The sequence below is a fragment of the Streptomyces sp. NPDC007983 genome (assembly GCF_042958345.1).
Classification (GTDB): domain Bacteria; phylum Actinomycetota; class Actinomycetes; order Streptomycetales; family Streptomycetaceae; genus Streptomyces.
This window is the reverse complement of sequence record NZ_JBIBJI010000006.1, coordinates 116,855-171,751: the sequence shown is the minus strand read 5'-3', so window position 1 is coordinate 171,751 and position 54,897 is coordinate 116,855. Positions and strand designations below refer to the sequence as shown.

Below are 54,897 nucleotides of genomic sequence, written 5' to 3'. Positions count from 1 at the left end.
GACCCCGTGACCCCGTGACTCCGTGAGGGAGGACAGGCCCGTGGACGAGTTCGACTACGTGGTGGTGGGCGGCGGTACGGCCGGGTCGGTCGTCGCGGCCCGGCTGAGCGAGGACCCGTCGGTGTCCGTGTGCCTCCTGGAGGCGGGCCCCTCCGACGTCGGCGACGACAGCATCCTGCGGCTGGACCGGTGGATGGCGCTGCTGGAGTCCGGCTACGACTGGGACTATCCCGTCGAGCCGCAGAAGAAGGGCAACAGCTTCCTGCGCCACGCCCGCGCCCGGGTGCTGGGCGGCTGCTCCTCCCACAACTCCTGCATCGCCTTCTGGGCCCCGGCCGAGGACCTGGACGAGTGGGCCGCGGGCGGCTGTACGGGGTGGAGCGCCGAGGAGACGTACCCGCTGTTCCGGCGGCTGGAGAACAACGACGCGCCCGGGGACCACCACGGCCGCGGCGGCCCGGTCACCCTGCGCACCGTGCCGCCCCACGACCCGTGCGGCCGGGCGCTGCTGGCGGCCTGCGAGGAGGCGGGCATCCCCCTCACCCCCTTCAACACCGGCCGGACGGTCGTACGCGGCGCCCACTGGTTCCAGATCAACGCGCGCGAGGACGGCACCCGCTGCTCCGCCTCCGTCGCCTACCTCCACCCGGTGATGTCCGGCCGCCCCAATCTGTCCGTACGCACCGGGCTGCAGGCCAAGCGGCTGCTGCTGGACGCGGACCGGCGCTGCATCGGCGTCGACTACCTCGCGCCCGACCTGATTCACACCCACACCGTGCACGCGCGGCGCGAGGTCGTCGTCTCCTGCGGCGCCATCGACACCCCGAAGCTGCTGATGCTGTCCGGTATCGGGCCCGCGGACCATCTGCGCGAGACGGGCGTGGAGGTGATCGTGGACTCCCCCGGTGTCGGCGAGAACCTTCAGGACCACCCCGAGGGCGTCATCATGTGGAACGCCGAACAGCCCATGGTCCGCGACTCCACCCAGTGGTGGGAGATCGGCATCTTCGCCGCCACCGAACCCGATCTCGACCGGCCCGACCTGATGTTCCACTACGGCTCGGTGCCGTTCGACATGAACACCTACCGCCACGGCTATCCGACGTCCGAGAACGCCTTCTGCCTCACGCCCAATGTCACCCGCGCCCGCTCCACCGGCACCGTACGGCTGCGCACCCGCGACTTCCGCGACAAGCCGAGGGTCGACCCCCGCTACTTCACCCACGACCACGACATCCGCGTGATGATCCACGGCCTCCGCCTGGCCCGCGACATCGTCGCCCGCCCCGCGCTGGCCCTGTGGGCGGGCGCCGAACTCGCCCCGGGCCCCGACACGGACACCGACGACGACCTGTTCGCGTACGTCCGCGACACCCACAACACCGTCTACCACCCGTCCTGCACGGTGAGAATGGGCGCCCCCGACGACCCGGCCGCCCCGCTCGACCCACAGCTCCGGGTCAAGGGCGTGACGGGCCTACGCGTCGCCGACGGCTCGGCGATGCCGCACCTGGTGGCCGTCAACCCGTGCATCACCACGATGATGATCGGCGAAAAGGCCGCCGACATGCTGAAACGCCGCCATCCCTGAGCCCACGCCGCAGGCGAACGCCACGACCCGGGCAGGGTGCGAGGGCGGGCGCCTCGGTCCATGGCGAGCGCTGCCGGGAACCCCGGAGCCGGGCCGGGCACGGCCGGGCGGCGGGAGCCCGAGGCCCGAGCCGAAGCCGGGGCCCGGCTGGGCCCCGAGCCGAGACCCAGACCGAGCCCGGGAACCCGGCTGGACCCGGAGCCGGGCCCCGGCTCCGGAACGGGGGGCCGGGGGCCTGCCCCCGGTTCCGGGAAGGGGCGGGGTGGGGGAACACACCCCCTACCGCCACTGCGTCGCCGCCCCGCCCGCCCTAGGCACCACCGCTTCGATCTTCTCCCGGATCTCCCGCATCACCGCCACGATCCGCTCCTCCCGGCCCTCCGTCAGCCGCGCCGTCGGCACCGAGCAGCTGATGGCGTCCACCGCGGGCGCGTCGTACCGCAGGGCGAAGCCGAAGCCCACGATGCCGGTGACACCCTCCTCGCGGTCCACCGCGTAGCCGCGTTCGCGGGTGCGGGCCAGGTCGGCGACCAGGGAGGCCCGGTCCCGGTGGGTACGGGGGGTCAGCGGCTCCAAGGGCCCTTCCGGCAGCGGGAGTCCGTCGTCGGGGCGCTCCGCGAGCAGCGCCTTGCCGAGGGCGCCGACGTACGCGGGGAGGCGGCGGCCCACCCGGCTGAAGGGCCGCAGGTATTCGTGCGACTCGCGGGTGGCGAGGTAGACGACATCGCCGTCGTCCAGCCGGGCGAAGTGGATGGTCTCGCCGAGCGCGTCGGACGCCTCGTCCAGGTAGGGCCGCGCGGCCCGCACCCGCGGGTCGCTGTCGAGGTAGCTGGTGCCCGTCAGCAGGGCCCGGATGCCGATGCCGTACAGCGAGCCGGTGACGTCGGTGCGCACCCACCCGCGGTCGATCAAGGTCTGCAGCAGCGCGTACATGCTGCTGCGCGGCACGTGCAGCTCCTCGGCCAGCTCCCGCAGCCGGGCGGGCTGGTCGCCGCGGGCCGCGAGCAGTTCGAGGAGCTGCACGGTGCGGCCCGCCGACTTCACTTCGCGTACGCCACCGGTTTCCGCCATGGGCCGCATCGTAATCCGGACCACGGCAGCGAAGTCCCACCTATTGACGCCCCCGCGTGCACATTCCTAATCTCTATCTTCATACGTAGACGTCATCTACATAGGGAGACGAGTGATGACGGCCCTCACGGCCGATGCGGCGACGACGGCGGCCCGGCTGCGCGACGGGATGGCGAGCGGCGTGCTCTCGTTCCCGCTGACCAGCTTCACCGACACCAAGGGGGGCCAGGGCGACGGCGCGACCGCGCTCGACCTGCCCGCGTTCCGCGACTACCTCGCGGCGCAGATCGAGACCGGCCCGGGCGCGATCTTCCCGGCGTGCGGTACGGGGGAGTTCTTCTCCCTGGACGAGGACGAGTACCGCGAGGTCATCACCGCGGCCGTCCGCGAGGCCGGCGGCCGGCTGCCGGTCGTGGCGGGGATCGGCTACGGCTGGGCGCAGGCGGCCCGGTTCGCCCGGATCGCGGAGGAGGCGGGCGCGGACGCCGCGCTCGTCCTGCCGCACTACCTGGTGAAGGGCCCGCAGTCGGGGCTGGTCGAGCAGATCCGGCAGATCGCCGCCCGCACCCGGCTCCCGCTGATCGCGTACCAGCGCGACCAGGTCGCCTTCACCATGGACAGTCTGCGCGAGCTGGTCCGGATCCCGGGCGTCATCGGACTCAAGGACGGGCACAGCGACCTGGACCGGCTGCAGCGCCTGAAGCTGGCCGCGCCGGACGACTTCCTGTTCTTCAACGGCGCCGCGACCGCCGAGGTCCAGGCCCGCCCGTACGCCAGCATCGGCATCACCGCGTACTCCTCGGCCGTGCACGCCTTCGCCCCCGAGATCGCGAACGCCTTCTTCACCGCCCAGCGCGACGGCGACGACGCTACGGTGGAGCGGCTGTTGCGTGACTTCTACGTACCCCTGGTCGAGCTGCGCGACCGCGTCCCCGGCTACGCCGTTTCGCTGGTCAAGGCCGCGGCGCGGCTGCGCGGGCGGCCGGTCGGCCCGGTGCGCGCACCGCTCACCGACCCCGGCCAGGACGATCTGGCCGACCTCGAAGCCCTTCTGACCACCGGACTCGACCTCGTGGGAGCCGCACGATGACGCAGACGTCGCAAGCGCAGGATCTGGCCATCGCCGAGGTGCGGCTGACGCCCATCCTCGTCGCCGACCCGCCGCTGCTGAACACCCAGGGCGTCCACCAGCCCTACACCCCCCGGCTGATCATCGAGGTGGTCACCGAGGGCGGGACGACCGGCATCGGCGAGACGTACGGCGACACCAAGTACCTCGACCTCGCCCGCCCGCTGGCCGAGAAGCTCCCCGGGCACAGCGTCACCGACCTGAACGGGCTCTTCACCCTGGCCAACGAGGTCGCGGTGGACTCCTCCCGGGTCGAGAACTCCGTCGACGTCGGTGGCTTGCGCGGCGTCCAGACGGCGGACAAGCTGCGGCTGTCGATCCTCTCCGGCTTCGAGGTGGCGTGCCTCGACGCCTGGGGCAAGGCGGCCGGGCTGCCGGTGCACGCGCTGCTGGGCGGCAAGGTCCGCGACCGCGTCGAGTACAGCGCGTACCTCTTCTACCGCTGGGCCGAGCACCCGGACGGCGTCGCCGCCGAGGCGGACGACTGGGAAGCGGCGGTCGATCCGGCCGGGGTCGTGGCGCAGGCCGAGCGCTTCGCCCGCGACTACGGCTTCACCTCCTTCAAGCTCAAGGGCGGCGTCTTCGAACCCGACCAGGAGATCGCCGCGATCCGCGCCCTGGCCGAGCGCTTCCCCGGTCAGCCGTTGCGCCTGGACCCGAACGGCGCCTGGTCCGTGCCCACGTCGCTGCACGTGGCGGAGGAGCTGCGGGACGTCCTGGAGTACCTGGAGGACCCGACCAGCGGTACGCCCGGGATGGCCGAGGTCGCCGAATCCGCCGGCGTCCCGCTGGCCACCAACATGTGCGTGACCACCTTCGGGGAGATCCGGGAGGCGTTCACCAAGGGCGCGGTGCAGGTCGTCCTCTCCGACCACCACTACTGGGGCGGGCTGCGCAACACCCGCGAGCTGGCCGCCATCTGCCGCACCTTCGGCGTCGGCCTGTCCATGCACTCCAACACCCACCTGGGCATCAGCCTGGCGGCCATGACGCATGTCGCGGCCACCGTGCCCAACCTGGACTACGCGTGCGACAGCCACTACCCGTGGCAGACCGAGGACGTGATCACCCAGCGCCTCACCTTCCGCGACGGCCGTCTCGACGTGTCCGACGCCCCCGGGCTCGGCGTCGACCTCGACCGTGACCGGCTCGCCGTACTGCACCAGCGCTGGCTGGACGACGACGGCACGATGCGGGACCGCGACGACGCCGCCGCGATGCGCGTCGCCGACCCGGAGTGGACGACCCCGGCCATTCCGCGCTGGTAGTCCGCCCGGCCGGACGTCAAGCCGTCAGCCCGGGCCGGGCCGCCGAGAGGGCGGTCCGGGCCGGGTTGTGCGCTTCACCTTGACGTTGAACCGATTCAACGCTTCCATCGTGACCGCACCCCGCGCCTGGGAGCGCTCCCAGGCGGCACCCCCCACGCCCGCCGCGAGAGGACCCCCTCCGATGCGAAGACTCTTAGCAGTTGTCATGACCGCGTCGCTACTCTTCCTGGGGCTGAGCCTGAGCGCCACCGCCGCCCACGCGGCCCGGGCCACCCCCGCGAAGGCCCTGGGGAACGGCTCGGTGACCGACCCGAACATCGTCTACACCGGCCGCTGGGACCTCGGCTCCGCCACCGCCGCCGTCCCCAACTGGACCGGCGGCTACCTCCAGACCGCGTTCACCGGGACCACGGTCAAGGTCAAGGCCCGGAACGCGGTGAACTTCTACGCCAGCGTCGACGGCGGCGCCGACGTCTTCTACGCGGGCGTCAAGGGCACCGTCGACCTCACCCCGAAGCCACTCCCCCAGGGCACCCACACCCTCCGCGTGTCCTACCGCTCCGGTGACACCGTCTTCCAGGGCCTGGTACTCGACGCGGGTGCGGGCACCACCACCCCGCGCGTGCCCGGCAAGCTCATCGAGTTCGTCGGCGACTCCATCACCGCCGGCGCCCTCACCGACCGGCTCGCGCTCGACTCGTACGGCTGGAAGACCGGCGAACAGCTCGGCATGCGCCACACCCAGATCGCCCGCGCGGGCTACTGCCTGGTCGCCAAGAGCGGCTGCGTGGGCCTGGCCGGCCAGTTCTTCAAGACGGCCTCCACCGGCGACCAGAACTGGGACTTCTCCCGCTACCAGGCGAACGCCGTCGTCATCAACCTCGGCACCAACGACATCGGGCACGGCGTCACCGGGCCCGAGTTCCAGTCGGCGTACACCACCCTCCTCCGCGACATCCGCGCGAAGTACCCGAACGCGGCCCTCTTCGCCGTCCAGACCCTCAAGAAGCGGTACCTGGCGGAGACCAAGGCGGCCGTGAGCGCGCGCAACGGCGCGGGGGACGCGAAGGTGACGTACGTGGACACCAGCGGCTGGCTCACCGACGGCACCGACTACGAGGACGGCAACGGCCACCCCAACGAGGCCGGCCACACCAAGTTCGCGAACCGCCTGGCCCCCGTCATCAGCGCCAAACTGGGCACGGCCGCCATGAAGTCCGCCGCCGCCCCGGGCCGGCCGGGCGACCCCAACATCAAGCTCAGCGGCCGCTGGGACACCACGACCTCCGCCACCGCCTACACCCCGTACTGGGCGGGCGCCTACTTCCGCACCGGCTTCACCGGCCGCACCGTCAAGCTCAATCAACGGGGCGCCATCGACCTGTGGGCCAGCATCGACGGCGGCCCCGCCACCTTCTACGACGAGGCCAAGGGCACGGTGAACCTCACCCCCACCCCGCTCGCCGCCGGAAACCACACCCTCCAGGTCAACTACCAAGTCATCGCGGGCAGTTACCACGGTGACGCGGTCTTCCAGGGCCTGACCCTCGACAGCGGCGCCACCACCTTCGCCCCGCCCGCCCCGAAGAAGCTGATCGAGTTCGTCGGCGACTCCATCACCGTCGGCACCACCACCTCCCAGAACGCCCGCACCGCCTACGGCTGGCTCATCGGCGAACGCCTCGGTGCCGACCACACCCAGATCGCCCAGGGCGGCGCCGCGCTCGTCGACACGGCGGACGACCGGATGAGCCTGGAGCAGCAGTTCACCAAGCTCAACCCCAACGCCGCCACGCCCGCCTGGGACTTCTCCCGCTACCAGGCCAACGCCGTCGTCATCAACCTCGGCACCAACGACGTGGGGCGCGGCGTGAGTTCGGCGCAGTTCCAGGCGTCGTACACCAGCCTCCTGCGCAAGGTCCGCACCGCCTACCCGGGCGCCTGGATCTTCGCCCTGCGCACCTTCAGCGGCCGCTTCGGCACCGAGACCAAGGCCGCCGTCACCGCCTTCGCCGACGCCAGGGCTTCGTACATCGACACCACCGGCTGGCTGGCCGCCGGAGACCTCTCCGACTCCGTCCACCCGAACGACCAGGGCCACCGCACCATCACCACCCGCCTGGCCCCTCTCATCTCCGCCAGGCTCGGCGGCTAGGGCGTGTTTCAGGTTCGGATTACTGTGCGCGATCAAGATGTGGGGCGAGGGGATCTTTTGGGACCTGCCGTTCGAGTACGGACCGTGGCAGACGGTGTATGGACTGTTCCGGAGACGGCAGCGTCGGGGCGTGTGGGCCGCCCGCTGCGGGTGCGAGGCGATAAGGCGTACGCTTCGCGCGCGAATCGCGCCTACCTGCGCAGACGTGGCATCAGGTGCACAATGCCTGAGCCGGCCGATCAGGTCCGCACCCGCAGGCGCCGCGGACGTGGCGGTGGCCGTCCGCCCTTCTTCGACCGCGAGGACTGCAAGGCCCGGCACGCGGTCGAATGCCGGATCAGCCGTCTCAAGCAACACCGGGCCGTGGCGCCCCGGTTTGACAAACTTGCGGTTCGGTTCGAGGCGACGGTTCAGGTGGCGGCGATTCATCAGTGGCTGTGAGCCCTCAGCCTGCCGTCGTGCGGAGGCCCCAGCAGGGGCGCATTTCCTGGCGCGGGGCGGTGTGTATGGGGTTGCACCTTCCGTAGCGGCATGTGGTCCGGTGGACTCACGTCCCGATCCCTTGAGGAAAGGTCCCTGCTCATGCATGCGTCTTTCATGCCACCCCGCCAGGTCAAGATCGGTGACGCGGCGGCCTTCGCCGGCAGCACGCCACGGGCGATTCGCCATTACCACGCGATCGGCCTGCTCCCCGAGCCTGAGCGGGGCGGCGATGACCGCCGCCGCTACGGATACGAGGACATGATCCGCCTACTGTGGATCCGCAAAATGGCCGACGCCGGGATCGCCCTGGACGACATCCGTGACGCCTTCACCACCGGCATGGCTTCCGCCGGTGCGGACAGCGAAGACGGTATCGCGGGCATCCTGGAGCGGTTGGAGGAAACCCTCGCCGAGCAGGAGGCGGAAGTGCGGCGGCAACGGACCGCCGTGCAGCGGATGCGCACCGAAGGCAGCCGGATGGGCCTGCTCTCCGACTTCGTCACCGAACGCCTCAAGAGCCTGCCCGAGGGCTCCCTGCGTCAGGCGGACTTGGACAGTCTGCTGGTCACTGAGCGGATCTTCGGCCCGCTCGGCGCGGCCGTCCAGGCCACCCGCTTCGTCGTCCTGGCCACGCATCCCACTCTGCGGGAGGATTCCGACCGCATCGATGACGCCGAGGAGGCACTCGATGACAGCGTCGCCGTCGATGATCCACGGGTGACTCAAGTGGCCGTCGAGCGGCACGCCTTCGAATGCGCCCTGCAGGCCGTCATCGAGGAGTCCGGCCTGGGCAAGGACGACGATGCCCTCTGCGACGCCTGGGACACATTGCACCCTGCAACCGCCGATGACGGCGAGGACGAGGCCGACCTCAGCTCTGGCAGGCGGGAGGCTGACTCCATGAGCGTGTTCGAAGCCACCGGCAAGATGCCCTACGACTTCTCCCCAGCCCGCCTGCGCTGTATGGAACTGGTCCAAGAGCTATCCGCCCAAGACTGACCCGCTACCTCAAACACGGCCTGGGCCCGGCCCGGACGATCATGTGCGGAGTCACCGCGTGCGACCCGCAGAACCGCTTTGCCGGAGACCCGGCGCCCGCGAAGGGCCTCGGCGGCTTCAGCGAAGCGGTCCCAGGGGCCCCGCCAGCCGATCTCGACCGTGAGGGACCCCTTAGCGGCGAGCTCGGTGAGAACGGCCAGGTCCGGGCCGGTATCGCCCTCGATGACGAAGGACGTCAGCGACTTGGCCGGGCCGACGGTCGCATACGGGGGAAAGACCGCTGGCTCACCGGACGTCCAGCCGACGCTCTGCACACTGCCCCCGGGAGCGAGCAGATTCCACGCCGCGACCAACTGGTGGCCGCCGACACTGTCGATGACCACATCGACCGGTCGCCGCAGTCCCTCCAAACCGATCATCGTCCAGTGACGAAAGCACCTCGCCACTGGGCAGTGATCCCGCTGCCACAGCCTCTGGCCTCGGCCGTTTGGACGTCGAAAGGCGGCACTTCCTCACCGTGGCCACCTTCACCGTCGGCCATGTGGCGATGCCACTGACGTACGACCACGAGGCGGTCTCCCGCATGCTCCGCGCCCGTACTCCCGGGGCCGGTATCGGAAGCGAAGAGGTCAACGTCGTCCGTGCGGTCACCGCTGCTTTCAGCGCGGCAGACGAACGCCTCGGCGGAGGTCACGGGCTTACGACCGTCGCCGCGTACCTTGCCGACACCGCCGCTCCCATGCTCGCCGGGCGCTTCCCCAACGAAGCCGTCCGCCAGGCTGCTTTCGGTGCCGTGGCCGAACTCGCCTACCTGGCTGGATGGAAACACCACGACCTCGGCCACGAAGGAGCAGCACAGCGCTACTACCTCGTCGGCTACCAACTGGCCTGCGAGGCGGACCCACACGGTCACGCCGCCTGGATGATGCGAGCCCTGGCCCACCAAGCGCTCTCTCAAACAACCTCAGTACTGCGTCGATCTCATCGAAGCAGCTCTGGGGCGCGGGCTCGGTCACGTAGACGGTCAGACCGAGGCCCTGCTACACATCACCCGCGCCCGCGCCTACGCCGCCGTCGGCCCGCATCCCTCCGCTGCCAAGGCGCTCCTGGCCGCTGAGAACGCACTCACCCGCAGCGACGGGCCCCAGCCCAGCTTCTCCCTGGTCAGCGGCCCCGCATCAGGCACTGTCGCAAGCCATACCGCCCGCACACTCACCGACCTCGGCGACCACCAGGGAACCGAGCAGCAGCATCGCGCGGCCCTTCTCTGCTGGGATCCGCACAAGTACAAGCGTGTCCATGCGCTCACATACGCCGACCTCGGCGACAGTCTTGCCGCCCAGGTCCGCGCGGATGAAGCCGTAGCGGCCTGGTCCCAAGCCCTGGCACTCATGGACGGTATGACGTCCGACCGCACCCGCAAAGCCATCCGCTCCATTCGCCCCGCGCTCGCCGTGTACCAGCGACGCAAGGTCCCCGGCGCGGCGGATCTGGCCCGGCGTGCTCAGGAGACCCTGCTCTAGCATGCAAAACAACCCTGCCGACGAAGGGACCGCCATGGCCGAACAGAACGCCGGCGACAAGCCCCGAGCGCTCAAGCCCGCCACCGAATCGATGACGCTCCTGGTAGCTGGTGTGATCGTCCATGACAAGGAAAGGGGCAGAGTTGTCCTTCTCCAGCGTGGGCCCAACGCCAAGTTCGCGCAGGGCATGTGGGACCTCCCGGTAGGCAAAAGCGACCCGGGCGAGCCCATCACGGAAACCGCCGTCCGGGAGCTACGCGAAGAAACCGGCCTGGTGGTCGACCCCAAGTCGCTCCGCGTCGCCCACATCATTCACGGCGCCTGGGGCGTCGAAGCCCCAGGCGGCTTCCTCACCGTTGTCTTTGCCAGCCACGAATGGACCGGTGAACCGATCAACGCAGAGCCCGGAAAGCATGCTCAGGTGCGCTGGGTGGACACCGACGCCATTCCGGACGCGTTCGTATCGACAACCGGCAGCGCCCTCGCCCAGTACCTCAGCGGTGGCGCGGAGGTGTCCCTCGACGGTTGGGGCTGAGCGCATACGGCAGCGTGCCGAACAGCACACATGCCAATTGCGATGGGCTCATCCTCGGGCTGAGAAGATGCGCGCACCACAACAGAAGGAGGGGTGGAGCGTGATCGTGCTCGCATTGGCCGTCGTCCTGGTGCTCGTCGCCGGAGGGTGTGTCTGCGTCGTGTGGGCGGCGCGGGGCGGGCCGCGCTGGGTGCGCGCGGTGTCCAGCGTGACCTTGGGCATGGGTGAGGTGGTGCGCAGTCAGTCCAAGCGCGGCCGCAGGAACTCCGGCGGCGGCACCCTGGGGGACGACGGCTGACCGGCGGCGCGGGCGCTACGGGCTCATGACGCGGCCCGCAGCAGGCGGAGCTGGCCGATCTCGGTGGCGTTCTTCATGAGTTCGGCGTTCACCCAGGCGACCATGTGGGCGACGGTGTGCCGCGGATCGTGGTGCCAGGGGAACGGGGCGGTGGCGTCCAGCTCGGCGTCACCGAGCCCGTCCAGCACCGCCAGCCAGTCGTCGCGCAGGCCCCGCAGCCACTCGATGGCCGCCTTCCCGCCCCCCGGCCATACGATCTCCGTGCGCTCCCGGGGCACCCGCCCCCGGGCGTGGTCGATGGTCACGCTCCACCACCAGCCGATGTGCCAGCTCACCCAGCCGATCGTGGGCACCGGCACGGGGTCGGGCTCGGTGTCGGCCCAGTCCGGCACCCAGGTGCCGTCGGCGGCCTGGCGCATCGTCCAGCAGTGGGCCGTAGGTTCCCAGAGGAAGTCCCCCGGCTCCAGCCGCTCCAGGTGGTAGTCGAAGAGCGACCAGGTCAGGTCGAACTGCCAGCGCAGCAGATCGCATCGGGAAGCACTCATCGTCCGACCCTGGCACGCCATCGCACACCGCGAAAAATGGTTATCCGGGCCCGGGTGCCGGGGCCGGGCGTTCATCCCCGGGAGACGGGTTTGAAAGCGGGGCAAACCGGTACCCGTGAGCCATGCGATGGGGATACACGATGATGACCGAGCAAGCCGGACCGCGTCAGCTCGTGGAGGACGTGGTCCGGGCCGAGCAGGTCGGTTTCGACTTCTCGGTGACGTCCGACCACTACTTTCCGTGGCTGGAGTCCCAGGGGCACTCCCCCTACGCCTGGAGTGTGCTCGGGGCGGCCGCGCAGGCCACGTCGCGGATCCCGCTGACGACGTTCGTGACCTGCCCGAGTGTCCGCTACCACCCGGCGGTGGTGGCGCAGAAGGCCGCCACGCTGCAGCTGCTGTCCGAGGGCCGGTTCCGGCTCGGGCTGGGGTCCGGCGAGAACCTCAACGAACACGTGGTGGGCAGCGGCTGGCCGGCGGCCGACATCCGGCAGGAGATGCTGGAGGAGGCCGTGGAGATCATCCGCGCACTGTTCAAGGGCGGCTACGTCAACCACCGGGGCACGCACTTCGACGTCGACTCCGCCAAGCTGTGGGACCTGCCCGACGAGGCGCCGCCCATCGGGCTCGCCGCGTCCGGCGAGGTGTCCTGCAGGCTGGCCGGGCAGCAGGCGGACATGCTGATCGCCACCGAGCCGAAGCCCGAGCTGGTGGATGCCTTCGAGCGGCACGGTGGCGAGGGCAAGCCGCGCATCGGCCAGCTGCCGATCGCGTACGACACCGACCGGGACGCGGCGATCGCCCGGGCCCATGACCAGTTCCGCTGGTTCGGCGGCGGCTGGAAGGTCAACTCCGAGCTGCCGGGCCCGGCCTCCTTCGAGGGCGCCACGCAGTACGTACGGCCCGAGGACGTGGCCGCGTCCCTCCCGTGCGGGAATGACGTCGGGGAGTTCACGGAGAAGCTCCGCCCGTTCGTCGAGGCGGGCTTCACGGACGTGGCCCTGGTCCAGATCGGCGGGGAACACCAGGAGCCCTTCTTCGACTGGGCCGAGAAGCAGCTGCTGCCCGCCCTCCGGGAGCTGTAGCGGCGCACGACGCGAGCAACACCGGCTGGGCCGCGGGATTTCCGCGGCCCAGCCGCTTTCGTATGCGTGTCCGGGATATGGAATCCGGGCCGGGCCTTCTTGACCTGCCGGACTTTCCCCTGCTTGTATCGATGGCATGAAGCGACAGGACCTCACGCGGCGACGCCACGTCGACCTTGCGCGTGTCTCCAGCGCGTCCTGTTGCTGTCGGGCCTGAGCGAACGTTTCGGATCCCTCGACTCCTTCCGCGTCGCCGCCCCTCCCCTTCCTCAGCACCCCTGACCTGACCAGGCACGGTCCAGGGCTGTTTTCTTCCGGCCGCCGCCTTTCCGCGTAACCCGCCTCATTTCCCACCGCGGCTGCCGTTTTCACGTGCGCCTGAGTGCCCGTATTCACGTTCCGGGAGTTCCCCATGCCCGTACATCCCCCTGCCCAATTCCCCAACGACCCGCTGCGCTTTGCCTATTGGGTGCCGAATGTCAGCGGCGGTCTGGTCACCAGCGGCATCGAGCAGCGCACCGACTGGGGCTACGACTACAACCGCGAGCTGGCCGTGCTCGCCGAGAACAGCGGCTTCGACTACGCCCTCAGCCAGGTGCGGTACATGGCAAGCTACGGCGCCGAGTACCAGCACGAGTCGACCAGCTTCAGCCTCGCGCTGCTGCTCGCCACCCAGCGGCTGAAGGTCATCGCCGCCGTGCACCCCGGGCTGTGGCATCCGGGGGTCCTGGCCAAGCTGGGCGCCACCGCAGATCAGCTGTCGGGCGGGCGGTTCGCGGTGAACGTGGTCAGCGGCTGGTTCAAGGGCGAGTTCACCGCGCTCGGCGAGCCGTGGCTGGAGCACGACGAGCGCTACCGCCGCGCGGAGGAGTTCATCCGCGCGCTGCGCACGATCTGGACCGAGGACCACGCCGAGCTGGCCGGGGACTTCTACCGGATCCGGGACTTCTCGCTCAAGCCCAAGCCCCTGAACAGCGCCGAGCGCCCGCATCCGGAGATCTTCCAGGGCGGCAACTCCACCGCGGCCCGCGCCATGGCCGGCCGGGTCTCCGACTGGTACTTCAGCAACGGCAAGGACTTCGACGGGGTCACCGAGCAGATCCGGGACGTACACGCCTCCGCCGCCACCGCGGGCCGCACCGCTCCCCGCTTCGGCCTCAACGCGTTCCTCATCGCCCGTGACACCGAGGCGGAGGCCCGCGACACGCTGCGCGAGATCGTCGCCAAGGCCGACACCGACGCCGTGCACGGCTTCCGCGACGCGGTGCGGCAGGCGGGACAGTCCACCGCCGACGGCAAGGGCATGTGGCAGGACTCCTCGTTCGAGGACCTGGTGCAGTACAACGACGGCTTCCGCACCGGGCTGATCGGCACCCCCGAGCAGATCGCCGAGCGCATCGTCGCCTACAAGCGGCTCGGCGTCGATCTGTTCCTCCTCGGCTTCCTGCACTACCTGGAGGAGGTCGAGTACTTCGGCACACGCGTGCTGCCGCTGGTGCGCGAGCTGGAGGCACAGCTGCCGGACACCGAGCCCGCGCTCGCCTGACCCGCCCGCCCCACCGCCCGCAACCCTCCTGAAAGGGGCCACCATGGCCACCGTCCTGTCCGTCTCCGGCTCCCCCTCCGCCACCTCCCGCACCGCCCGGCTGCTGCGCCACCTCGACACCCGGCTCACCGACCAGGGCCATGAGGTGATCCCGCTCGACGTCCGCACCCTCCCCGCCACCGCGCTGCTCGGCGCCGACTTCGGGCATCCGGACATCGTCCGGGCCAGGACGCTGGTCGAGCAGGCGGACGGGGTCGTCGTCGGCACCCCCGTCTACAAGGCCGCCTACTCCGGGCTGCTGAAGTCCCTGCTGGACCTGCTGCCGCAGTACGCGCTGGCGGGCAAGACCGTGCTGCCGCTGGCCACCGGCGGCAGCACGGCGCACGTCCTGGCCATCGACTACGCGCTGCGGCCGGTGCTGTCCTCGATGGGCGCCGCGCACATCGTGCAGGGCTGGTTCACGCTCGACAAGGACATCAACACCACCGCCGACGGCGGAGTGATCGTCACCCCCGGCGCGGCCGAGGCGCTGGAGCAGGTCGTCGACCAGTTCTCCGTGGCGCTGGGGCAGCGTCCCGTGCTCGCGGCGGCGAGCTGACGCCGATGTCCGCGCATCCCGAAACCGCCCACCGCGTCGCCGACGACGCGGAGGCGCTGGAGGTGGCCGCGAAGCTCGCCGAGGAGTTCCGTACGGGCGCGGCCGGGCGCGACGCGGACCGCGCCCTGCCCCGCGCCGAGCTGGACCGGCTGTCCGCGTCCGGGCTGCTGGCCATCACCGTCCCGGCCGGGCACGGTGGCGCGGACGTCTCGGCCGCCACCCTCGCCGAGGTGTTCCGGCTGCTGGGCGCCGCCGACGCCAGCCTCGCCCAGATTCCGCAGAGCCACTTCGTGTACGTCAATGTGCTGCGCCGCCAGGGCACACCGGAGCAGCAGGCGTTCTTCTTCGCCGAGGTGCTGGCGGGCAGGCGGTTCGGCAACGCCCAGTCGGAGGCGGGGACGAAGCACATCCAGGACATCCGCACCCGCCTGGAGCCGCGCCCCGACGGCTCGTACCGGCTGACGGGCGTCAAGCACTACTCCACCGGCGCCCTGTTCGCCGACTGGATCCCGGTGCTGGCGCGCGGAAACAACGAGGAGCTGTACGTGGCGTACGTGCCACGGCGGGCGCCCGGGGTGACGGTGGTGGACGACTGGGACGGGATGGGCCAGCGCACGACCGCCAGCGGCACCGTACGGCTGGACGGCGTGGCCGTGCCCACTGACCGTGTGGTGCCGCATCACCTCACCTTCCGCGGGCCCCAACTGCACGGCGCCGTGGCCCAGTTGCTGCACACGGCCATCGACGCGGGCATCGCCTCGGGCGCGCTCGCGGAGGCGGTGGCGTTCGTCCGCGCCAAGAGCCGTCCGTGGTTCGAGAGCGGTTTCGAGACGGCCGCCGAGGACCCGCTGCTCATCCAGCGCTTCGGTGAACTGGCCGTCCAGGTGCGGTCGGCCGAGGCGCTGCTGTCCGCCGCCGCGCGGGCGGTGGACGCCGCCCGCGCGGATCTCACCGACGACACCGCGGCCGAGGCGTCGATCGCCGTGGCCACCGCGAAGGTGTCGGCGGCCGCCGCGGCGGTGGAGGCGGGCAGCGCGCTGTTCGAGGTGTCCGGCACCCGCTCGGCACTGGACTCCCTCAACCTCCACCGCCACTGGCGGGACGCCCGTACGCACACCCTGCACGACCCGCCCCGCTGGAAGATCCAGCACATCGGCCGCTACGTGCTGAACGGCACCCCGCCGCCCCGGCACGGCCTTCTGTAACACCCCTGATTGGAGTCGCACCCATGTCCCTCACCTTTCACTGGTTCCTGCCCACCAACGGCGACAGCCGCCATGTCGTCGGCGGCGGCCATGGGACGCCCGTCACCGCGGCCGGTGGCGACCGTCCGCCGTCCGTCGGCTACCTGACCCAGATCGCCCGCGCCGCCGAGGACCTGGGCTTCGTCGGGGCGCTGACGCCGACCGGGGCATGGTGCGAGGACGCATGGCTGACGACCGCGATGGTCAGCCAGCACACCGAGCGGCTGAAGTTCCTGGTGGCGTTCCGCCCCGGTTTCGTCTCCCCCACGCTCGCCGCGCAGATGGCCTCGACCTACCAGCGGCAGACCGGCGGGCGGCTGCTGCTGAACGTGGTCACCGGGGGCGAGAGCCACGAGCAGCGGGCGTACGGAGACTTCCTCGACAAGGAGGCGCGCTACCGGCGCACCGGTGAGTTCCTGGAGGTCGTGCGCGGGCTGTGGGACGGCAAGACGGTGGATCTGGCGGGCGAACACCTCCAGGTGGCGGACGCCTCCCTGGCCCGGCTGCCCGACCCGGTGCCCGAGGTGTACTTCGGCGGCTCCTCCCCCATCGCCGGTGAGGTGGCGGCCCGCCATGCGGACGTCTACCTCACCTGGGGCGAGCCGCCCGCCCAGGTCGCGGAGAAGATCGCCTGGATCCGGGGGCTCGCGGCCGAGGAGGGCCGTAAGATCCGCTTCGGCATCCGGCTGCACGTCATCACGCGCGACACCAGCGAGCAGGCGTGGGCGGAGGCCGGGCGGCTGCTGGACGGCTTCGATCCGGAGACCGTGCGGTCCGTGCAGGAGGGGCTGGCGCGCAGCGAGTCCGAGGGGCAGAAGCGCATGCTCGCGCTGCACGGCGGTGGCCGGGACGGGCTGGAGATCCACCCCAATCTGTGGGCGGGCATCGGCCTGGTGCGCGGCGGCGCCGGTACGGCCCTGGTCGGCAGCCACGCGGAGGTGGCGGAGCGGATCGCCGAGTACCACCGGATCGGGATCGACGAGTTCGTGCTGTCCGGCTATCCGCATCTGGAGGAGGCGTACTGGTTCGGCGAGGGCGTGCTGCCGCGCCTGCGGCAGCAGGGGCTGTGGTCCCATCCGGCCCGTCCCGCCGCCGCCGCGCAGCCCGCCGCGCAGGTGCCGTTCGCGGCGGCCGGGAGCCGGTGACGGCCCACCGGAACCGTCAGGGCGCACCGGCCGCCAAGGTCGCGGCGGCGTATCCGGCGCCCGCTTCGGCGATGGCCCACAGGCAGGCGGCGGTGGCGCTGTAGGGGGCGATGCGGTGGTAGGGCAGGTGGGTGGCGCCCGCGAAGTGCGGGGCGAGGGTGCGGACCACGGGCAGGAAGCGGGCCAGGAAGACGGCCCGGCCGCCGTGGCGGGCCATCAGCGCCTCGGCACGCCGCCAGGCCGTGTCGGGGACCCTTCGCCCGATGCGGCCTGTCCGCAGCCGGCCGCCCAGGAGCGCGCCGGTGCGGTGGGCGAGGAAGTCACCCGCGACGACGGCCCCGGCCGCGGTCGCCATGACGGCGAGGAGGCTGATGTGGCCCGTGCGGGCCAGCGCTCCGGCGGTCAGCAGCAGCGTGAGCGTGGGGACGAAGGCGCCGATCAGCAGGATCGACTCGGCCAGGACGGCCAGCGCCACCACCGGGTAGGCCGAGTCGGGCGGAAGATGGCCGAGGAGGTCGGACGGCGCGTTCACCGACGCTCCAGGTCCTGGGGGCGCGGCTGGTCGCGAGGGGAGCCGAGGGGGCGTCGCAGGTGCCAGACGTGGGCCGGCGGAAGGTTGGCCCACACGGTCCAGCGGCCCGTGGCGTACCTGCGCTGGTAGCCGGCCATGACCTCGTGCACCTCGGCGTGCCGGCGAGCCTCGGCCCGTGACGCGGTCAGGGCCCGGGCCCCGCGGGTGCCGACGTAGGCGAAGTAGGTCAGGGTGCCGCCGGGGTGCAGCATCTCCAGGTACCGGGCCATGATGCGGTCGACCTGCGCGGGGGTGAAGTTGGTCAGCGGAAGCCCGGAGACGATCACGTCGTAGCGCTGGTCGGTGCCCAGGTGCTCGACGTACGTCTGGTGCACGGCCACCTGCCGGGGCGGGCCCGCCAGGTGGGGGTGGGTGGCGACGAGGTGGCGCAGGCGCGCGGCGAACCGCGGATTGGCCTCGACGATGTCCAGGCGGCTGCTCCGGGACAGCCGGGGTATCAGGGTGCGGGTGACCGCGCCGGTTCCGGCGCCCGCTTCCAGGACGGCCAGCGGGCGGGGAGCCCGGGCCCGCAGGGGCTCGGTCAGGGCGCGGGCGAGGGCCTTGCCGCTGGGGGCGACCGCGCCGGTGGTCCGCATGTCGCGGGCCGCCTCGATGAGGAACATCCAGCCCTCGGCGCGGCGCTGCGCCAGGACACGGTCGTGGGAGGTGGTCCGGTCGTTCATGGTGAACGACGCTAGAAACCCGCGTCCCGGGCCGGATCCGTCGTTGTGCGACGGCCGCTCCCTACGAAAGTAGGGGGTCGGCGTAGCGGATCGTCGGTCGGGCGGGCGGGGTGGCCTGCCTAGGATTGCCGGAATGAGCCGGCGAAAGGGTGCGAGGGCCGCGTACGGACGGGCCGTGCTGGTGGTGGCGCTGGGCGCGATCGCGGTGCAGAACGGCGCGTCGGTCAGCGAGGGCGGCTATCTGGCCCCCGCGCCCGTGGCCACGCTGCTGTGCGGGGTGGCCCTGCTCGTGCGCCCGCTCCCCTGGCAGGTCGCCCCGCTCCTGGCCACCGCGGCCACGTCGTGGTGGGGATGGCCCGTGCTGCCGCTGCTGCTGGTCGCCTTGTTCGACCTGGCCGCGCACCGCCGGGCCCGGGTGGCGGTGACATGCGTCGCCGCCGCGCTGGGCGGCAACCTGGTCACCCGGCCCGCGACATCGCTGTGGACGCCGCAGCAGTACGGCTCCGTCGTGTTCCTGCTGCTGGTCGTGGTCGGCGGCCTGTGGCTGGGCAACCGGCGGCGTCTGGTCGCCGCGCTGGCCGCCCAGGTCGACCACCTGCGGGTCGAGTCGCGGCTGCGCGAAGAGGCGGCCCGGGCCGCGGAGCGGTCCCGTATCGCCGCGGAGATGCATGACGTGCTGGCGCACCGCCTGAGCCTGATCGCCCTGCACACCGGCGTCCTGGCCACCAAGGGCGACACGCTGCCCGCGCCGGTGGCGATGCGCCTGGGCCTGCTGCGCACGGCGTCCACCGAGGCGCTGGCCGACCTGCGCGATGTACTCGGCGCCCTGCGCGACCCCGACTCCGCTCCCGTGCATGCCGCGCTCGCGCCCGTGGTGCGGGACGTACGGGAGCTGGCCGACGAGGCCCGTGCCGCCGGGCAGCGCGTCGAGCTGACGGCCGACGGCCCTCCCGAGCGGGCTCCCACCACCCACCGGCTGGCCGTGTACCGCATCGTCCAGGAGGCGCTGACCAACGCCCGCAAGCACGCCGACGGCGCCGAGGTGGCCGTACGCGTCGACTACCGGCCGCCCGCCACGCTGGTCGAGGTCACCAACGCACCCGGTACGCCCGGCACGGGCAGCGCCGTCGACTCCGGCTACGGGCTCGTCGGCCTGCGCGAACGGGTCACCGCCCTCGGCGGCCACCTGGACGCCGGGCCCGCCGGGGTGGGGACCTGGCGGCTGGCCGCCCGCATCCCCCACCCGACCGGCACCCACCCGATGGGCACCGAACAGAACGACACCGGACAGAACGAGACCGGACAGAACGGCACCGAGCAGAACGGCACCCGCACATGATCCGCGCCATGATCGTCGACGATGACGCCTTGGTCCGCCTCGGCCTGGCCGACCTCCTCGAAGGCAGCCAGGACATCGAGGTCGTCGCCCAGGCCGCCGACGGTCTCCAGGCCGTCGAGCAGGCAACCGCACACCGCGTCGACGTCGCCCTCGTCGACGTACGCATGCCCCGCATGGACGGCATCACCGCCACCACCCGGCTGCGGGCCCTGCCCCACCCGCCGAGGGTGATCACCCTGACCACCTTCGACCTCGACGAATACGTCTACAACGCCCTCGCCGCCGGGGCGGACGGCTTTCTGCTCAAGGACACCGACCCGGCCGAGATCCTGCGCGCCGTCCGCCTGGTGGCCGCCGGTTCGGCCATGCTCCACCCCACCGCGGCCCGCCGCCTCATCGACCGCTACCACGCCACCACCCGGCCGAAGGCCACCGCCGCCCGGGCCCGGCTGGACCGGCTCACTCCCCGGGAGCGGGAGGTGCTGACCCTGCTCGCCCGAGGCGATACCAACGCGGACATCGCCACCCGCCTCGCCATGCGGGAGAGCACCGTCAAGGCCCACGTCAGCCGCATCCTGGCCGCGTTGGAGGTCACCAACCGCGTCCAAGCCGCCCTCCTGGCCCGCGACGCGGAACCGACCGCCTGACCGGCCGGCCGCTCGCCCTCGGAGCCCGGCTCCTGATGCCTGCCCCTGACATCGTGTCAGGGTGTTCTCCGGGGCCCGTCAGGGAACTTCCGCATGGGCTGAGGCGGCCGGGAGCGGCCAGGGTCGAGGGCATGAAGAGAATCGTGACCGCACTCCGCCGTGGCCGCCTCGTGTCCGGAGTCGGCGCCGTGGCCGCCGCCCTCGCCCTGACCGCCGCCGTCCAAGCCCCGGCCTTCGCCCAGCCCGGCGCCTCGGTCCGGCCCGGCGCCGCCACCGTGCCCGTCCCCACCCCGGAGTCGCTCGCCCCCGCCTACGCCGACTGCCCCGAGGATCTGCCCGAGGGCGCCGACCGCACGAAGTGGCGCTGCGAGGTGACGGCCGCGTACGGGCGGATCAAGCTCGGCGGGATCGACCTCCCCGACATCAAGCCCATCACGCTCGTCCACGCCGAGGGCCCGCTGCCCGACGGCACGTTCGGCCAGGTCTTCGGCTCCGTACGCGCCGAGCCGACACCGGTGCCGGGCGCTCCGGGGCTGTCCGTCCGGGCCGAGTACGGGGGGTACGCCGACTTCCTCACCAGCGGCGCCGTCGATCTGAAGTTCCGGCTGGCCTCCCCGCTCCTCAACCGGGCGTGCGCCATCGGCACGGACGGGCACCCCGTAAAGCTCCGCCTCACGAAGGACGCGCCGAGCACCTGGCTGTCCCAGGACCCGCCGCTGGTCCGCTTCCCCGCGCGCGACGACACCTTCACCACGCCCGCGGCCACCGGCTGCGGTCCCCTCGGCCGGGCGCTCAACCACCGCTTCGCTCTGCCCGCCGCCTCCGGTGAAAGCGTGGTCACGTATACGGCGTACTACACCTTCAGGACGTACGACCGCCTCCCGTCCGCCTGAGCGGACTCGCCGACCGACGGCCGAGATAGTACGCACCGCCCCCGGAGCCGGGCTGCCAAGATGAGCGAATGATCTACCCAGCCGATACACAACGGTCGACTGCGGATCAGACACGGCTGTTACTGGTCGAGGACGACCGGGAGACCGCAGACATGCTGGCCGAATTGTTCGTCTCAGAGGGCTATGACGTCGAGGTGGCGTACGACGGCCACCGGGGGCTCCATCTCGGCCTCGGCCGACGTCATCAGGTGATGGTCATCGACCGGATGCTGCCCGGCATCGACGGCCTGGACCTGGTGAAACGATTACGGCGGGTCGGTGTCACCACCCGGGTCCTGGTGCTGACCGCGCTGGGCGAGCTGGGTGATCGGGTCACCGGCCTCGACTCCGGTGCGGACGACTACCTGGTCAAGCCGTTCGAAGTGGACGAACTGCTGGCCAGGGTGCGGGCGCTGCACCGGCGCGACCTCGCGGACGCCGAACTCCTGCCGCTCGGCGACGGGGACGGGCAGCTGGACCTGCGGCGCCACGAGGTCCGCCTCGCCGACGGCAGCCGGATCGAGCTGTCCCTGCGCGAGTTCGGCCTGCTGCACGCGCTCGCCGACGGCCCCAAGCGGGTGCACGACCGCTCGCACCTGCGCGAGCGCGTGTTCCCCGATACCTCGGCGGAGTCCATCGTCGACACCTATGTCTACTATCTGCGGCGGAAACTGGGCCGTGACGTCGTCCGCACCGTGCGGGGGCGCGGCTACCAGTTGGGCTCGCTGTGATCTCCCTTCCGGTCCGTCTCCCGCGCCGTCCGGCTCCCGGCCCCGAGCAGCGGCGGCTCGCCTCCGCCCAGTGGTCGATCACCCTGCGCATCTCGCTGGTGATGTCGGTGATCATGCTGCTGGTCGTGGCCATCGTCTACTCCGTCGTGCTGTTCGCCCAACGCGCCGACGCCGAGCGCGAGACGCAGTGGGGCATCCAGCACAACACCGTCGACAGCCCGCCGGTCTGCATGTGGATCACCGTGGAGCGGGACGGAGTGCTCCGCAGCACCCGCGGCACCCCGGACGGCCTCCCCGTGACGTCCAGCCTGAACGCGGTCCGGGCGGGCGCTCCCCCGGTGCTGGAGCGGGTGGAGCGCGGTGGCGAGCAGTACACGGTACGCACCGCGCGGCGCGGCGACGAGATCGTGCAGGCGGCGTACGGCGAACGGTTCCAGCGGGCGGACCGAAAGCACCTGTTGCTGGCCTTCGCGACGGCCGAGTCGATCGGTCTGCTGCTCGTCGCCGTGGCGAGCGGCAGGCTCGCGCGGCGGGCGATGACGCCGCTGTCCGAGGCCCTGGACCGGCAGCGGCGGTTCGTCGCGGACGCCAGCCACGAACTGCGCACCCCGCTGACCCAGTTGCACACCCGCGCCCAGCTGCTGGCCCGGCGCTCCGGTTCGGAGCGCCCGCAGCAGCTGGCCGCCGACCTCCAGCGCCTGGTGACCGGCACCCGGCAGCTCGGTGACGTCATCGACGACCTGCTGCTGTCCGCGCGGCTGTCGCAGTCGCCGGGCTCGTGCGATCCGGTCGACCTCGCCGCGCTCGCCGAGGAGGCGGTGGCCGCCGAGGACGCCCGGGCCCAGTCGATGGGGCTGGCCGTGCGGATGCGGCAGGGGTCTGGGCGGCATGTGGTGATGGGCACCGCGCCTGCGTTGCGCCGGGTGATCGCCGCGCTGGTCGACAACGCGATGGGGCACACGCCGCCCAGAGGGGAGGTCGTGGTGTCCGTGGACGCCCCGCGTCCGGGGGTCGTGTCGCTGTCCGTACGCGATACGGGTGTGGGCATCGCGCCGGAGGACGCCGACCGCCTCTTCGAACGGTTCGCCCGGGGAACGGCCGGGCGGGGCAGGCGGTTCGGGCTCGGTCTGGCGCTGGCCCGTGAGGTGGTCGAAAGCCATCGGGGACGGATCACCGCCGGTGGACGGCCGGGGCACGGCGCGCTGTTCACTGTCGAGCTTCCGGCGGCGCGGGCCGGCGACACGACCAACGATGCGACCGGCGACACGATCCCGCGGCAGCGGTCGATCGCGGCGTGCCTGTCCGTAGTGGCCCGGCAGCCGGGCGACCCCGGGCGCTGACCGCACGCCCGGGCGCGTAGCCGTCCAACCCGTCCGGCGGTCATGAGGCGCGCGGGCGGCACCAGTCGAGCGCGCCCGCGTCGATGTCCTCGGCCAGCTCGGCCAGCGGCGAACCCGCCGGCCACACCAGCCGGGTCCGGCGCCACAGCCGCCCGTTGGCCAGCCGTTTCAGGGCGATGCCCGGGCAGCGGTCGCCCGGGGCGGCGAAGACGCCGACCGCGTTCCCGGCGCCGACGATGGCCGCCGCGGTGGTCTGGTCGGCGCCGAAGTAGCGGAACCGAGGGGTGAAACCGGCCCGCTCGCAGGTGATCCGCAGGCTGAGGCCCAGGCCGTCCGACCGGTCCCCGGGGGCGACCCAGATCTCCTCGGCCAGCTCCTCCAGGGTGATCAGCTGCCGGTGGGCCAGCCGGTGGCCGGGGGCCAGGCCGATCAGCACGGGTTCGGTGCCGAGGTCTCGTACGGTGAACTCGCGGACCGCGGGCGGGCCGACGTCCGGGAACTCGCTGATGACCGCGAGCGCGATCTTCTCCATACGCAGCAGCTCCAGCACGGCCTGGGAGGAGGGCTCCAGGTACGTCAGCTGTTCGTGGTGCGGCAGCCGCTCCCGGATGAGCGCGGCGATCAGCGGCACCCAGGGGTTGTCCACGCCGCCCAGCGCGACGGCCTGCGGCGGTTCGGCGGGCTGGGCGAGCGTACGGGCCGTGGCGATCAGATCGCCGAACTCGTCCAGCAACTCCCGGGACCGGCCCACCACATGAACACCCAGCTCGGTCGGTACGACGCCCTGCGGACGGCGCCGGAACAGCGGCCCGCCCAACTCCTGCTCGATACGCCGGAGTTGGGTGGAGAGACCGGATTGCGCGATGTTCAGCGTGGCGGCAGCGCGGCTGATACTGCCGGATTCAGCCACGGTGAGCACGATCCGCAGGTGGCGCAGACCCATATCCACTTCCTGCCTCCGTCGGTGATGGTCGTGGCCGGAAATAACCGATGACGAGTACGGCACCGGCCAGGGACAGCAGCGCCGTCCACGTGGCGGTGACGTAGAGGGCGTGCAGATAGGCCCGGTCGGCGGCGGCGAGGAGTTCGGGCCGGTTCAGCGTCGCGGCCACCGCCCGGGTGGCCTCCGCGGAGTCCAGCGCCCGGCCCCGGGGCCCGGGGGCCAGCCCGTCGAGCGCGGGCCGGATCTCGCCGCGATAGGAGGTGGCGAGCACCGAGCCGAGGACCGCGACCCCGAGGGTGCTGCCCACGGGCCGGGTGGCGGCGCTGATGGCCGCGCCCGCGCCGGTGTACCGCGCGGGCAGGACGGCCATCATCTCCGCCGTCATCGGCGCCACCACCAGCCCGATACCGGCGCCCTGGACGAACAGCACCACCGCGATCGAGGCCACCGGAGTGTCCGCGTCGAAGAACACGTACGCGCCGAAGGTGGCGCTGGAAAGGAGGATCCCGGCGACCGCGCACCACCGCACGGTGAGCCACCGGGCCAGCGCCGGGGAGATCTGGTTGCCGAGGACGATGCCACCCGCCGCGGCGGCCATCACCACTCCGGCGGCCAGCGCCGACAGGCCGTGCACCCCCTGCAGATAGAAGGCGCAGTAGAAGAGCTGCCCGGCCAGGCCGAAGAAGAGCAGCAGCAGGGTCACGCTGCCGCCCGCGAAGCGCGGCTCGGTGAAGAGCCGCACGTCGAACCCCGGCGACTCCCGGCCGCTCTGCGTCCGTACGAACACCGCCAGCAGCACGACCCCGGCCGCCGGCGGCAGCAGCGCGGCCGGGCTCGCCCAGCCGGACGGGCGGCCGCCCTGGATGACGCCGTACACCACCAGGCCAAGACCCAGCACGGAGAGCAGCAGGGCCGCCGGGTCGAGCACCCGGCGCTCGGCGTAGCGCAGCTCGGGCACCAGCAGCGCCACCCCGGCCAGGCATACGGCCACCACCGGCAGGTTGACGAGGAACACCGACCCCCACCAGAACCGGGTGAGCAGCGCGCCGCCCACCACCGGCCCGGCCGCGACGGCCGCGCCGCCCGCCGAGGCCCACACCGCGATGGCGCGGGTGCGGTGGGCGGGCGCGGTGCCACGGGTGACGATCGCCAGCGTCGCCGGGGTGATGAGCGCCCCGCCCGCGCCCATGAACCCCCGGGTGACGATGAGTTCGGTGGCACCGGGCGAGAACGCGGCCAGCGCGGAGGCGACGGCCAGGAGCAGCAGCCCGCCGGTCAGGGTGCGGCGCGGCCCGTAGCGGTCGGCGAGGGCGCCACCGGCGAAGCTGCCCGCGGCGAACACCAGCGAGTACGAGGCGTTGGCCCACGCCAGCTCCGCGGAGTCGGCGCCGAGGCCGCGTACCGGGTCGGCGAGGGTTTCCATCGCCACGTTGAGGACCGTGTTGTCCAGCAGGACCAGCGTCTGCGCCAGGACCGCCACGGCCACGGCCCACCACGGCCGCCGTGTCACGGCGTCAGCGCCTTCATGGCGTCAGCGCTCGTCTGCCCGCGACGACGGTCCGGGTGACCTCCGCGACCCGGTGGCCGAGGTGTTCGGCGGTGGCCAGGTCGGACGGGTGCGCCGTGCCCGTCCGGTCGTCCACGGGGGACTGTGCCCCGGCGCCCTGGAAGAACCCGAGCCGGTTCAGGTCGGATTCGCTGCCCCGGCTGGAGTTCCAGCCGGAGGCCAGGCCGAGGCTGACCCAGAGCATGCCGTGCTGGGCGGCGAGGGCGGCGAAGTAGCCGAGGGTGCCGGCCTTGTCCCCGGCCATGGAGCCGGAGTTGGTGAAGCCCGCCGCCACCTTGTCCTGCCAGCGGCGGGTGAGCCAGCGCCGGGCGCTCGCCTCGGCGAAGGTGTGGAAGGCGGCGGAGGCCGTGCCCATGTACGTCGGCGCGCCGAAGACGATCGCGTGGGCGTCGTCGAGCAGCTGCCAGTCCTCATCGGTGATCCGGTCGACCCGGATGAGGGTGACCTTGGAGTCCGGGGCCCGGCTCGCTCCGGTTCGTACGGCCTCCCCCAGCCGGGCGGTGTGTCCGCGTCCGCCGTGGCAGGCGATCGAGATGTGTACCGGGTCGGTCAGGGCGGTCAAGCCTGCCTCCTCGAAAACGCCGTTCCGTGGCCCGGTTCCGGAACCGGAACCGGCGGGGGAAGAGCCGTCGGGCAGCCTGCCACAGGAGTCTCAGAGGTTTCTCAGAGCCGCATAACCGCGGAGTGATGGAGATTCGATATCGGCTCGCCCTCGCACGGGCGTGCCATTCTGACCCGGCGATCCCGAAGCACCCCCAAGAACCCCCGAAGCACCGTCCACCCGTTGGAAGAGGTGTTCCCGGCACATGACCGATTTGGGTAAATCACTCCGGATGCGGAGGCTGTCCGCCGTGGGGGACGGCAGATATCTCTTCGTCCCGCTCGACCACAGCGTGTCCGACGGGCCGGTGGTGCCCCAGGCCCGCTGGAACGGGCTGCTGAGCGCGCTGGTGGACGGTGGCGCGGACGCGGTGGTCGTCCACAAGGGCCGGGCGCGCGCGATCGCCCCGGGCGTCCTGCGCCACTGCGCGCTGGTGGTGCACTTGAGCGCCGGAACCGTGTACCAGGCCGACGCCGACGCCAAGGTGCTCGTCGGCGAGGTGGAAGAGGCGGTGCGGCTGGGCGCGGACGCGGTGAGCGTGCACGTGAATCTCGGCTCGGACACCGAACACCGGCAACTCGCCGACCTCGGTGCCGTCGCGGCCTCGTGCGACACGTGGAACATGCCACTGCTCGCGATGATCTATCCGCGAGGCCCGCGGATCGCCGATCCGCACGACCCGGCGCTGCTCGCCCACGCCGTCAACATCGCCGCGGACCTCGGCGCCGACCTGGTGAAGACGTCGGTCGCGCTGCCGCTGGACCGGATGGCCGAGGTGGTGGACAGCTGCCCGCTGCCGGTCCTCGCCGCGGGCGGGCCGCCCGACGGTACGGATCTGATCGGCCACGGGACGTCGTTGATGCTCGCCGGCTGCCGTGGTCTCGCGGTCGGCCGCCGGATCTTCTCCTCACCCTCCCCCGCCTCGCTGGTGAAACGGCTCGCGGCCGTCGTCCACGCGGTCGACGGCATCGACGCCGGAACGGCCCCCCATCCCCCGACGATTGCGACAGGTGCCGCATGAAGTTCGCCTGGATCGACCTCAGAACCGTTCCGCAGGACCAGCTGGAGTCCGTCGTGGACGCCGCCATCCACACCCGGACGCGGGGTGTGCTCTGCGACGACGAAGCCGTCCTCAAGGCCCTGCCCCCGACCATCACCGGCGTCACCACCACCCCGGTGACCGACGAGAAGCAGCTGTACGGCCTCGACGCCGACACCGCGGGCCGGGTCGTCGCGGGCTGGGTCGACGTCCACGACGAACCGTCGCTGCGGCTGGCGTGCGCCGCCGCCGTCACGCTGCCGTTCACCGTGGTCCGCTTCGCCGACCCGACGAAGATCCCGCTGGAGATCGTGCTCGCCGCAGCCGACCGCTCCGAGGGCGAGCTGATCACCGTCTGCGCGGACCTGGAAGAGGCCGCCACCGTCCTCGACGTGCTGGAACGCGGCTCGGACGGCATCCTGCTGGCCCCCTCGACCGCGGGCGACGTGTTCGCGCTGGCCCGGCTGCTGGAAGCCGGTACGGAACCGCTGGACCTGACCACGCTGACCGTCGAGGGCATCGAGCACCACGGGCTCGGCGACCGGGTGTGCGTGGACACCTGCAGCCACTTCGCCGAGGACGAGGGCATCCTCGTCGGCTCGTATTCGACCGGCTTCATCCTGTGCTGCAGCGAGACCCACCCGCTGCCGTACATGCCGACCCGCCCCTTCCGGGTCAACGCGGGCGCCCTGCACTCCTACGTCCTCGGCCCGGACAACCGCACCAACTACCTGAGCGAGCTGCGCGCGGGCCGCACCACGCTGGCCGTCAACGCCGAGGGCCGCACCCGGCCGGTCCTCATCGGCCGCGCCAAGCTGGAGTCCCGGCCGCTGCTGACCATCACCGCGCGCTCCCCCGAGGGCGTCGAGGTGAGCCTGACCGTCCAGGACGACTGGCACGTACGGGTGCTCGGGCCCGGCGGACGGGTCCACAACGTCACCGAGCTGCGGCCCGGCGACGAACTGCTCGGCTATCTGGCCACGGACCAGCGCCATGTGGGCTTCCCCATCGGCGAGTTCTGCCGGGAACAGTGATGAGCGGCGACATCGGCATGCGGACGCTCGTCGAGACGCTGTTCGACGCCCACCCCGGCGAGCTGCCCTGCCTCGTGCACGGCGACCACCCGGTGAGCCGCGCCGAGGTACGCGCCGCCGCGGCCACCGAGGCGGACGTGTTCGCCGGGTACGGCATCGGCGAGGGCACCACGGTGATGCTGCGGATACCGCCGAGCTTCACCCAGATCGAGGTGCTGCTCGCGCTGTGGCGGCTGGGCGCCCAGGTGATGCTGGTCGACCACCGGCTCAAACAGTCCGAAGTGGACGCGTTGCGCGCGCTGTGCCATCCGCAGTTCCTGGTCGGCGGGGGTACGGCAGGGCGCGCACCGCTGCGGTTCGAGCCCCGCTACGAGGTGGTCACCTCCCGCTGCCCGGACGGCCGGGCCGCGGCGACCGAGCACCGCCTGGTGCAGTTCAGCTCGGGCTCCACCGGGCTGCCCAAGGTGATCGGGCGGACCCCGGCCTCCCTGCGCGCCGAGATCGAACGGTTCACCCGGATCGAGGGCATGCCCACCCTGGGCGAGCGGGTGCTGCTGCTCAGCTCGACCGCGCACAGCTTCGGGCTGATCGCCGGGGTGCTGCACTCGCTGGTCGCGGGCGTCGCGGCCGTGTTCGCCCGCCGGGTGTCGGCCAAGGACATCCTCGGCGCGGCCGGGCGCCACGATGTGCACGCGATATTCGGCACCCCGTTCCACTACGAACTGCTCAGCACGGGAAAGGAGTTGCCCCCGCTTCCCGCCTTGCGCGCCGCGGTGTCCGGCGGCGAGATCATGCCCCCGGAAACGGCAGCGCGGTTCGCCGACCGCTTCGGCATCGGAGTCGGCGAATCGTACGGAACCACCGAGACGGGCGTCATCGCGATGGAGGTCAGCGGGGCCTCGCGCCCCACCGTCGGGCGGGCCGCCCCCGGTGTGCGGCTGCGCGTCCACCAGGGCGAGCTGGACGTCTGGCTGCCGGACGGCTCACCGTATCTGCACGCCTCCGGCGGCGGCCGCTACGCCGACGGCTGGCTGCACACCCGCGACCGGGCCGAGCTGGACCCCACCGGAGCCGTGCGGCTGCTGGGCCGCGGCGACTCGCTGGTGGTCATCGGCGGCCTCAAGGTCGACCTGACCGAGGTGGAGGACGTGCTGCGCCACCACCCCGGGGTCAGCGGGGCCGTGGTCGTGCACGCCGGTACCACCGAGGCGTACGTGTCCACCGAACCGGACGGCCCCTCGGCCGGGGAGCTGCTGCGCTGGTGCCGGGACCGGCTGGCCGACTACAAGGTACCGCGCGTCATCCAGGTCCTCCCGGACCTGCCCCGCACCTCCAACGGCAAGCTCATCCGCCGCCGCGAGGCCCTGCTCGCCCGCTCCCCCGGCCACTGACCTCATATCACCGCTGCCACAGAAGGGTTGCGCACCATGGAGACGGCATTGGAGAAGGAGATCCGTCAGTTCGTGCTCAGCACGATCAGCGAGGACATGAACCACCCGCTCGACACGGACGAGATCACCGACGACAGCCCGTTGGGCACCGGTGGCATCGACATCGACTCGCTGAGCCTGATCGAGCTGGTCCTGCGGATCGAGCGCCGGTTCGGCGTGAAGTTCCCGGACACCGATTTCGAACCGGTCGGCGCGATGAACCTGGGCGACCTGGTCGACGACGTCATCAAGCGGGGCGCCACGGCATGACCGCGGATATCACCGTTGACGTGGTGCGGGAGCTGCTGTCCGACCCCAAGATCTTCGCAGCCCTGCCGCCCGAACTGGACGACGACGCCGACCTGGCGCTGGACTCACTGGGCCTGGTGTGGTTCCTGCACCAACTGGAGCTGCGCTACGGGCTGGAGATCGAACCGGCCGAGGCGTTCCTCGCCGAGTTCACCTCGGTACGGCGCATCACCGCCTACCTCAACGATCACCACCTGGTGGACCGCCCATGACCCATGAGGTGCTGCTGACCGGCTTCGGGGTACGGACGGCCTTCGGCACCGGGGCGGACGCGCTGCGGGAGGGCGTGTTCGACGGGAACCCCGCGTTCGCCCCGATCACCCGCTTCGACACCGGCCCGTACCGTACGGGGCTGGCCGCGACGTGGGGCGGGGCCGTCCCGCTGCGCGAGGTGCTGGCCGACGTGGCCGGGGCGGCGGTGGCGATGGCGGGACTGCCGAGGGGCACGGAGGCGGCGGTCCTGGTGGGCACCGCGGGCGACTTCACCGCCCTCACCGACTTCTGGCGCAACACGCCCGGCTCCCCCGACCACGCCGCCGAGACCAACCGCGCAGCCGAAACCGACCGCGCCGCCGAAACCGACCGCGCCGTCGAGACCGTGCCCGGGTGGCAGGCCGCGGCGCTCGGGGACGCGCTCGGGGTGCGCGGCACCCGGCTGGCGTTCACCCATGCCTGCGTCGCCTCGGCCGGCGCCATCGCGCACGGCTGCCAGCTCATCGCCTCCGGCCGGGCCGACGTCGTGATCTGCGCCGGGGCGTACCTCGTGGAGGAGGAGAACCTGGCCAAGTTCGGGTCGGGGTTCGCCCTCTCCCGTGACGGGGCGGTACGGCCGTTCTGCGCCGACCGCAGCGGGCTGCTGCTCGGCGACGGGGCCGCCGCCGTCGTCCTCGAATCGGCCGGGAGCGCCCGGGGCAGAGGGGCGCGTGCGCTCGGCGCGCTCACCGGGTGGGGCGCCGCTTCCGACGCCCACCACATCGCGCGCCCGCACCCCGAGGGCACCGGGCTGGTCACCGCCGCACGGCGGGCGCTGCGGCGGGCGGGCGGGCCGCGCGTCGACTACGTGAACGCGCACGGCACCGCGACCAAGTCCAACGACCCCGCCGAGACGCGCGGGCTGCACACGCTCTTCGGCACGGACGCGCCCCACGTGCCGGTCAGCTCCACGAAGAGCACGACGGGACATCTGCTGGAGGCCTCCGGAGTGGTGGAACTCGTCATCACCCTGCTCGCGCTGCGGGACGGAGTCCTGCCGCCCACCGCCGGGTTCACCGAACGGGACCCGGCCTGCGACCTCGACTACGTACCGAACCGGCCCCACAAGGCCGACATCCGGCGGGCGCTCACCGTCAACGCCGCGTTCGGCGGCGCCAACACCGCGCTGATCGTGGAGCGCGCGTGATCGCCGCGATGGCCGGCCCGGCCGCGCCGCCCGTCGCCGGTTTCGTGGAGTCCGCCTTCAACCCGCTCGTGCACCAGGCCGTCGGGCGATGCCTGACCGCCCACCCCGGCGACGGCTCCCGGACCGCGATGGTCCTGGCCAGCACCATGGGCGACGCCACCACCCTCGACCTCGGCAGCCGTCGGCTCGTCGCCGGGCAGGTGCACAATCCGCTGCTGTTCATGCAGAGCACCGCCAACGCGATCCTCGGGCAGCTCAGCCGGGACTTCGCCATCACCGGGCCGCTGCTGTGCCTGTCCACCGTGGCGGACCTGGCCGGGGAGCTGCTGTCCACCGCCGAACTCCTGCTCACGGACGAGGAGTTGGACCGCGTCGTGCTCGTCGGTGTCGAGCTGGCCGGCACCGGGCGCACCACGGCCGCGTACCGCGAGCTGCGCACCATCGGCCCGCCCTCCGAGGACCGGGCCGTGGCCATCGTGCTCGACCGCGACGACCCGCTCCCGCACCCCCGTCCCCCGTCCGGCACCCCGTCCACCGAGTACGGCACCCTCCGCGGCCTGGTCGAACTGGCCGCCCGAATCCAAGGAACCGACCGCCCATGATCACCAAGGAAGAACGCGCGCGGATCAGCGAGGACGCCGCCTTGGGTGCCGGGAACGTGATCCACCGGCTGAAGGCGTACGGCAGACCGCTCGGCGAACAGGCGCTGTGGACCGACGCCACCTGGCAGGCCCCGGACGGCAGCCACCCCGGGGTGCTGACCCTGGGCGAACTGCACGAAGCCGTCGAGATCTACGCACGCTGGTACCACGCGCACGGCGTGCGGCCCCGCGATCCGGTGGCGATCCAGACGTACTCCAGCACCGAATTCGCCATCAACTTCCTCGCGCTCACCTCCCTCGGCGCGATCCCCTCCTTCGTCAACGGCAACCTCCGCCCCGAGATCGCCCGCGAGTACGTGCGCCGCCAGGGCGCGGTGGGCGCCCTCACCGATCAGGCCCACCGCCCCGTCCTGGCTCCCCACCAGGACGAATTGGGCCTCGCCTTCTGCGCCACCGCCGCCGGCATCCGCGCGGACACGGCCCGCGGCCCGCTCCCGGCGTCGTACCCGTACGCCCACCACGCCACCGACCCGATCATCATTTCCCACTCCTCCGGCACCACCGGCATGCCCAAGGCCGTCCCGCACACCCACGAGACCCTGCTGTACGCGCAGTTGCACCGGCTGAAGCTGTCGGTCGGCTCCGCGATGGGCAGGCTGCTGGTCGCGATGCCCGGTTCGCACAACGCGTCCATCTCGGTCATGCTCTTCGGCTTCCTGCTGCGCTCGCCCGTCCTGCTGCTGTCCAGCCAGCGCGGCGTGGACGTCCTGGACGCGATGGAATCGTTCCGCCCCACCACGGTGTTCGCGTTCGCCGGGACGTACGGGGAGATGGCGGCCCAGGACCTCGACGCGCGCGATCTGTCCAGCGTCGAGGCCTGGTACAACACCGGCGACGCCGCGCACGAAACACACATCAAGGCGCTCATCGCGCAGGGCAGCCATGACACGGTCGGCCGTGACCTCAAGCGCTGCCGGGTCCCCGGCTCCGTCTTCACCGACGGGCTCGGCTCCTCCGAAACCGGCTACTCGCTCTTCCACAACGGACACAAGCCCGGCCGCTCGTCCTACTCCCGCTGCGTCGGCAAACCGATGAGCTTCGCCGAGGCCGCGGTGCTCTCCGAAGACGGCCGCCCGCTGCCACCCGGCGAGGTGGGCCGCCTCGGCGTCCGCTCCCCCACCCTCACCCCCGGCTACTGGAACGACTCGCTGACGTTCCACCGGCTACGGCTCGGCGGCTACTGGCTCACCGGCGACCTCGCCTACCGCGACGAGGACGGCAACTTCTACCACCTCGACCGCGTCCCCGACGCCGTCCGCACCGCCGAGGGCCTCGTGTTCAGCACCCGCACCGAGGAGTTGCTGCTGCGCGAGCTGCCCGGACTCGACGACTGCACGGTGGTGGCCGTCGCCCCCGAGGGCGTGACGGCCGACTGGGACGGCGACGGAACGGCCGACGCGTACGTCCTGCTCCAGGTCCGCCCGGACGCGGCGGACACGGACGACACGGACTGGACCGCCAGGGTCAACCGCGTGCTCACCGCCGAGGGCTTCCCGACACTCACCGGGGCGCTCCGGATGGACGCGAACGACGTGGTGAAGGGCGCCACCGGCAAGGTGCTGAAACGGGAGATGCGCGAACGCTTCCGGGCCCGCCTGGCAGACGGCGGGCGCGAGCTGGACGGGCAGGCCCGATGACCACCAGCCCCCGGCCCATGGACGTGTACCGCCAGTGGTGGCTGCACGACGCCCGCTGGTACCAGGGCGTGGCGAAGCGGTTCGGCCACGCGGTGGCCAACGAGATCAACGCCGAGGCGCTGCGCTACGTGGCCGTGCAGGCGGGCAAGCGCATCGCCCGCCTGCACGGCGGAAAACCCGCCGCCGACCTCGAGGAACTGCGCTGCCGGTACGAGGCCTGCTCCGAGTGGATGTTCCCGAGCGAACTGCGCGACGGCGGCACGGCGGTGCTCCCGGACGGCGAGATCGAGCTGACCATGCGGCAGAACTTCGCCGTGGCGATGGTCCGGATGGCCGGTTCGCTGGACGGCTACGACTGCCCGTGCACGGACATCCACGCGGGCTGGTCGGAGGGGCTCGGCGTCGAACTCACCCGCAACTGCGCGACCGCGTGCCTGCGGAACGGCGACCCCGCGTGCCGGTTGCTGATGCGGCCCGGCTGATGCGGCCAGGCTGATACGCCCGGCTGATACGCCCCGCCTGACGCGGCCAGGCTGACCGGCGTCGGCGCGGCGTCGGTCTGCTACGGGGTGTCGACCATCATCCGGGCGATGCCCTGGGGGCTGAAGACGTCCCGGATGGCGAGGGCGATGCCGCCGTGGATGCCGGAGCTCTCGCCGAGCCGGGGTGTGGTGATGGTCAGCTTGCTGGTGGCCAGGGCCGGCGCGCGCCGGTAGACCACCGCGCGGACCCCGGAGAGCAGGTCGTCGCGGAGTTCGCTCAGCGGGCCGCCGATGACCAGCGTGCGAGGGTTGTACATGGAGACCAGCATGGCCGCGATCTCGCCGACATCGGTGCCCGCCTGGCGCAGGGCCCGTATGGTGAGCGGTTCGTTGTCGGCGACACGTTCCGCCAGCACGCGCGCGCCGTACAGCGGATCCTCTTCGGTCGACTCGGGTATGCCGAGGCCGCGCAGGACGGCCGGGCGGGAGGCCAGCGCGCTGAGGCAGCCGACGTTGCCGCAGGAGCACAGGACGTCGCCGGCGCCGGCGGCCCGGATGTGGCCGACGTCGCCGGCGGCGCCGTCCGCCCCGCGGTACAGCTCGCCTCCCGCGGTGACGAGCCCGGCGCCCACCCCCGCGGAGATCTTGATGCCGAGCAGCGGAGCGTCGGCCTGCTCCTGGCATGCCTCGCCGAGGGCCATGAGATTGGCGTCGTTGTCCACCAGCGCGGGACACCGGAAGCGCTTGCTCAGCTCTTCGGCCACGGGATAGCCCTCCCAGCCGGGCATCCCGGTCGGCCGCACCGTACGTCCGCTCTGGACGTCCACCGGCGAGGGCAGGCCCATCACCACTTCGCGGACCCGCCCGGAGTCGCGCCCGCACTGTGCCAGCAGGCCCAGCAGGCGCTCGGCCACCGCCTCCAACACGATCTCCGGCCCGGCGGTGATCCGGACGGCCACGGTCTCCTGCGCGAGCACCCGCCCCGTGAGATCGGCGATCGCGACCTGCGACGCCAGCGTGTCGACGTCCGCCACGGCGACGGCCCCCGCCCGCGGGCCGAGCGTCAGCACTCTCGGCGGGCGGCCCCGCACCGACTCGCTCGATTCGAGCTCCTGAAGAATGCCGTGCGCGACGAGATGGTCGACATGCTTGCCGACGGTCGTCCGGACCAGGCCGGTGCGCCGCGCGATCTCGGCGCGGCTGGTCGCCTCGCCCGACACCACGAGGTCCAGCACCCTTCGCAGCCCGACCGGCACGGAGGGCAGAAGGACCGGATCGGACTGGTAGCCATCGCCTTTAAGCACGGCCATGACACTAATTTCGGCCCCGTAGGCCGTCAATGAGTAAGTCTCCGGCACCCTCCCGCCCATCTTTAGTCCACGAAAAAAATTAAAAGTGGCGTCTTGTCTCAACTGTGCGCACTAAACGATGGTGAGCCGCATCACGCATCCCTCCCCGAGAGGAAACCCACGGCATGGCCAGGGAATCGCATCGCATCGGCATTCTGGGCAGCGGCAACATCTTCGGCCGGTATGTCACCGGGCTGGCCCGCCACCCGGAGCTGGAGATCGTGCGGGTGGGCGACATCGACACGGCCCGGGCCAAGCAGGCCGCCGCCGAACACGACATTCCGGCCTGGGGCGACGACGCGGAGCTGTACGCCGACCCGTCGGTGGACATCGTCGTGAACCTCACCCCGCCGGTGCACCACGCGCGCACCATCATCACCGCCCTGGAGGCAGGCAAACACGTCTACGTCGAAAAACCCCTGGCCACGACGGTCGAGGAGGGCCGGGCCGTGCTCGCAGCGGCCACCCGGAGCGGGCGCTTCCTCGGCTCCGCGCCGGACACGTTCCTCGGCAGCGCGAGCCAGACGGCGCGCAAGGCCGTCGACGACGGGCTCATCGGCACGCCGATCGGCGCCTCGGCCTTCATCGGCCACAGCAAGGCGGAGACGTGGCATCCGGACCCGAGCTTCCTGTTCCAGCAGGGCGGCGGCCCGGTGATGGACATGGGTCCGTACTACGTCGCCATCCTCGTCAACTGCCTGGGGCCGATCCAGGCCATCAGCGCGGCCAGCCGGATCGGGGCGCCGCACCGGGCGGTGACCGCGCCCGGCCGGGCCGTCGACTCCATCGAGGTCACGGTTCCCACGCACACCGCGGCCGTGCTGACGTTCGCCTCCGGAGTCCTCGGGGCGGCGCAGATGAGCTTCGACGTGTGGGACTCGGACCTGCCCTTCATGGAGATCTACGGCACCGGGGGCACGCTGTCCCTGGGCAACCCGAACCACTTCGACGGCGAGGTGCGGCTCAAGCGGCACGGCGACGCCGAGTGGACGGTGCTGGAGCCGGTGGTCGGGCCGTTCGGCGCCGTCGGCACCAAGGAGCAGGCCCGGCGCGGCCTCGGCGTCCGCGACCTCGCGGACGCGATCGAGGGCGGCCCGCACCGCGCGACCGCGTCGTTCGCCTTCCACGTACTCGAAGCGCTGTGCGCGATAGAGGAAGCCTCCCGGCAGACCCGCGTCGTCCGCCTGAGCAGCACCTGTGAACGCCCCCAGCCGCGCTACCCCGCCTGAGCCCCGCTCGCGCGCGGGGCGGCGGCCGCACCACCCCCGGAAAGACCCTCAAGGAGCACCGATGTCGCTGAGAACGCCGGCCCGGCGAACCCGACTGACAGCAGCAGCCGCCGCGGTCGCGGCACTCTTCACCTCCGCCGCGTGCAGCGCCGCGACCCACCCCGCCGGCGCCTCCGGCGGGAAGTCCACGGCCGCGGGCCCGGTACGCGACGGCGGCACCCTCACGGTCGCGCAGACGAGCGACGCCGACCCCGGCTCGTTCCTCAAGACCTCGGTCGGCAACATCCTTTCCGAGTACACGGTCCTGGAGACGCTGACTCTCATGGACGCCAAGACCGGCAAGCCCAAGGGCGTCCTGGCGAAGTCGTGGAAGCTCGCACCCGGCGCCAAGAGCATCGACATCACACTCCGGGACGATGTGACCTTCCACAGCGGCCGCAAGCTGACGGCGCAGGACGTCATCTTCACCCTGAAGAAGGCGCGGGACCCGGCGACGGGCGCGGCGGGCCAGGCCATCGCCGAGCAGATCACGTCGATGCGGGCCAAGGGCGACCACGAGCTGAAGCTCACCTTCAGCAAGCCGACGCCGAACATCTTCGACCTGTTCGAGACGACGCCGATCCTCAACCCCGCGACCTACAGCAAGTACGCGGCGGGCAAGGTCGTCGACGGCACCGGCCGCTTCGCCTGGAAGTCGTGGACGCCCGGCGGCCGCATCGTGCTCACCAAGTACGCGAAGTACCGCGACGCCAAGAACACCCACCTCGACAAGATCAACATCGAGATCATCAACGACCCGACCGCCATCGTCTCGGCGATCCGCAGCGGTCGCGTCCAGTACGGCGTCGGCGCGGCCGCCCTCGACGCCCGCAGCCTGAGCCAGCAGCCGGGATACGCCCTGCTGTCGTCGGGCGGATCGGCGATCCCGCTCTCCCTGGACGTGACGAAGCCGCCGTTCGACAAGAAGGCGGTGCGCCAGGCGGTCCAGTACGCGATCGACCGCCGCCGCATCGTGCAGCAGGTCGAGGGCGGTCACGCGGACGCGACGGACCTGCCGTGGAAGACGTCCGCCGTCGGCTACGACGCCGGCCAGGCGAAGCACTACACCTATCAGCCGGACAAAGCCAAGAAGCTGCTCGCCGAGGCGGGGGTGAAGGGCGCCACGTTCAAGGTCGTCACCCTCAACACCCCCGAGGCCACCAGCATCTTCCAGATCGTCAAGAACAACCTCGCCGCCGTCGGGCTGAACGCCAAGCCCGAAGTGCTGAGCGCGACCGAGTACGACGGGCGGATCGCCAAGCGGGACATGGGTACGCCCGCGGTCCTGATGATGAACAGCAACGCCCTGCTTCCGGCGAGCGCGGTCACCAGCAGGCCCGAGTTCGTCCCGAACGACAACCTCCTGCATTTCAAGAGCCCCGCGTATACGAAGGTCGTCCAGAACGTCGCCCGTGCGACCACGCCTGACGCGCAGAAGAAGGCGCTGCACGCGTACAACGCCTACTTCCTCGACCAGGCGTTCACGGTTCCGCTGATCACACGCCCGACCCTGACGGTCCGCTCGACGTCCGTCGGCGGCATCGCGCCCACCCAGGCGGGGTTCCTGAACCTCGGCCAGGCGTGGCTGTCCGACCCGAAGGGGTAGCGAGGCAATGATCCGGTTCATGGCACGCAAGGTGCCATCAGTCCTCTTCGTCCTTCTCGCCAGCTCGGTCGTCGCCTTCGCCCTGCCGCGGCTCGCCCCCGGAGACGTCGCGGTCAGCCTCGCCGGTACGGATCCGAGCGCCGCCAACGTCGCCGCCATCCGGAAGGAGCTGGGGCTGGACCGGTCCCCCGTCGTGCAGTACTGGGACTGGATCTCCGGGCTGTTCCACGGCGACCTGGGCCAGTCCTACCGCCTCCACCGCAGCGTCGCGAGCCTCATCGGCGACCGGCTGGAGAGCACGGTGGAGCTGGCCGTGTTCGCCACGCTGCTCGTCGTCGTCATCGGCACCGCGCTCGGGGTGCTCGCCGGTTCCACCCGGCGCCGGTGGACGCGGGCGGCCCTCGACCTGGGCAACAGCCTCCTGGTCGCTGTCCCGCCGTTCCTCACGGGCCTGGCCCTGATCCTGATCTTCGGCGTGTACCACCGCTGGCTGCCCGTCAGCGGCGAGGTGAGCCTGCTGGAGAACCCCTCGATCGGCATCCAGTACCTGACCCTTCCCGCCGTCGCGCTGGCGCTGGCGTCCTCCGGCATCGTGGCCCGGCTGCTCCAGACGGAGATGGCCAAGGTCCGCACCGAGGACTACGTCGATCTGGCCCTGGCCAAGGGAACCCCGCCCGGGCGGATCACCCGGCGCCACGTCCTGCGCAACAGCTTCGGCACCGCGGTCGTCGCGATCGGACTGGAGATCGGCACCCTGCTCGCCGGTGCCGTGATCATCGAGTCGATCTTCAACCGCAACGGCCTCGGCCAGCTCGCCGTCTCCAGCGTGCAGTCCCGCGACTTCACCGTCCTCCAGGTGTTGATCCTCGGCGTGGTGTTCGTGGCGGTGATCTGCCAGATCCTCACCGAAATGGTCCTCGCGGCGCTCGACCCGCGGATCAGGTTGGGAGCCCCCTCATGACCGACGTTCCCCTGTCGGCGCCCGGCGCGGCGGCCACGGCGACGACGCGCCGCAGGCTCAATCCGACGCTGGCCCGCTATCTGTCCGCCTTCCGCACCCCGAGGGGCGTCATCGGGCTGTCGATCCTGGTGATCCTGGTGCTCGCCGCCCTGCTCGCCCCCGTCCTGTTCCCGGGCGGCTACGACCAGCAGGGGTCGAACGCCTTGTCCGGGCCATCGGGTGCGCACATCTTCGGTGTGGACGAATTCGGCCGCGACATCTTCATCCGCAGCGTCTACGGACTCCGCGTCGACCTGAGCCTCATCCTCACCGCCGTACCACTCAGCATGGCCGTCGGCACGCTGATCGGCCTCACCGGCGCCATCTCCGAATGGCTCGGCGCCGGACTGCAACGGGCGCTCGACGTCATCATCGGCTTCCCCGGGCTGATCCTCGGCGTCTGCCTGGTGGCCATCCTCGGTCCCGGCTGGCTCCCGCTGTTCCTCACCATCCTCATCGGCGGCCTGCCCACCGCCGGACGCCTGGCCCGCGGCGCCTGGCTCACCCAGCAGGGCAGGGAGTACGTCCTGGCCGCCCGGGTGCTCGGCGTGCCGCGCCGGAAACTGCTCGTCCGGCACGTCCTGCCCAACGCGATGGACGCCATCGTCGTCAACGGCGCCGTCTGGATGGTCATCGGCGTCTACATCGAGGCGGGACTGTCCATCGTCGGCCTGGGCGTGCAGCCGCCGACGCCGTCGATCGGCGTGCTGCTCAACAACGGACTCCGGTTCGTCACCCAGGCCCCCACGTACATCATCGGCCCCGGAGTGGTGCTCCTGCTGCTCTCGGTGGGCTTCAGCCTGATATCGGACGCACTCAACGAGGCGGTGAACCGTCGGTGATCTCGACAACCAACTCCACGAGGGCGGAACCGCCGGCACCGGTGGCGGGCAAGGGCGCGCCGCTGCTGCGTGTCGAGGGCCTGAAGACGGAATTCAAGCTGAAGAGCGGCGGCGTCAAGGCCGTCAACGACGTCAGCTTCGACATCTACCCGGGCGACGTCCTCGGCATCGTCGGCGAATCCGGGTCGGGCAAATCGGTCACCGCGCGGTCCATCATGCGGATGCTGCGCCCGCCGGGCGAAATCACCGCCGGGTCGGTCCGGTTCGACGGCGAGGACCTCCTCGCCCTGCCGGAACGGGAGATGCGGCGCCGGCGCGGAGCGAAGGTGGCGATGGTCTTCCAGGACCCGCAGGCCGCGCTCAACCCCGTCCTCAAGGTCGGCGACCAGATCGTCGAGGCCATGACGGTCCACGGCGTCGACCGGAAGACCGCGCGCACGCGGGCGGTCGAGCTGCTGGAGCAGGTCGGCATCCCCGACGTCCCGACGAAGATCAACCACTATCCGCACCAGTTCTCCGGCGGAATGCGTCAGCGCGCCGTCATCGCGATCGCCCTGGCCAACGACCCGGCGCTGCTCATCGCCGACGAGCCGACGACCGCCCTCGACGTGACGATCCAGGCCCAGATCCTGCGGCTGCTGGCCAAGCTGCGCACCGAACTCGGCATCGCCGTCGCCATCATCACGCACGACATGGGCGTGGTCGCCGAGCTGTGCACGGACGTCGTGGTGATGTACGGCGGCCGCACGGTCGAGAAGGGCACCGCCGAGCAGGTCTTCCGGCATCCGCGCCACCCCTACACGGCGGCGCTGCTGGAGGCCATGCCACGCCTCGACGGCGACCACACCGGTCAGCCGCTGCCCGCCATCCCCGGCAGCCCGCCCGACCCCGCGGCCCCCTCGCCGGGCTGCGCGTTCGCGCCACGCTGCCGGTACGCCGAGGACGTGTGCGGGCACGAAGTTCCGGCGCTGGTGGCGATCGGGGACGCGGGACAGACAGCGGCGTGCTTCGTCGCCCAGCGCGGCGAGCGCTTCGCCGCGAGCGGCACCGACACGGCACCGGTGCCCCGTACCGCTCCCGCTCCTGCCGCCGCCGCACCCGTGCTGGAGGTACGCGACGTCAGGGTCGATGTGGGATCGCGCGGGCGCGGGCTGTTCCGCCGGGAACCCCCGGTGTACGCCGTCGACTCGGTGAGCCTGTCGGTATACCCGGGCCGCACCCTCGGGCTCGTGGGCGAGAGCGGCTGCGGCAAGTCGACGCTGTCCCGCGCCGTCGTCGGCATCAACCCGATCGCGGGCGGCTCGGTTCTCGTGGACGGAACCGACGTGAGCGCGATGCGCGAAGACGACCTCAAGCGGGTCCGCAGTTCGGTGCAGTACCTGTTCCAGGACCCCTACGCGTCGCTGAACCCACGGCGCACGATCCGGCAGTCCCTGGCCGAAGCACTCGCGTTCCGGGGCATCGGCGGGCGGGGCCTCGAAGCGGCGGCGCACGCGCTGATGGAGCAGGTGGGGCTGCGTCCGGAACACCTCGACCGCTACCCGCACGCGTTCTCGGGCGGGCAGCGCCAGCGGATCGGCATCGCGCGGGCGCTGGCCCGCCAACCGCAGACGCTGATCCTGGACGAGCCGGTGTCCGCGCTGGACATGTCGATCCAGGCGCAGATCATCAACCTGCTGGAGAAACTCCAGAACGAACTGGGTCTGGCGTACCTGTTCATCGCTCACGACCTGTCGGTCGTACGCCACCTCAGCGACACGGTCGCCGTCATGTACCTCGGCCGGATCGTCGAGCAGGGCGATGTCGCCGAGGTCTACGGCAACCCGCAGCATCCGTACACCGCTTCGCTGCTCTCCTCGTCGCCGATACCGAGCGTCTCTGCGCGTTCTCGGGAACGCATCGTCCTGCGCGGCGACCTTCCGAGCCCGGCGAACCCGCCCTCGGGCTGCCGGTTCCGTACCCGGTGCCCCATCGGCCCGCTGACGCACCCGGAGCGGACGATCTGCGCGGAGCGCGCCCCGGAACTCACCGTCACCCCGGCGGGCCAGCGCGCCGCCTGCCACTTCGCGGGCGAACTCGCGCAGCACTGACCACACTTCATCGAAGGGACCTCTACGTGCGTATCGCACTCAACCCGATCCAGTGGATGGCCAGCGACGACGGCTGGCTCGACCCGTCCAAGGCGCCCGAGCGCAAGCAGTTGCTGTCGCTGATCAAGCAGTCCGGTTTCGACGCGGTCATGGCCGAGGTACCGGCCGACTGGACCGTGAGCCAGTACCAGGAAGTCCTGGACGAGGTCGGCCTCACCCTGGCTCCGGGCTACTTCGTCTGCCGGTCGGACGGCCGGGACGGGAAGGAGGACGAGATCCTCGCGAGCGCCGCCGCCACCGCCCGCCAGCACGCCGAACTCGGGATGGACGAAATCGGCCTCGGCCTGGCGATGGGCAAGGACAAGCCGCGCGTGGCGCATCCGGGACAGGCGTACGACGCGGATCCGTCGCGCGTGGAGGCGGTGACGGCGTTGATCGGGAAGATCGCCGACACCATGGTCGCCGAAGGCGTCCGGCCCAATCTGCACCCGCACATCGGCACGTGGATCGAGACCGAGGAGGAGGGCCGGGCCGTGCTCGATGCCGTGCCGGAGTCCCGGCTCGGTTTCCTCCCCGACACGGGGCACTTGGCGTGGGCGGGCTCGGACGTGGGCGCGTTCATCAAGGACTACGCGGAGCGCATCCCGTTCGTGCACGTGAAGGACTGTCGGCTCAGCGTGGCGGCGCAGGGTCGGGAGGGCGATTGGGGCTACCAGCGGACCGTCATGGCCGGGCTCTGGGTCGAGCCCGGCCGAGGCGAACTCGACCTCAAGGGGATCCTCAGCAACCTGCCCGGCACGTTCGACGGCTGGCTGATGGTCGAGGTCGACCGCCCGGACATCGCCGACCCGTACGAGAGCGCGGTCGCATCGGCGCGTTGGATGCGCGCCGAGTACGCCGCCTGACGCTCAGCCGCCCGAGGCGAACCGCACGAACCGCGCCCAAGTGTTGGGCGTGACGGCGAGGTGGGGGCGGGCCGTGTCCTTGGAGTCCCGCACGCGGACGGCCTCCTCGGTCACGGCCACCTCCACGCAGTCGTCATTCTGGGCACTGCTGTAGCTGGACTTGAACCAGTCCACGTTAGCCGCCCGCCGCGAACCGCACGAAGCGCGCCCAGCCGTCGGGGGTGACGCTGAAGTGCGGGCGCGCCACGTCCTTGGAGTCCCGCACATGAACGGCCTCCTCGGAGACAGCCACCTCCACACAGCTGTCGCCCTGGGTGCCGCTGTAACTGGACTTGAACCAAGCGAGTTCCGACGTGCTCATAACTCTCCTCGCATCCGCTCCAGCAGGCCCCGCGAGTCTTTGGGGTTGAGGGCCTGTGAGCGCAGTGTGTCATAACGCTGTTGGAGGAGAGAGACCTCTTTCCTGTCAGCAATCAGCCGTCCGTTCTGCTGCCCTTCCGAGTAGGCGAAGCGCCGCCCCTCCGGTGTCTCCAGCAGCTGCACAGGTCCGTCCAGACAGGCGTGGGACTCGGCGTCCAGCGGCATGATCTGGAGGCTCACATTGCGCGGCGCGCTGTGCTCCAAAACGTAGTCGAACAGGGACCGCGTCACCTCCGGGCCACCGAGCGTCTTCCGGAACACGGACTCTTCCACAATGAAGCTGAACGGCACATTCGGCCTCTCGTGCAGCATTGTCTGGCGTCCCAGTCGAGCGATGAGCTGTGCCTCCAACTGCTCGTCCGTCAGCAGCGGGATGCTGTTGTCGAACACCGCCCGCATGTACCCCTCGGGCTGCAACAACCCCGGAACCAACCGGCACTCGTACGTACACAGGCTCACCGCCTTCCGCTCAAGCCCCGCCCACCGGCGGAACCACGCCGCGAACCCCGGCTCGCCTCGCGAGAGGAACCTCGCAGCCCTCCGCAACGCGCCCGTGTTACCAAAGACCTCCTCCGCCCGCTCCACAAACGCGTCCTCCGGAAAACGCCGTCCCAGCTCTACCGACTCCACGGTGTGCTTCGAGAACCGGACCAGCTCTCCGAACTGCGCCCGGCTCAGACCCGCGTGTTCACGCAGGGCCTGGACGACCGCCCCGAACGTCCGCAGACTGTCCGAGGGGTCGGGCTCCCGTCCCCAGTCGCAGGCATCGTCAATCGTCATACGCGGCCACCTCCAGGTGCTCACGTTCGAGGGCCCCCGCGCTCGACTCACTCAGGGTGACGGACAGAACACCGTACTGTCCACCGAAAGTGCCCGTACGCTGACTTTGCGTACGCCGCGCGTCGCTGGCGCGGCCCCACCCAGGGCCGCCACCTTTGTCCCCATGAACGCAAGCACGCCTCAACTGCCCGCCACCACCCGCACCTTTGCCCAACGCTTGTCCTCCACGCGGCGCGGGGCCCGCCTCGCCCGGCTGCTCGCCGTGGGACAGCTCCGCTCCTGGCCGGTGTCACCCGCCGTCACCGAACGCGCCGAGCGGATCGTCGCCGAGCTGGCCGCGAACGCCGCGATCCACGGCCGCGTCCAGGGCCGGGACTTCCGGCTCGCCCTCACGCTGGACGAAGCGCGCGGCATCCTGCGCATTGAGGTGGCCGACACCCGTGGCGAGAAACTGCCGGTGCTCGGGCCCGCCCCGGACCCGGACAGCGAGTCGGGGCGCGGCCTGCTCCTCGTCGCCGCGCTCGCCGACCGCTGGGGTACGCAGCCGCGCCACCCCGTGGGCAAGACGGTGTGGGCGGAGCTGGACTCCCGTCAGGCGTCGGACGGATAGAACTGCGCGTACCAACGGCGCAGCGCCCTGATGCCCTTCTCGTGCGGAAGCAGGACGGGGCGCGGCTGGTGGATCTTGTGATCCCAGATCCGGACCTCCTCCCGCACCTCACCCAGGGCCTCTGCCCGGAAGACCAGCTTGAACACCGGTGCCAGGAACGGCAGTCGAGTCGGCTTGCGGATGTAGTACAGCATCCGCATCTCGCTCGTGCGGTCGTCGATGGGGGTGGTGAGGGCGACGGCGGTGACCGAGAGGACGGGCCCGAGGACGCGCACCACCATGACGCCCGGTCCGTACATGGACACATCGAAGGTGTTGTTGATGTCCCGGCCGAGCACGCGCCGGTGGATCCGGCCGCGGACCTCCGCGAAAGGGCCGTCCGGCCGCAGCTCCTGGACCGGCGGTTCGCTCTGGCCGTGGATGAAGTGGAAGTGGGACTCGTCCACGATGTTCTCGCGCATCTCCTGGATGTGGATGCGCGCGCGGCACACGTCGTCGATCGGTGTCGCGAAGTCCCCGGAGGCCGTCTCCGGGATGTCCGGCACCTCCCACGAGGGCGCGGTCGGGCCGTGGTAGACGAAGATCAGCCCGCTGTGCTCGCGGACCGGGAATCCGCCGATGGCCACCTTGGGGGTGCGGACCGCGAACGGGGCGTGCGTACACTCCCCGTCCGCCCCGAACCGCCACCCGTGGAACGGGCACTCCACGGCGCCGCCGACGACCTTCCCGCCGGCGCCCAGGTGCGCGCCGTAATGCGGACAGTGGGCGTCACGCACGCCCGCCCGCCCGTCCGCTCCACGGAAGGCGATCAGGGCCCGACCGAAGTAGTGCAGGCTGACGACCTTCCCCGGCCGCAACTCGCCGCTGCGGAGCACGGCGTACCAGCCGTAGGGCACGGGTGGCATGGGGTACTCATCGGCTCGCGGGTCGCGCGGCAGGTCGGCGAGCTTGTCATGACTACGGCGTAATGGCATGCGCCGATGTTAGGCGTGCCGCCCCTCCGCTCAGGCGGAGGCGGGGGTGCGGGACAGGGCGGTGCGCAGCGCGAAGGCGCCGAGCAGGCCGCCTGCCGCGAACCGCTGGGCGGCCATGACGCGGGGCCGGGCGGCCAGAAACCCCGAGACCCGTGCGGCACCCAGCATGATCAGCGCGTTCACGGTGACCGCCACGACGATTTGCACGCCACCGAGCTGGAGCAACTGCGCCCAGTCCGGGCCTCCCTGAGGGTCCAGGAACTGGGGCAGCAGCGCGGCGTACATCAGAGCGATCTTGGGGTTGAGCAGGTTGGTCAGCAGCCCCATCGAGAACAGGCGGGCGTCGGAGACCGGGGGCAGGTCCTGGGCCGGGGCGAAGGGCGAGCGGCCGCCGGGCTTGAGCATGCCCCAGGCGAGGTAGCCCAGGTAGACGGCCCCGGCGAGCTTGACCGCCGTGAACGCCACCGGCACCGCGGCGAACAACGCGGACAGGCCCGCGGCCGCCGCCAGCAGGTAGCACAGGAACCCGACAGCGGTCCCGCCGAGGCTGACCAGGCCCGCCCTGCGGCCTTGGGTGATCGCGCGGGAGACGAGGTGGACCATGTTCGGTCCCGGGATCAGGACCATGCCCAGTTCGACCAGGGCCACTCCTCCCACCGCGGTCAGAGTGATCAACGGTCGTCCTCCTGGTAGACGGTTACGACGCATCAGCAGTGCCTGACGCGCCTGCTCCAGGTTACGACCAGTGGTTTTCCGCGCGTCAGTCGGCTCGGGTCCCTTCGGCCAGGACGCGGATGGTGTGCATGCCGGGGTCGGCGGCGTCGGGGAGGTTCATCCCGGCGGCCACGCCCGTCCGCAGATAGTCCAGGACCGGTCGTTTCAGCACCTCGCCGGGCAGTACGGCCGGGATGCCCGGAGGGTAGGGGGTGACCATCTCGGCCGCCACCCGGCCCGCCGCGCCGTCCAGGGGTATGTCCTCCACGGAGCCGAAGAAGGCGTCCCGCGGCAGATCGGCCTGTTCCATCCGGAGCTCGCCGGGCGCCGGCACGGCCACTTCGGGCGCGGGCCGCAGCTCCTCCGCGTGGTCGGCGAGATCGCGGAGCGCCTCCAGCAGGGAGCCGGTCGTCGCGGCGTCGTCCGCGTGGGTCAGTTGGGTGCTGATCCGCCGGTGGTCGGCCAGGTGGGCGTTGACGTCGTGGTGTTCCCGGAGCCAGTCGGCGGCTTGGTAGCCGCTCACGGCGAGTCCGGTCAGATCGATGACGACCGGGAGCGGATCGAAGTCGACGGCCCGCCCGGCGCCCACGTAATCGTCGCGGCCGTCCACGTGCAGGCCGTCGATGGCCTCGATCTCCGTACGGACCTCATGTGCTCGCCGCAGGGCCGCTCCCATCAGCTCCTCGCCGTGCAGCGCCATTTGCCGTCGCCAGGCGTCCATGCCCGCGTGGAGGAGGACGTTCGGGCTGGTGGTGCCGAGGAGATCGGCGCGGGACGCGAGGAGGGCGGGGTCGATGAGATCGCCCTGCAAATGGAACACCGAACCCTGCTCCAGCCCGCTGCCCATCTTGTGGATGCTGGTCACGCAGACGTCGGCGCCCGCGTCCATGGCCCAGCTCGGCAGTTCGGTGCAGAACGGCAGATGGGCTCCCCACGCCTCGTCCACGATCAGCGGCCGCCCGAGCCGGTGGCACACCTCGGCGATCCCACCCAGATCCGCGCAGGCGCCGTACGGGGTCGGGCTGGTCACCAGCGCGCCCTTGGCCTCCGGATGGTCCTCGAACGCCCGCTCGTAGTCTTCGGCCGACGGCGGATGGGCGATGTGGCGGTCCGCGTCCCACTGTGGCTCCACCCAGACCGGGCGGACCCCGGAGATGATCAAGCCGGAGATCACGGACTTGTGTGCGTCGCGGCCCACCAGCAGCGTTTCGTGCGGACCGGCCACCGAGAGCATCGCGGCCTTGACCGAGAGGGAACTGCCGCAGGTGGAGAAGAACGTGTGTTCGGCGTGCACCGCGTCGGCCATCAGCTGCTCGGCCCGCTGGAGCACCCCGCCCGACTGAAGCCGGTCGTCCAGCCCGCCGAAGGCGAGGACATCGGCGCGGAACACCTCGTCCCCCAGGACCTTGCGGGCCTCCGGGTCGGCGCCTCGGCCCTGCTTGTGTCCGGGCGGGGTGAACGGCAGGGACCCCCGCTCGTGATACCGGGCCAGGGCCTCCAGAACGGGAGCCTCCGTGTGATCCATGCGCGACGAGTGCCCCGCCGCCCGGCAGGGAAACGGCCACTTCGGGCGGGCGGCATCAGTTCCGGGCCAGCGCCCGGCGCCAGTGCTCGGTGACCGCATGCCGCAGCCGTTCCGTATCGACGGCCTCGCGATCGAGCAGCCGTTGCAGCCCGATGCCACGAAGTTGCCCGACGATGGCGACCGCGGCCTCGCCGGGTACGACATCGGGCCGGATGGTGCCGTCGGCGAGCCCGGCGGCCACGTCGTCGCGCAGATCGGCGCGGAAGGCCTCGTCCCGCTCGCGGAAGATCGGGGCCAGTTCCGGCGCCGTGGCGGCCTCGGCCCAGAGCAGCAGAAACGCCCGGTGCGCCACGCCCGCCCGGCCCAGCGCTCCGACGTAACCGTCGATCAGCCGCAGGAGACGGTCCAGACCGGGCGGCAGGCCGTCGAGCCCGGGGACGAATCCGGCCTGGGTCGCGTGCGCCAGGCGTTCGAGGAGCGACTGCTTGGACCCGAAGTGGTGGGTGACGAGACCACGGCTGTATCCGGCGCGCTCGCTGACGCGCGCCAGCGTCAGCGAGCGCACCCCCTGCTCCACGACCAGTTCGGCGGCGGCGTCGAGCAACGCGGATTCGGCCTGGTCACGGCGCTGCTGCTGGGTGCGGCGGGTGGTGGTCATGAAGAGGAACTTACAACAAACTTGTTATTCGACCAACAAGTAGGCAAGGATCAAGGCGTCGACCGGCTGTCGACCGACTGGAGGTTTTCCGATGATCGAGATTGACGACCGCGCCCTGGACACCCTGCTGGCCGAGGATCCGGGTGGTCCCGTCGTGATGCTGAACCTGCTGCGGTTCCGTCCGGACGGCGGCCGCGAGAGCTACCGGCGCTACGCCGAGGCGCTCGGCCCGGCGATCAACGCGCGATACGGGGTACAGGTGGAGTACCTGGGAGACGGCGGGCGGGCGCTGGTCGCCGAGGACGGGCAGGAGTGGGACATGGTGTTACTGGTCCGCTACCCGAACCGACAGGCGTTCGTCGACATGATCCGTGACCCCGAATACCAGGCGGCGTCCCGTTTCCGCAGCGAAGCGCTGGTGGAATCGGTCCTGCAGCCGACCGTACCGCTGAAGGGACTGGCCTGATGACTGTCGTCTTCGTGCACGGCAACCCCGAGACGGCGGCGGTCTGGGACCGGCTGCTCCCCGAACTGGAGCGCGCCGGTGCGGCACGCCCGCGTCTGGTGTGCCTGTCCCCGCCCGGGTTCGGCGCACCCCTGCCGGCCGGGTTCGGCGCGACCGTCACCGACTACCGCGACTGGCTGATCGGCGAGCTGACCCGCTTCGCCGAGCCCGTCGACCTGGTGGGACACGACTGGGGCGGCGGACACGTCGTGAACGCGGTGATGAGCCGCCCGGACCTCGTACGCAGCTGGGTCAGCGACACCATCGGGGTCTTCGAACCGGACTACGTCTGGCACGAGGCGGCCCAGCGGTGGCAGACGCCGGGAGCCGGAGAAGCCGATGTGGCCGCGCGGTTCGGCGCGCCCCTCGGCGAACGGGTCGCGACGCTCGTCGAGCGGGGGATGCACGAGGCGGTGGCCGGGCAGGTCGCACGCGGCCAGAACGAGGCGATGGGCCGGGCCGTGCTCGCGCTCTACGCCTCCGCCGCGCAACCGGTGATGGCCGAGCTGGGCCGGGACCTGGAACGCGCGTCGCAACGGCCGGGACTCACCCTGCTCGCCACCGAGGACCACGCGGTCGGAACCGTCGAGCAGCGCCGCCGCGCCGCGCGCCGGGCCGGCGCCGGGGTCGAGCTCCTCGACGGGCTCGGCCACTGGTGGATGACGCACGACCCCGCCCGTGGCGCCCGCGCTCTCACCCGCTTCTGGGCCTCGCTCGACCACGGGCGGATTCTTTGACGAATCACTCCGGCATTCAGGGGCACCCGGCCGCGGAAACGGAATCGCACCGAGAAAACCGCACGGATTAAGGAGGCACCGCCATGGCCCACGCCACCGAGACCGGCGAGACCACGGGCACCAAGGACAAGGACTACAACCTCGTCTGGTACGTCGAGGCATGCCTGAGCAACGCGCTGCGGATGGAGACGTACATCCAGGACGCGGAGCGCGAGAAGGACACCGAGGTCGCGGACCTGTTCCGTAAGGCCCAGGCCGACAGCCGCAAGGGCGCCGAGCTGGGCAAACAGCTACTGAAGAAGCGGATCGGCAGCTGAGCCGCCGACCACACCGGCCCCGCGCGCCCCGGTCCCCCGACCGCCCGGGCCGCGCGGGGCCCGCTTTCGTTCACCGAGGCGGTGACTGCCGGTCGTCGTCCTCGTCGCTCTCTCCCCGGCTCTGCTCCTGAGCGTCGGTACTGGGCCTCATCGCGTCACCCGACTGGCCGTATCCGCTGCCTTCCTCGCCGCCGGTCACCCTGGTCTCGGCCTCGGTGATCTCTTCCTCGATCTCCTCGGCCGCCGTACGGGCGCCCTTCTTCTCTCCACTCATCGTGGTGTCCTCCCTCGTATCGCGTGCGCCGACCGGCGGCCGGGTGCCCTGCCCCACGGCGCCCCATGCATGCCTGAGCGGCGAGGGGACGGATGGCCGCCAGGTTTACCCACCCCACCCGTGGGCTACTCCTGTCGAGTGCTTCGTGCGGCACTACCGCTACCGAGGAGGACGCCGTGGCTCAGGTGAGCGGACTGGAGCAGGCACTGCGCGATGAGGTGGACGCCGAGGTCCGGTTCGACGCGGGCAGCCGGGGCGCGTACGCCACCGACGGGTCCAACTACCGTCAGGTGCCCATAGGCGTCGTCGTCCCCCGCAGCGTGGAGGACGGCGCGCGGGCGGTGGGCGTGTGCGCCCGCTTCGGCGCGCCCGTCCTGTCGCGGGGCGGGGGCACCAGCCTCGCCGGGCAGACCACGAACACCGCCGTGGTCATCGACTGGAGCAAGTACTGCGACGCCCTGATCTCGGTCGACCCCGACGCACGCACCTGTGTGGTGGAACCCGGGCTCGTCCTGGACGAGCTGAACCGCCAACTGGCCGACCACCACCTGCAGTTCGGCCCCAAGCCGGCCACGCACAGCCACTGCGCCCTGGGCGGCATGATCGGCAACAACTCGTGCGGGGCCTCGGCCCAGGCCTACGGCAAGACCGTGGACAACGTGCGCCGCCTGGAGATCCTCACCTACGACGGCGTCCGCATGTGGGTCGGGCCCACGTCCCAGGCCGAACGGGCGCGGATCGCGGCGGAGGGCGGCCGCCGGGCCGAGATCTACGACGGGCTGGACCGCATCGCCACCGAATACCTCGCGGACATCCGCCGCGGCTACCCGAAGATCCCGCGCCGCGTCTCCGGCTACAACCTGGACTCGCTGCTGCCGGAGAACGGGTTCGACCTGGCCCGCGCCCTGGTGGGCAGCGAGGGCACGCTGGTCACGGTGCTGCGCGCGGAGGTGGACCTGGTGCCCGTACCGCCGTACCAGTCGCTGCTGGTGCTCGGCTACGACGACATCTGCGCCGCCGCCGACGATGTGCCCCGACTCCTGGAACGCTGCGCGCCCAGCGCGCTGGAGGCCCTGGACGGGCGGATGGCCCAGCTGATGCGCGAGGAGCACGCGTACCTCGAATCGCTCAACTCCCTTCCCGGCGGGGAGAGTTGGCTGCTGGTGCAGTTCAGCGGGGACAGCGAACGGGACGTCGACGAGCAGGCGTACGCGCTGCTGCACGCGGTGGGGCGGGACGAGAAGGACACCACCGTGGCCTTCTCCGACAACCCCCAGCGCGAGGAGCGCATGCTCAGGGCCCGGGAGGCGGGCCTCGGCGTGACCGCGCGCCCGCCGGACGACCGGGAGACATGGGAGGGCTGGGAGGACTCCGCCGTCCCGCCCGAGCGCCTGGGCGACTACCTCCGCGATCTGAAGGAGCTGTTCGGGGAGTTCGGCTACGACCACCCCTCGCTGTACGGGCACTTCGGGCAGGGCTGTGTGCACACCCGTATCCCGTTCGGGCTGAAGACCGCCGACGGCGTGACCGACTTCCGCCGCTTCCTGGAACGCGCCGCCGACCTGGTGACCTCCTACGGCGGCTCCCTCTCCGGCGAACACGGGGACGGGCAGGCCCGGGGCGAGCTGCTGACCCGCATGTTCGGCGAACGCCTGGTGACCGCGTTCGGCGAGGTCAAGGCGCTGTTCGACCCGGACAACCGGATGAACCCCGGCAAGGTCGCCGACCCGAACCCGGTCGACGGCCAGCTGCGGCTGGGCCCGGGGTGGCGGCCGTCCACCCCCGCCACCGAATTCGGCTACCCCGACGACGAACACTCCTTCACCCGCGCCGTCATGCGCTGCGTCGGCATCGGCAACTGCCGTGGCCACCACGGCGGTGTGATGTGCCCGTCGTACCGGGCCACCCAGGAGGAGGAACACTCCACGCGCGGCCGGGCGCGGCTGCTGTTCGAAATGCTCGACGGCCACCCGGACTCCGCCATCACCGACGGCTGGCGCTCCACAGAGGTCCGCGACGCCCTCGACCTGTGCCTGGCGTGCAAGGGCTGCAAGTCGGACTGCCCGACCGGTGTCGACATGGCGACATACAAGGCCGAGTTCCTCGCCCACCACTACGCGGGCCGCCCGCGCCCCGCCGCGCACTACTCCATGGGCTGGCTCCCGCTGTGGGCCCGGCTGTCCCGTATCGCGCCGCCCCTGGTCGACGCGGCGACCCAGGCGCCGGGCCTGGCCCGCCTCGGCAAACGGCTGGCCGGAGTGGACGGCGCCCGCCCGGCGCCCCTGTTCGCCCGGCAGTCCTTCCTCCAGTGGTGGCGCGCCCGCCCCGCCGGCCCCGACGGAGAGCCGGACCCGGCCGACCCGCGCACCGTGGTGCTCTGGCCGGACACCTTCAGCACCTACTTCCACCCCTCGGTCGCCACCTCGGCCGTGCGCGTACTGGAAGACGCGGGCTTCCGCGTCGCCGTACCGACCGCCCCGGTCTGCTGCGGCCTGACCTGGATCTCCACCGGCCAGCTGGCCACCGCGAAGAAGGTGCTGCGCCGCACCCTCCGGACCCTGCGGCCCTACATCGAAGCGGGCACCCCCGTCATCGGTCTCGAACCCTCCTGCACCGCCGTGTTCCGCGCCGACGCCCCCGAACTGATGCCCGCCGACCAGGACATGCGGCGGCTGACCGCCCAGTTCCGCACCTTCGCCGAACACCTCGTCCACCACGCCCCCGACGGCTGGCAGCCGCCCGCCCTCACCCGGCAGGCCGTCGTCCAGACCCACTGCCACCAGCACGCCGTCATGAAGGACGACCCGGACCGCGAGCTCATGCGCCGCGCCCATCTCGTCACCGACGTCCTCGACGAGGGCTGCTGCGGCCTCGCCGGAAACTTCGGCTTCGAACGCGGCCACCACGAGATCTCCATGGCCATCGCCGAACAGGGCGTCCTGCCCGCCGTCCGCGCCGCCGCGCCCGGCAGCCTGCTCCTCGCGGACGGCTTCAGCTGCCGCACCCAGATCGAGCAGGGCGGCACCGGCCGCCGGGCCCTCCACCTGGCCGAAGCCCTGGCCCTGGCCCTGGACCGCCCCCTCCCCACCGACCACCCCGAACGCCTGGCCGAACGCCCCACCCCGCCCTCCCCCACGGCCCGCTGGGCCACCACGGCCGCCACCGCCGCCACCGCCGCGGCCCTCACCGCGACCGTCGTACGGCGCCTCGGCTCAAGGCGTTCCTGACAGCGGCCCGCGCATCCTCGCCCAGCACGGAGTGCACGCCCCTGCCCCGAACGCACCAGCGGCTCGGCGAGCCCGGTCACACCATGAGAAGTGCCGTGTCCCACGTGCTGGAGCCCGTGGGCCTCCCGCGGCGGGCATCAGCGTAGGAGAGCAACGTCAGGGCCACACCAGCCGCGCCTTGAAGAAGCCCGGGCTCGTCAACCGCATGGGCGTCGGCGGCTGGAGACAGCGGATATCGATAGCCGAACGCGGTGGTGGGGTCGAAGCCCCGGGCGAGTTCCGCGGACAGGCGGTCGGCCCCTTGCCACAATTCCGGATGCCCCGTGTCCGCCGCCATCCGCACCGCCGTCAGCAGGACACCGGCCCGGCCGTGGCAGAACGTGGCATCCGGCATCGCGGTACTTCCGTGGGGCCGTTGGAAGACGGACCGCATCGCGTCGACGCTCACCTCGGTCAGCTCGGGGTCGCCGAGCGCCCGCCCGGCCAGATGCAGCGTCCGCGCCACACCAGCGGCCCCGTAGCACCAGTCCGATCT

General features: G+C 71.6%; 56 protein-coding genes and 1 pseudogene (1 of these 57 running past the window's edge). 39 read left to right on the top strand and 18 right to left on the bottom strand.

From position 1 onward, the window contains the following. Positions 1-40: 40 nt before the first annotated feature. Positions 41-1,591: a GMC family oxidoreductase N-terminal domain-containing protein gene (locus ACFZCY_RS20585; protein WP_391174880.1), complete on the top strand. Its 1,551-nt coding sequence runs from the start codon at positions 41-43 to the stop codon at positions 1,589-1,591. A 279-nt stretch (positions 1,592-1,870) separates the two neighbouring features. Here ACFZCY_RS20585 and ACFZCY_RS20580 read toward each other — a convergent pair whose 3' ends face one another. Further along, positions 1,871-2,662: an IclR family transcriptional regulator C-terminal domain-containing protein gene (locus tag ACFZCY_RS20580; RefSeq protein WP_391174877.1), complete on the bottom strand. Its 792-nt coding sequence runs from the start codon at positions 2,660-2,662 to the stop codon at positions 1,871-1,873. Positions 2,663-2,777: 115 nt separating this feature from the next. Between ACFZCY_RS20580 and ACFZCY_RS20575 the strand changes: the two genes are divergently transcribed. From ACFZCY_RS20575 to ACFZCY_RS20555, 5 genes are all read left to right on the top strand, one after another. Further along, positions 2,778-3,752, top strand: coding sequence for a 5-dehydro-4-deoxyglucarate dehydratase (locus tag ACFZCY_RS20575; protein ID WP_391174873.1), 975 nt, complete (start codon positions 2,778-2,780; stop codon positions 3,750-3,752). Further along, the gene (locus tag ACFZCY_RS20570) at positions 3,749-5,059 is read left to right on the top strand and encodes an enolase C-terminal domain-like protein (protein ID WP_391174870.1); all 1,311 of its coding nucleotides are present in this window, start codon (positions 3,749-3,751) and stop codon (positions 5,057-5,059) included. Before ACFZCY_RS20575 ends, ACFZCY_RS20570 begins: the two co-directional genes overlap by 4 nt. A gap of 205 nt (positions 5,060-5,264) precedes the next feature. Next, positions 5,265-7,214 (top strand): GDSL-type esterase/lipase family protein, encoded by a 1,950-nt coding sequence (locus ACFZCY_RS20565; protein WP_391174867.1) that lies wholly within the window; start codon positions 5,265-5,267, stop codon positions 7,212-7,214. Positions 7,215-7,436: 222 nt separating this feature from the next. Beyond that, entirely contained in the window at positions 7,437-7,655 is a 219-nt protein-coding gene (locus ACFZCY_RS20560) for a hypothetical protein (RefSeq protein WP_391174865.1), read from the top strand. 141 nt (positions 7,656-7,796) lie between these two features. Beyond that, complete coding sequence (locus ACFZCY_RS20555) at positions 7,797-8,696, top strand: MerR family transcriptional regulator (RefSeq protein WP_391174861.1); 900 nt, start codon at positions 7,797-7,799, stop codon at positions 8,694-8,696. Here ACFZCY_RS20555 and ACFZCY_RS20550 read toward each other — a convergent pair. Then, positions 8,630-9,115, bottom strand: a complete 486-nt coding sequence (locus ACFZCY_RS20550) for a zinc-binding dehydrogenase (RefSeq protein WP_391174857.1) — start codon at positions 9,113-9,115, stop codon at positions 8,630-8,632. The genes ACFZCY_RS20555 and ACFZCY_RS20550 overlap by 67 nt on opposite strands. Before the next feature lie 23 nt (positions 9,116-9,138). On the opposite strand from ACFZCY_RS20550, the pseudogene ACFZCY_RS20545 reads away from it, so the two are divergent. The 3 genes and pseudogenes from ACFZCY_RS20545 to ACFZCY_RS20535 all read left to right on the top strand — a co-directional run. After that, positions 9,139-10,219 (top strand): annotated as a pseudogene (locus tag ACFZCY_RS20545) (tetratricopeptide repeat protein); the annotation flags it as partial. A 1-nt stretch (position 10,220) separates the two neighbouring features. Beyond that, on the top strand, positions 10,221-10,754 hold the full coding sequence (locus tag ACFZCY_RS20540) for an NUDIX domain-containing protein (RefSeq protein ID WP_391174855.1): 534 nt from the start codon (positions 10,221-10,223) through the stop codon (positions 10,752-10,754). 103 nt (positions 10,755-10,857) lie between these two features. Further along, positions 10,858-11,052, top strand: coding sequence for a hypothetical protein (locus ACFZCY_RS20535; protein WP_391175925.1), 195 nt, complete (start codon positions 10,858-10,860; stop codon positions 11,050-11,052). Positions 11,053-11,075: 23 nt separating this feature from the next. Here ACFZCY_RS20535 and ACFZCY_RS20530 read toward each other — a convergent pair whose 3' ends face one another. Next, entirely contained in the window at positions 11,076-11,597 is a 522-nt protein-coding gene (locus tag ACFZCY_RS20530; RefSeq protein WP_391174853.1) for a DinB family protein, read from the bottom strand. 122 nt (positions 11,598-11,719) lie between these two features. On the opposite strand from ACFZCY_RS20530, the gene ACFZCY_RS20525 reads away from it, so the two are divergent. From ACFZCY_RS20525 to ACFZCY_RS20505, 5 genes are all read left to right on the top strand, one after another. Further along, a complete protein-coding gene (locus ACFZCY_RS20525) occupies positions 11,720-12,682 on the top strand; it encodes a TIGR03557 family F420-dependent LLM class oxidoreductase (RefSeq protein ID WP_391174850.1) in 963 nt (320 codons plus the stop codon). Positions 12,683-13,094: 412 nt separating this feature from the next. Continuing rightward, positions 13,095-14,228: a dimethylsulfone monooxygenase SfnG gene (sfnG, locus tag ACFZCY_RS20520; protein WP_391174848.1), complete on the top strand. Its 1,134-nt coding sequence runs from the start codon at positions 13,095-13,097 to the stop codon at positions 14,226-14,228. 43 nt (positions 14,229-14,271) lie between these two features. Further along, positions 14,272-14,826 (top strand): NADPH-dependent FMN reductase, encoded by a 555-nt coding sequence (gene ssuE, locus ACFZCY_RS20515; RefSeq protein ID WP_391174845.1) that lies wholly within the window; start codon positions 14,272-14,274, stop codon positions 14,824-14,826. A gap of 5 nt (positions 14,827-14,831) precedes the next feature. Further along, positions 14,832-16,031: an SfnB family sulfur acquisition oxidoreductase gene (locus ACFZCY_RS20510; protein WP_391174843.1), complete on the top strand. Its 1,200-nt coding sequence runs from the start codon at positions 14,832-14,834 to the stop codon at positions 16,029-16,031. A gap of 23 nt (positions 16,032-16,054) precedes the next feature. After that, the gene (locus ACFZCY_RS20505; RefSeq protein ID WP_391174840.1) at positions 16,055-17,215 is read left to right on the top strand and encodes an LLM class flavin-dependent oxidoreductase; all 1,161 of its coding nucleotides are present in this window, start codon (positions 16,055-16,057) and stop codon (positions 17,213-17,215) included. A gap of 16 nt (positions 17,216-17,231) precedes the next feature. On the opposite strand, the gene ACFZCY_RS20500 is transcribed toward ACFZCY_RS20505, so the two are convergent. Next, the gene (locus ACFZCY_RS20500; protein ID WP_391174837.1) at positions 17,232-17,747 is read right to left on the bottom strand and encodes a VTT domain-containing protein; all 516 of its coding nucleotides are present in this window, start codon (positions 17,745-17,747) and stop codon (positions 17,232-17,234) included. Then, entirely contained in the window at positions 17,744-18,469 is a 726-nt protein-coding gene (locus tag ACFZCY_RS20495; protein WP_391174833.1) for a methyltransferase domain-containing protein, read from the bottom strand. Before ACFZCY_RS20495 ends, ACFZCY_RS20500 begins: the two co-directional genes overlap by 4 nt. A 133-nt stretch (positions 18,470-18,602) precedes the next feature. On the opposite strand from ACFZCY_RS20495, the gene ACFZCY_RS20490 reads away from it, so the two are divergent. From ACFZCY_RS20490 to ACFZCY_RS20470, 5 genes are all read left to right on the top strand, one after another. Next, positions 18,603-19,808 carry a histidine kinase gene (locus ACFZCY_RS20490; protein WP_391174830.1) on the top strand — a complete coding sequence of 402 codons (1,206 nt, stop codon included), beginning with the start codon at positions 18,603-18,605 and terminating at the stop codon, positions 19,806-19,808. Beyond that, positions 19,805-20,455, top strand: coding sequence for a response regulator (locus ACFZCY_RS20485; RefSeq protein WP_391174827.1), 651 nt, complete (start codon positions 19,805-19,807; stop codon positions 20,453-20,455). The genes ACFZCY_RS20490 and ACFZCY_RS20485 overlap by 4 nt, the downstream gene beginning before the upstream one ends. 131 nt (positions 20,456-20,586) lie before the next feature. Continuing rightward, the gene (locus ACFZCY_RS20480) at positions 20,587-21,348 is read left to right on the top strand and encodes a hypothetical protein (RefSeq protein WP_391174824.1); all 762 of its coding nucleotides are present in this window, start codon (positions 20,587-20,589) and stop codon (positions 21,346-21,348) included. A gap of 68 nt (positions 21,349-21,416) precedes the next feature. Next, entirely contained in the window at positions 21,417-22,118 is a 702-nt protein-coding gene (locus ACFZCY_RS20475) for a response regulator (RefSeq protein ID WP_391174820.1), read from the top strand. Then, positions 22,115-23,458: an ATP-binding protein gene (locus ACFZCY_RS20470; protein ID WP_391174817.1), complete on the top strand. Its 1,344-nt coding sequence runs from the start codon at positions 22,115-22,117 to the stop codon at positions 23,456-23,458. The genes ACFZCY_RS20475 and ACFZCY_RS20470 overlap by 4 nt, the downstream gene beginning before the upstream one ends. A 40-nt stretch (positions 23,459-23,498) precedes the next feature. Here ACFZCY_RS20470 and ACFZCY_RS20465 read toward each other — a convergent pair whose 3' ends face one another. The 3 genes from ACFZCY_RS20465 to ACFZCY_RS20455 are packed head-to-tail and all read right to left on the bottom strand — an operon-like array spanning position 23,499 to position 26,530. Continuing rightward, a complete protein-coding gene (locus ACFZCY_RS20465) occupies positions 23,499-24,401 on the bottom strand; it encodes a LysR family transcriptional regulator (protein WP_391174814.1) in 903 nt (300 codons plus the stop codon). After that, positions 24,361-25,911 carry an MFS transporter gene (locus ACFZCY_RS20460; RefSeq protein WP_391174813.1) on the bottom strand — a complete coding sequence of 517 codons (1,551 nt, stop codon included), beginning with the start codon at positions 25,909-25,911 and terminating at the stop codon, positions 24,361-24,363. The genes ACFZCY_RS20465 and ACFZCY_RS20460 overlap by 41 nt, the downstream gene beginning before the upstream one ends. Before the next feature lie 13 nt (positions 25,912-25,924). Further along, positions 25,925-26,530, bottom strand: coding sequence for an NAD(P)H-dependent oxidoreductase (locus tag ACFZCY_RS20455; RefSeq protein ID WP_391174809.1), 606 nt, complete (start codon positions 26,528-26,530; stop codon positions 25,925-25,927). Positions 26,531-26,774: 244 nt separating this feature from the next. Here ACFZCY_RS20455 and ACFZCY_RS20450 point away from each other — a divergent pair, with 244 nt between their 5' ends. Genes ACFZCY_RS20450 through ACFZCY_RS20410 form a run of 9 tightly spaced genes read left to right on the top strand, consistent with a single transcriptional unit; the run spans position 26,775 to position 34,561 of the window. Further along, complete coding sequence (locus tag ACFZCY_RS20450; protein WP_391174807.1) at positions 26,775-27,590, top strand: 2-amino-3,7-dideoxy-D-threo-hept-6-ulosonate synthase; 816 nt, start codon at positions 26,775-26,777, stop codon at positions 27,588-27,590. Continuing rightward, complete coding sequence (locus ACFZCY_RS20445) at positions 27,587-28,642, top strand: 3-dehydroquinate synthase II family protein (protein ID WP_391174805.1); 1,056 nt, start codon at positions 27,587-27,589, stop codon at positions 28,640-28,642. The genes ACFZCY_RS20450 and ACFZCY_RS20445 overlap by 4 nt, the downstream gene beginning before the upstream one ends. Next, on the top strand, positions 28,642-30,033 hold the full coding sequence (locus ACFZCY_RS20440; protein ID WP_391174803.1) for an AMP-binding protein: 1,392 nt from the start codon (positions 28,642-28,644) through the stop codon (positions 30,031-30,033). The genes ACFZCY_RS20445 and ACFZCY_RS20440 overlap by 1 nt, the downstream gene beginning before the upstream one ends. A 36-nt stretch (positions 30,034-30,069) precedes the next feature. After that, positions 30,070-30,342 (top strand): acyl carrier protein, encoded by a 273-nt coding sequence (locus ACFZCY_RS20435; RefSeq protein ID WP_361482321.1) that lies wholly within the window; start codon positions 30,070-30,072, stop codon positions 30,340-30,342. Further along, the gene (locus tag ACFZCY_RS20430; RefSeq protein WP_391174799.1) at positions 30,339-30,593 is read left to right on the top strand and encodes a phosphopantetheine-binding protein; all 255 of its coding nucleotides are present in this window, start codon (positions 30,339-30,341) and stop codon (positions 30,591-30,593) included. The genes ACFZCY_RS20435 and ACFZCY_RS20430 overlap by 4 nt, the downstream gene beginning before the upstream one ends. After that, positions 30,590-31,780, top strand: a complete 1,191-nt coding sequence (locus ACFZCY_RS20425) for a beta-ketoacyl synthase N-terminal-like domain-containing protein (protein ID WP_391174797.1) — start codon at positions 30,590-30,592, stop codon at positions 31,778-31,780. Before ACFZCY_RS20430 ends, ACFZCY_RS20425 begins: the two co-directional genes overlap by 4 nt. Then, entirely contained in the window at positions 31,777-32,382 is a 606-nt protein-coding gene (locus ACFZCY_RS20420) for a hypothetical protein (protein WP_391174795.1), read from the top strand. The genes ACFZCY_RS20425 and ACFZCY_RS20420 overlap by 4 nt, the downstream gene beginning before the upstream one ends. Beyond that, entirely contained in the window at positions 32,379-34,079 is a 1,701-nt protein-coding gene (locus ACFZCY_RS20415) for an AMP-binding protein (RefSeq protein WP_391174793.1), read from the top strand. The genes ACFZCY_RS20420 and ACFZCY_RS20415 overlap by 4 nt, the downstream gene beginning before the upstream one ends. Continuing rightward, positions 34,076-34,561, top strand: a complete 486-nt coding sequence (locus tag ACFZCY_RS20410) for a hypothetical protein (RefSeq protein ID WP_391174789.1) — start codon at positions 34,076-34,078, stop codon at positions 34,559-34,561. The genes ACFZCY_RS20415 and ACFZCY_RS20410 overlap by 4 nt, the downstream gene beginning before the upstream one ends. Positions 34,562-34,641: 80 nt before the next feature. Here ACFZCY_RS20410 and ACFZCY_RS20405 read toward each other — a convergent pair whose 3' ends face one another. Beyond that, positions 34,642-35,871, bottom strand: coding sequence for an ROK family protein (locus ACFZCY_RS20405; protein WP_391174786.1), 1,230 nt, complete (start codon positions 35,869-35,871; stop codon positions 34,642-34,644). A gap of 164 nt (positions 35,872-36,035) precedes the next feature. Here ACFZCY_RS20405 and ACFZCY_RS20400 point away from each other — a divergent pair, with 164 nt between their 5' ends. The 6 genes from ACFZCY_RS20400 to ACFZCY_RS20375 all read left to right on the top strand — a co-directional run bounded on the left by ACFZCY_RS20400 (position 36,036) and on the right by ACFZCY_RS20375 (position 43,621). Next, positions 36,036-37,139, top strand: coding sequence for a Gfo/Idh/MocA family oxidoreductase (locus tag ACFZCY_RS20400; protein WP_391174783.1), 1,104 nt, complete (start codon positions 36,036-36,038; stop codon positions 37,137-37,139). 61 nt (positions 37,140-37,200) lie between these two features. Further along, positions 37,201-38,784, top strand: coding sequence for an ABC transporter substrate-binding protein (locus ACFZCY_RS20395; protein ID WP_391174781.1), 1,584 nt, complete (start codon positions 37,201-37,203; stop codon positions 38,782-38,784). 19 nt (positions 38,785-38,803) lie between these two features. Beyond that, positions 38,804-39,745: an ABC transporter permease subunit gene (locus ACFZCY_RS20390; RefSeq protein WP_391174778.1), complete on the top strand. Its 942-nt coding sequence runs from the start codon at positions 38,804-38,806 to the stop codon at positions 39,743-39,745. Then, complete coding sequence (locus tag ACFZCY_RS20385) at positions 39,742-40,626, top strand: ABC transporter permease subunit (protein ID WP_391174775.1); 885 nt, start codon at positions 39,742-39,744, stop codon at positions 40,624-40,626. The genes ACFZCY_RS20390 and ACFZCY_RS20385 overlap by 4 nt, the downstream gene beginning before the upstream one ends. Further along, a complete protein-coding gene (locus tag ACFZCY_RS20380; protein ID WP_391174773.1) occupies positions 40,623-42,716 on the top strand; it encodes a dipeptide ABC transporter ATP-binding protein in 2,094 nt (697 codons plus the stop codon). The genes ACFZCY_RS20385 and ACFZCY_RS20380 overlap by 4 nt, the downstream gene beginning before the upstream one ends. Positions 42,717-42,742: 26 nt before the next feature. Continuing rightward, complete coding sequence (locus tag ACFZCY_RS20375; RefSeq protein WP_391174770.1) at positions 42,743-43,621, top strand: TIM barrel protein; 879 nt, start codon at positions 42,743-42,745, stop codon at positions 43,619-43,621. A 3-nt stretch (positions 43,622-43,624) separates the two neighbouring features. Here the strand turns inward: ACFZCY_RS20375 and ACFZCY_RS20370 are convergent, their stop codons facing one another. Genes ACFZCY_RS20370 through ACFZCY_RS20360 form a run of 3 tightly spaced genes read right to left on the bottom strand, consistent with a single transcriptional unit; the run spans position 43,625 to position 44,821 of the window. Beyond that, complete coding sequence (locus tag ACFZCY_RS20370) at positions 43,625-43,795, bottom strand: DUF397 domain-containing protein (protein WP_391174767.1); 171 nt, start codon at positions 43,793-43,795, stop codon at positions 43,625-43,627. Position 43,796: 1 nt separating this feature from the next. Then, positions 43,797-43,982, bottom strand: a complete 186-nt coding sequence (locus ACFZCY_RS20365; protein WP_391174764.1) for a DUF397 domain-containing protein — start codon at positions 43,980-43,982, stop codon at positions 43,797-43,799. Next, complete coding sequence (locus ACFZCY_RS20360; RefSeq protein WP_391174761.1) at positions 43,979-44,821, bottom strand: Scr1 family TA system antitoxin-like transcriptional regulator; 843 nt, start codon at positions 44,819-44,821, stop codon at positions 43,979-43,981. The genes ACFZCY_RS20365 and ACFZCY_RS20360 overlap by 4 nt, the downstream gene beginning before the upstream one ends. 163 nt (positions 44,822-44,984) lie before the next feature. On the opposite strand from ACFZCY_RS20360, the gene ACFZCY_RS20355 reads away from it, so the two are divergent. After that, complete coding sequence (locus ACFZCY_RS20355; RefSeq protein WP_391174759.1) at positions 44,985-45,431, top strand: ATP-binding protein; 447 nt, start codon at positions 44,985-44,987, stop codon at positions 45,429-45,431. Here ACFZCY_RS20355 and ACFZCY_RS20350 read toward each other — a convergent pair. The 4 genes from ACFZCY_RS20350 to ACFZCY_RS20335 form a co-directional block, all read right to left on the bottom strand. Next, positions 45,413-46,405, bottom strand: a complete 993-nt coding sequence (locus ACFZCY_RS20350; protein ID WP_391174757.1) for a Rieske 2Fe-2S domain-containing protein — start codon at positions 46,403-46,405, stop codon at positions 45,413-45,415. The genes ACFZCY_RS20355 and ACFZCY_RS20350 overlap by 19 nt on opposite strands. Before the next feature lie 30 nt (positions 46,406-46,435). Beyond that, a complete protein-coding gene (locus ACFZCY_RS20345; protein WP_391174754.1) occupies positions 46,436-47,080 on the bottom strand; it encodes a LysE family transporter in 645 nt (214 codons plus the stop codon). A gap of 85 nt (positions 47,081-47,165) precedes the next feature. Next, the gene (locus ACFZCY_RS20340; RefSeq protein ID WP_391174751.1) at positions 47,166-48,644 is read right to left on the bottom strand and encodes an aminotransferase class I/II-fold pyridoxal phosphate-dependent enzyme; all 1,479 of its coding nucleotides are present in this window, start codon (positions 48,642-48,644) and stop codon (positions 47,166-47,168) included. 55 nt (positions 48,645-48,699) lie between these two features. Next, positions 48,700-49,302, bottom strand: a complete 603-nt coding sequence (locus ACFZCY_RS20335) for a TetR family transcriptional regulator (protein WP_391174748.1) — start codon at positions 49,300-49,302, stop codon at positions 48,700-48,702. Positions 49,303-49,393: 91 nt separating this feature from the next. On the opposite strand from ACFZCY_RS20335, the gene ACFZCY_RS20330 reads away from it, so the two are divergent. From ACFZCY_RS20330 to ACFZCY_RS20320, 3 genes are all read left to right on the top strand, one after another. Further along, the gene (locus ACFZCY_RS20330) at positions 49,394-49,768 is read left to right on the top strand and encodes a DUF1330 domain-containing protein (protein WP_391174745.1); all 375 of its coding nucleotides are present in this window, start codon (positions 49,394-49,396) and stop codon (positions 49,766-49,768) included. Continuing rightward, positions 49,768-50,544 carry an alpha/beta fold hydrolase gene (locus ACFZCY_RS20325; protein WP_391174743.1) on the top strand — a complete coding sequence of 259 codons (777 nt, stop codon included), beginning with the start codon at positions 49,768-49,770 and terminating at the stop codon, positions 50,542-50,544. The genes ACFZCY_RS20330 and ACFZCY_RS20325 overlap by 1 nt, the downstream gene beginning before the upstream one ends. Before the next feature lie 83 nt (positions 50,545-50,627). Continuing rightward, entirely contained in the window at positions 50,628-50,861 is a 234-nt protein-coding gene (locus ACFZCY_RS20320) for a hypothetical protein (RefSeq protein ID WP_391174740.1), read from the top strand. A 70-nt stretch (positions 50,862-50,931) separates the two neighbouring features. Here the strand turns inward: ACFZCY_RS20320 and ACFZCY_RS20315 are convergent, their stop codons facing one another. Beyond that, positions 50,932-51,135: a hypothetical protein gene (locus ACFZCY_RS20315; protein ID WP_391174738.1), complete on the bottom strand. Its 204-nt coding sequence runs from the start codon at positions 51,133-51,135 to the stop codon at positions 50,932-50,934. 185 nt (positions 51,136-51,320) lie between these two features. On the opposite strand from ACFZCY_RS20315, the gene ACFZCY_RS20310 reads away from it, so the two are divergent. Continuing rightward, positions 51,321-54,362, top strand: coding sequence for an FAD-linked oxidase C-terminal domain-containing protein (locus ACFZCY_RS20310; RefSeq protein WP_391175922.1), 3,042 nt, complete (start codon positions 51,321-51,323; stop codon positions 54,360-54,362). 76 nt (positions 54,363-54,438) lie between these two features. On the opposite strand, the gene ACFZCY_RS20305 is transcribed toward ACFZCY_RS20310, so the two are convergent. Then, a protein-coding gene (locus ACFZCY_RS20305; protein WP_391174735.1) for a lanthionine synthetase LanC family protein crosses the window boundary here: on the bottom strand, positions 54,439-54,897 show its final stretch. It continues 858 nt past the right edge of the window; only the last 459 of its 1,317 coding nucleotides appear in the window; its start codon lies off the right edge, out of view; its stop codon occupies positions 54,439-54,441.

Bases quoted from the DNA above. Each gene is read 5' to 3' on its own strand.
- ACFZCY_RS20395 (WP_391174781.1), top strand. From the start codon at position 37,201: ATGTCGCTGAGAACGCCGGCCCGGCGAACCCGACTGACAGCAGCAGCC.
- ACFZCY_RS20405 (WP_391174786.1), bottom strand. From the start codon at position 35,871: ATGGCCGTGCTTAAAGGCGATGGCTACCAGTCCGATCCGGTCCTTCTG.
- ACFZCY_RS20445 (WP_391174805.1), top strand. From the start codon at position 27,587: ATGAAGTTCGCCTGGATCGACCTCAGAACCGTTCCGCAGGACCAGCTG.
- ACFZCY_RS20330 (WP_391174745.1), top strand. From the start codon at position 49,394: ATGATCGAGATTGACGACCGCGCCCTGGACACCCTGCTGGCCGAGGAT.
- sfnG (WP_391174848.1), top strand. From the start codon at position 13,095: ATGCCCGTACATCCCCCTGCCCAATTCCCCAACGACCCGCTGCGCTTT.
- ACFZCY_RS20495 (WP_391174833.1), bottom strand. From the start codon at position 18,469: ATGAACGACCGGACCACCTCCCACGACCGTGTCCTGGCGCAGCGCCGC.
- ACFZCY_RS20335 (WP_391174748.1), bottom strand. From the start codon at position 49,302: ATGACCACCACCCGCCGCACCCAGCAGCAGCGCCGTGACCAGGCCGAA.
- ACFZCY_RS20505 (WP_391174840.1), top strand. From the start codon at position 16,055: ATGTCCCTCACCTTTCACTGGTTCCTGCCCACCAACGGCGACAGCCGC.
- ACFZCY_RS20540 (WP_391174855.1), top strand. From the start codon at position 10,221: ATGCAAAACAACCCTGCCGACGAAGGGACCGCCATGGCCGAACAGAAC.
- ssuE (WP_391174845.1), top strand. From the start codon at position 14,272: ATGGCCACCGTCCTGTCCGTCTCCGGCTCCCCCTCCGCCACCTCCCGC.
- ACFZCY_RS20575 (WP_391174873.1), top strand. From the start codon at position 2,778: ATGACGGCCCTCACGGCCGATGCGGCGACGACGGCGGCCCGGCTGCGC.
- ACFZCY_RS20465 (WP_391174814.1), bottom strand. From the start codon at position 24,401: ATGGGTCTGCGCCACCTGCGGATCGTGCTCACCGTGGCTGAATCCGGC.
- ACFZCY_RS20530 (WP_391174853.1), bottom strand. From the start codon at position 11,597: ATGAGTGCTTCCCGATGCGATCTGCTGCGCTGGCAGTTCGACCTGACC.
- ACFZCY_RS20550 (WP_391174857.1), bottom strand. From the start codon at position 9,115: ATGATCGGTTTGGAGGGACTGCGGCGACCGGTCGATGTGGTCATCGAC.
- ACFZCY_RS20410 (WP_391174789.1), top strand. From the start codon at position 34,076: ATGACCACCAGCCCCCGGCCCATGGACGTGTACCGCCAGTGGTGGCTG.
- ACFZCY_RS20440 (WP_391174803.1), top strand. From the start codon at position 28,642: ATGAGCGGCGACATCGGCATGCGGACGCTCGTCGAGACGCTGTTCGAC.
- ACFZCY_RS20340 (WP_391174751.1), bottom strand. From the start codon at position 48,644: ATGGATCACACGGAGGCTCCCGTTCTGGAGGCCCTGGCCCGGTATCAC.
- ACFZCY_RS20415 (WP_391174793.1), top strand. From the start codon at position 32,379: ATGATCACCAAGGAAGAACGCGCGCGGATCAGCGAGGACGCCGCCTTG.
- ACFZCY_RS20435 (WP_361482321.1), top strand. From the start codon at position 30,070: ATGGAGACGGCATTGGAGAAGGAGATCCGTCAGTTCGTGCTCAGCACG.
- ACFZCY_RS20555 (WP_391174861.1), top strand. From the start codon at position 7,797: ATGCATGCGTCTTTCATGCCACCCCGCCAGGTCAAGATCGGTGACGCG.
- ACFZCY_RS20320 (WP_391174740.1), top strand. From the start codon at position 50,628: ATGGCCCACGCCACCGAGACCGGCGAGACCACGGGCACCAAGGACAAG.
- ACFZCY_RS20425 (WP_391174797.1), top strand. From the start codon at position 30,590: ATGACCCATGAGGTGCTGCTGACCGGCTTCGGGGTACGGACGGCCTTC.
- ACFZCY_RS20565 (WP_391174867.1), top strand. From the start codon at position 5,265: ATGACCGCGTCGCTACTCTTCCTGGGGCTGAGCCTGAGCGCCACCGCC.
- ACFZCY_RS20450 (WP_391174807.1), top strand. From the start codon at position 26,775: ATGACCGATTTGGGTAAATCACTCCGGATGCGGAGGCTGTCCGCCGTG.
- ACFZCY_RS20355 (WP_391174759.1), top strand. From the start codon at position 44,985: ATGAACGCAAGCACGCCTCAACTGCCCGCCACCACCCGCACCTTTGCC.
- ACFZCY_RS20390 (WP_391174778.1), top strand. From the start codon at position 38,804: ATGGCACGCAAGGTGCCATCAGTCCTCTTCGTCCTTCTCGCCAGCTCG.
- ACFZCY_RS20475 (WP_391174820.1), top strand. From the start codon at position 21,417: ATGATCTACCCAGCCGATACACAACGGTCGACTGCGGATCAGACACGG.
- ACFZCY_RS20485 (WP_391174827.1), top strand. From the start codon at position 19,805: ATGATCCGCGCCATGATCGTCGACGATGACGCCTTGGTCCGCCTCGGC.
- ACFZCY_RS20580 (WP_391174877.1), bottom strand. From the start codon at position 2,662: ATGGCGGAAACCGGTGGCGTACGCGAAGTGAAGTCGGCGGGCCGCACC.
- ACFZCY_RS20350 (WP_391174757.1), bottom strand. From the start codon at position 46,405: ATGCCATTACGCCGTAGTCATGACAAGCTCGCCGACCTGCCGCGCGAC.
- ACFZCY_RS20570 (WP_391174870.1), top strand. From the start codon at position 3,749: ATGACGCAGACGTCGCAAGCGCAGGATCTGGCCATCGCCGAGGTGCGG.
- ACFZCY_RS20525 (WP_391174850.1), top strand. From the start codon at position 11,720: ATGCGATGGGGATACACGATGATGACCGAGCAAGCCGGACCGCGTCAG.
- ACFZCY_RS20325 (WP_391174743.1), top strand. From the start codon at position 49,768: ATGACTGTCGTCTTCGTGCACGGCAACCCCGAGACGGCGGCGGTCTGG.
- ACFZCY_RS20430 (WP_391174799.1), top strand. From the start codon at position 30,339: ATGACCGCGGATATCACCGTTGACGTGGTGCGGGAGCTGCTGTCCGAC.
- ACFZCY_RS20360 (WP_391174761.1), bottom strand. From the start codon at position 44,821: ATGACGATTGACGATGCCTGCGACTGGGGACGGGAGCCCGACCCCTCG.
- ACFZCY_RS20480 (WP_391174824.1), top strand. From the start codon at position 20,587: ATGAAGAGAATCGTGACCGCACTCCGCCGTGGCCGCCTCGTGTCCGGA.
- ACFZCY_RS20365 (WP_391174764.1), bottom strand. From the start codon at position 43,982: ATGAGCACGTCGGAACTCGCTTGGTTCAAGTCCAGTTACAGCGGCACC.
- ACFZCY_RS20560 (WP_391174865.1), top strand. From the start codon at position 7,437: ATGCCTGAGCCGGCCGATCAGGTCCGCACCCGCAGGCGCCGCGGACGT.
- ACFZCY_RS20400 (WP_391174783.1), top strand. From the start codon at position 36,036: ATGGCCAGGGAATCGCATCGCATCGGCATTCTGGGCAGCGGCAACATC.
- ACFZCY_RS20315 (WP_391174738.1), bottom strand. From the start codon at position 51,135: ATGAGTGGAGAGAAGAAGGGCGCCCGTACGGCGGCCGAGGAGATCGAG.
- ACFZCY_RS20510 (WP_391174843.1), top strand. From the start codon at position 14,832: ATGTCCGCGCATCCCGAAACCGCCCACCGCGTCGCCGACGACGCGGAG.
- ACFZCY_RS20490 (WP_391174830.1), top strand. From the start codon at position 18,603: ATGAGCCGGCGAAAGGGTGCGAGGGCCGCGTACGGACGGGCCGTGCTG.
- ACFZCY_RS20385 (WP_391174775.1), top strand. From the start codon at position 39,742: ATGACCGACGTTCCCCTGTCGGCGCCCGGCGCGGCGGCCACGGCGACG.